We start from the raw sequence: 55867 nt of genomic DNA, 5'->3' as shown, positions 1-55867 counted from the left end.
TTTGCCGCAGTAACTTTCGATCCCCGACTGATTTGGGATAACACGGAGTCGGACGACGACCATGAGTGATTTGCCTAAAGCTAAAACCCGCCCAGCCTCTAACTGGTCGGCCATTTGGGTGCTGCCCCTGATTGCCCTGATCATCGGTGGCTGGCTGGGGTGGCGTGCCTATTCCCAGCAAGGTATCGAGATTCAAGTTCGCTTTGAAAGCGGCGAAGGTATTCAGGTCAACAAGACCGAAGTGGTCTACAAAGGCATGACCGTGGGCAAGGTCAAAACCCTGGCCCTGGATGACGAAGGCAGCAATCGCGGGGTGATCGCCACCATCGAGATGAACAAGGACGTGGAGCAGTACCTCAAGACCAACACCCGCTTCTGGTTGGTCAAGCCCAGCGTCAGCCTTGCCGGTATCACCGGCCTGGAAACCCTGGTTTCAGGTAACTACATCGCCGCCAGCCCCGGTGATGGCGAGCCCACGCGCAAGTTCAAGGCGCTCTCCGAAGAGCCGCCGTTATCCGACGCCAAGCCCGGCTTGCACCTGACCCTCAAGGCCGATCGCCTGGGCTCGTTGAACCGTGGCAGTCCGGTGTTCTACAAGCAGATTCAGGTCGGCCAGGTCAAAAGCTACCTGCTGTCTGAAGACCAGAGCACCGTCGAGGTCAAGGTCTATATCGAGCCGACCTATGCCAACCTGGTGCGCAAACACACGCGTTTCTGGAATGCCAGCGGCATCAGTATCGACGCCAACCTTTCCGGCTTGAAAGTGCGCAGCGAATCCCTCTCCAGCATTGTCGCCGGAGGTATCGCCTTCGCCACTCCTGAAAACCGCAAAGACAGCCCGCCCACCGACCCGAGTCTGCCTTTCCGCCTATACGAAGATTTCGACGCCGCCGCAGCGGGCATCAAGGTCAAGGTCAAACTCACCGACTTTGAAGGCCTGCAGGCCGGGCGTACGCCGGTCATGTACAAAGGCATCCAGGTCGGCAGCCTGAAAACCCTGAAGATCGACCCGGACCTGTCCAGCGCCAGTGCCGAGCTGACCCTCGATCCATTGGCTGAAGACTACCTGGTCGAAGACACGCAATTCTGGGTGGTCAAACCGTCCATCTCCCTGGCGGGCATCACCGGCCTGGAGGCCTTGGTCAAGGGCAACTACATCGCGATTCGCCCAGGCGACAAAGGCACCCCGCCACAACGCGAATACGTAGCCCGCGCCAAGGCGCCACCTTTGGACCTACGTTCCCCGGGCCTGCACATGGTGTTGCTCACCGACAGCCTGGGCTCGTTGGATGTCGGCAGCCCGATTCTGTACAAACAGGTCAAAGTCGGTTCGGTGCAGAGCTACCAGTTTTCACGCAAGAAAAAACAACTGGTGATCGGCGTTCATATCGAGAAGGAATACGAAAGCCTGGTCAACGGCTCGACGCGCTTCTGGAATGCCAGCGGCGTCACCCTTACGGGCGGGCTCACCGGCGGTATCCAGGTCAAAAGCGAATCCCTGGCCAGCCTGATGGCGGGCGGTATCGCCTTCGAAACGCCGGAACCGAACGTGCCATTGAAACATCGCATCCCGCGCTTTCGCCTGTATGCCGACCGAGATGCCGCCAACCAGCACGGCACTCTGGTGACCATCAAAGTCGACCGCGCCGACGGCCTGAGCGCCGGCACACCGGTGCGCTTCAAGGGGCTGGATGTGGGCAAGATCGAAAGTGTCGACCTCAGTGCCGATATGCAGTCGGTGCTGCTCAAGGCGCGTATCACTCAGGTCGCGGACCGCATCGCGCGTACGGGCAGTCAGTTCTGGGTGGTCAAGCCGGAACTGGGGCTGATGAAGACGGCTAACCTGGAGACCCTGGTCACCGGCCAATACATCGAGGTGCAACCGGCCGCGAAAAACGCCGGCCCGCAGAAGAGCTTTGTCGCCCTGGCCCAGCCGCCTGAGGCCGTGCATCAGGAAGCTGGCCTGAGCCTCACACTCAGCGCCGCGCGCCGTGGTTCGTTGAAGGAAGGGGTACCGGTCACCTACCGTGAAGTGACGGTGGGTAAAGTCACCGGCTACGAGTTGGGCCAGACCGCTGACCGTGTGTTGGTGCACATCCTGATCGAGCCCAAGTACGCACCTCTGGTACGCAGTGGCAGCCGCTTCTGGAACACCAGCGGCTTTGGCCTCGACTTCGGCTTGTTCAAGGGCGCGACCGTGCGTACCGAGTCCCTTGAAACGCTGGTGGCCGGCGGCATCGCCTTTGCCACCCCGGATGGCGAGCGCATGGGTAACCCGGCACGGCCGCAGCAGACGTTCCCGTTGTTCGACAAGTTTGAGGATGAATGGCTGACCTGGGCGCCTAAGATTCCACTCGGTAAATAAACCGAGGCGCGGCTATCGCGGGCAAGCCCGGCTCCCACAGGGATATGCATTTTCAGCAAGTATGCATTCCAACTGTGGGAGCCGGGCTTGCCCGCGATGAGGCCCACAAACACACCGCAAATCCCAAGCCGAAAAAAAGGCCGCGATCCCAAAAGATCGCGGCCTTTTTGCCTTTCAGTACAGCCCGTCAGACTTCATCCAGCTCCGGCTCGTCCGCCTGCACATTCATCGTCGCCTTCACCACATCATGGCGACGGATGTACTTCCAGTCCGCCTCATCAATGTAGATCCCGTTCGGCCCGCTGCCGCCCTCCAGGTCAATCGCCACCTGGGCGGACACCTGCGGCTTCACACTCGCCAGGATCGGTACAAAGCCCAATTGCAGGCTGGTTTCCAGCAGTGCTGCCTGGTTCTTCTCATCGATGTCTGCCGCTTCATCGAGGTAGTACGGCAAGCGCACGCGACCGGCCTGGTCGCGGTCCATCAGGTGCAGCAACAAGTACATGTTGGTCAGCGCCTTGATGGTCATGGTAGTGCCGTTGGACGCAGCGCCGTCGATGTCGGTATGGATCACCGGCTGGCCGTTGACCTTGGTGATTTCGAACGCCAATTCGAACAAGTCCTTGAGGCCCAACTGGTTATGGTTGGCGGCGACCAGGCGAGCCAGGTATTCCTTGGCTTCTTCGTTCTTGTTGTCCTGTTCGGCGCTCTGGCTGAGGTCGAACACCGAGAGGGTCTCGCCTTCTTCATACTGACCGGCACTGTGGATGATCTGGTCGATATGCTTGAGCGCTTCCTTGTTCGGCGCCAGTACGATGCGGAAGCTTTGCAGGTTGGAGACCTGGCGCTTGTTGATCTCACGGTTGAACAGCGCCAACTGGTGTTCCAGGCTGTCGTAGTCACTACGGATGTTGCGCAGGGTACGGGCGATGTCGGTGACCGCTGCACGGCGCGCCTTGCCGAGGGTCAGCGCCTCGTCGGTACGGTGCGCATAGGCGTTGATCAGCAGTTGCAGACGACGCTCGACATCATCCTCACTGTCGAACTTGGCCACGCCCTTGAGACGCACCTGGGCGTACAGCGCTTCGATCTGGCCATCGGCGCGCAGCAAACCCTGCCAGCTGTCCTGATAGTCATTGAGCAGCGGCAGCAGGTTGTCCATGGAGTCGTCGACCGGGTCCATGAACGGCGTGCCGAACGGCAGGTCCGCCGGCAACAGCTGACGACGGCGCAACGCGTCATCCAGCGTGCGTTGCTTGGCTTCCATATCGCCGATCTGACGGCCGACCAGTTGCAGCTTGGCCGACAGTTGCTGGACGCGCTCGGTAAAGGCATCGCTGGAACGCTTCAACTCGTCCTGGGCCGCTTCCATCTGCGCCAGGTTTTCCAGCTTCTCGCCTTCTTCGGCGCTCAGGGTCTGGGTGCGGCGGAAGTCTTCCAGGGCCTTTTGGGCATCCAGTACCTGCTGGTACAGCGCTTCGGTCTGGGTCTTGCTTGCGGCGCGGTCGGACGCCACGGCCTGCTGGGTTTTCAGTTGCTTGAGCTCTTTTTCCAGGCGCTCTTTCTGGTCACGCAACGCGGCGCGATCCGCCAGGGCTTGCAGTGCCGGCGGCTCGATGTGCGAGATGTCGATGGACAGCCCCGGCACCTCAAAGCGCTCGCCCTTGAAGCCATCGAGAATCTGCTCCAGGGATTTGACCCACTGGCCGTCCTCGTCCAGCGTGATGCCATGTTCGCCCAGCGGCAAGCTGAACAGCGAGCTGTTGAACAGGCGCATCAGGCGCTCGACATCCTGCTGCGAAAATTCTTCGCGCAGCTTGGCGTAGCTGTTGTTGTCCGCGTGATCGAGCTGCTGCTTGACCGACTTCAAGCGCTTTTCCAGGTCGCGCAGGCGTTCTTCCAAGTCCTCGGCGCTGAACTGTCGCGACTGCGCCAAGGCGCCCGCCAGTTCATCGTGGGCATCCTTGGCGGCGAGCAATTGCTGCTCCAGCATCTTGACGTCATCCACCAGGGCAAAGCGGTGCTTGAGCACCGACAACTCGCCCAACCAACGCTGGATGCCACTGATTTCCCGCTCCAGGCGCATCAGCTCCTGTGTGCCGCCGCGCTGGTCGTTTTGCAGCGCGTCCTGCTCGTTGCGGTAGTGTTCGGCCTGGATGGTCAGCTCTTCCTTGCGCGCACTGGCGTAGTCCGACCAGGTGCCCAGCAACGAATCCAGCAGCGGTGACAGGCGATGCAGTTTGCCGCGCAGGGCGTCGCGCTGTTTCACGCCATTGGCCAGGGCTTCAACCAAGGGGCCGGCAGCCACCAGCGAGTTGTAGTCCTGCTCCATGCGTCGCACATCACGGAAGGCTTCTTCACAGGCCGCGATGTAGTCGACACTGCCCGAACGCAGGCTGTGTTCGAAGGCATCAAGGAACAGTTGCTTGAGCTTGGCCGCGGTGATTTCGCGCATGTGCAGCAGGTTGATAAACAGCGCGCGGAACGTCTTCAGGCTCTGCTCGCTGGTGGAGCGCAGCGGAATCAGCGTCAGGTCCAGCGGGACCGACGTATGCCCGCCCACCAGCAAGCGCCGCAGTTCATCGGGCTTGAGCTCGTAGGCTTTCAGGCCCTCGCGCTCAAGGTTGGTGAACAGCTCTTTCTGGCGCAGGCAGGTGTCGTTTTTCTGGTAGTGGGTAAGGTCCAGCTTGCCGGCGTAGGCAAAGAACTGGTGACCAAAGCCGCCGCCCGGGCCGCGGCCGACCACGCCGATAACGTGCGGGCCGTGGGGCAGAGAGACTTCTACCAGGATGTAGCTGGTGTCGGTGGCAAAGTAGAAACGCCGCGATTGTTCCAAGGTGTACTTGCCGAAGCTCATGTCCGACATGCGTGCCAGGATCGGGAATTGCAAGGCGTTGATCGAGGCGGATTTACCCAGGTTGTTGGCGCCGTACACCGACAGCGGTTCTTCCAGCGGGAACAAGCCCAGGCTGTAACCGGCGGTGTTCAATAGGGCAAAGCGGCGGATGCCGTAGCGTTCCTTACTCATGCGTCGGTCTCCTGTTCTTCGGCAATGGCACGGGCCAGGGCATCTTCTTCGCTTTCTTCGGTGAAGGCGCTCAGATCCAGCGGGTCATCGGTCTTCAGCAGTTTCTCGTCGCTGTCTTCGTCGATAATCACCGGTGCCGGCAGCGGCAGTACGCTGTGTACGCTGGCGGCAAGGTCGCGGTCCTGCTGCACCGACAGGCACACATCCAGGAAGCGGTGCATCGGCGGCAGGAAGCGGTAGATACCGTTGTCTTCGCTGGCAAAACCCAGTTGGGTCATGCGGCGCATGATTTTTTCTTCGAGCTCTTCCTGGGTCTGTACCTCGGCCTGGATAAACAGGTCACGGTATTTCTCCAGCAACGAAGGCAATTCATCGCGGCCCAGGCTGCCGCCGTCGAGCACCGCAATCGGGTCGCGACCCTGGTCGGCCAGGTGTTCGACGATGATGAAGGTGAACAGGGCCAGGCGCTGGGCGGTTTTGTTCACCTGCGCGGCAGCCACGGCAGTGTCCGGCACGAAGTAATAGAAGCCGCGGGTATCGCACACCAGCTCAAAGCCCAGGGCCTTGAACAGCGTGCGGTACTGGTCCTGGAAGTTCGACAATTGCGCGTACAGCTCCGGGTCGCGACGGCTGACGTGGTAACCCTTGAACAGCTCGCGAAAGATCGGCGCCAGCTGGGACAGTTCGGATAGATCAAGATGCATAAGGCGTGCTCGCAGAATTCTCAGTGGCATCGACGCCGGCCGGGAGCAGGGCGAAGGAGCGCAGGCTGACCTGGTGCTCGTGGGTGTGGTAATCGCGACGTTCCAGGCGCTCGCGCTTGAAGCGTTTTTCCCGGGACAGGCGCGAGAACCAGTACAGCAATTCATCGGTGGCGCCGTCCGGTTCCTGCTCCAGCAGCCAGGTCATCAGGTCGGGCATCGGCAGCGCGTCTTCGCAGCGTTCGAGCATTTCCTTGACCGTACGCGGTGCGCGCGGGGCTTCGCCTTTGTGGGACTTGTGCGCCTTGGGGAAACGCGCCGGCTTGGGCTCGAAATTGGCCAGGGCATACACATAGGCCTCGACCTGGCTCGCACTGCCCAAAAAGGTACTTTGCGGCCGGGTGAACATCGGCATCGCCGCTTGCGGCACCGCGTCCAGGCCTTTGCGGCGAATCGCCGACAGGGCCAGCGCCGCACCGCGAGTCACGGCGTTATGCCGGCGTGCTTCTTCACGCAGCGGCAGCAGCAACTCCCGCGCATGGCGCAAGGTCAACTGGGCGCTGGTTTGCATCTCGAGGATGCGCGCATGGGTGCGCAGCAGCATGTCGTCATCTACCAGGTGGCCAAGACGCTGTTGCTCGGTGAGCATGCGCAGCAGCACGTTTTCCACCTTGCGTACGCCTTGCTCGAAGGCGCCGTCGGCGTTCACCAGTTGGATCATCGGCTCGACGTATTCGTCCCAGGTCGCCAATACCTCGGCGTAACGCTGGCGCAACGGGATCTGGCGGTCGCTGGTCTTGGCGCGGTCGGCCACGGCGGCGAGGGCCTGTTCGTCGTTGGCGAGTTTTTTCAGCACATCGCGCACGCGCATATCCAGCAGGCGCAGTTGCCGGGCCAGGTCGTGGCCGTCACGGATGTCGAAGGCGTCCTGGATGTAACCGGCCAGACGCTCCAGGTGGCGCAGGTAGGCTTCGATTTCCAGGCACAGGCCAAGCCGGTGCTCCTTGCGAAGATAGGCGAGGAAGTCGTGGATCTGCGCGTTGAGCTCGAAACGGTTCGGGCTCTTGGCGACAGGTACCAGGATATCCAGGCGAATCCACACGTCCAGTAGGCTGGTGATGTCCTGGGGCGTGCTGTCCAGTTGTTGGGCGGCCAACTGTGCGCGCAGCTCGGCCAGGCTCAGGGTGCCTTGGTCGAAGTGTTCGCACAGAGGCTCAAGTAAGGCCCAGTGTTCGGCGAGGGCGCGCAGGACGCGCTTGGGTTCGATCATGGGAATGGCCGGCTGGTTGGCGATTAAAAGTCGCGATTGTACTGCATCAGGCGCGGGATTTATCCACAGCCGGTCAGTGCGCAGTGGGCGATTGTTGCCGAACAGCGGTAGAATCCCCGCTCTTTACTTATCCACAAGTGGCCGAGCTGTGCTTATCGAGTCCCGACGTCGCGCTTACTTGACCGCCATGCAGGTGGTCAACTGGCTGCCCCGCACCGAACTGCCGTTTGCCGCGCCTTCGCGGCCCGAGTTGTTGCAGGCGCTTGAGCCTTATGTGGCGTTCGAGTCGTCGGGGGAAGAAGCGGCCGCGCCCGTGGCGGTGGTCAAGCCCACCCCTGAGACGCGCCCGGTGGTCGAACGGGCCAAGATCGAAGTGCCGCGCCCTGCGCCGGTGACCAAAGCTGCCAAGGTGCTGGAGGAGGCTGCGCCGGTGGCCAAGGCGCCGGTCGTGCCGCCGCCACGGTTTGCCCTGCAATTGCTGCGGGCCGGGCGTTGCCTGTTGCTGGTGGAACTGCCGACCGGCGAACGTTTCCAGTCCCGCGACCCGGCCTACCTGTTGCTCAAGGACATGCTGCGCGCCGCCGGCCTGCCCGACAGCCCGCAAATCGTCGGTGAGCCGGTGCGCTGGCCGCTGCTGGTGCGCGGCACCATGGACCAGGGCCCCGAGGCCGCACGAGATTTCGTCCAGGGGTTTGTCTCGGCACGCCTGGAAGACGAGCCTTGCGTGTGCCTGTGGCTGATCGGCCTGCCCGCTGTGCGGTTTGCCGGTGAAGCCAACGCCGAGGCCTGGTACCGCGAGCTGCAGGTTGAAGGCCTGGGTTCGGTATGGGCCCTGCCGGGCCTGGAATTATTAATGGAAGAGCCACAGCGTAAGGCTGATGTCTGGCAAGCCATGCGCCGGCTGATGGCGCGCTGGAAAACAACTGATGAGTGAGGCTTTATCCTTTCGCCCGATGACCGAGGCCGACCTCGACGCCGTGCTGAAAATCGAATACGCGGCGTTCAGCCACCCCTGGACCCGCGGGATTTTTCTCGACGGGCTGGGCAAGTACCAGATCTGGCTGATGTTCGAAGGCGAGCAGCAAGTGGGGCACGGGGTGGTGCAGATCATTCTCGATGAAGCGCACTTGCTGAACATTACTGTGAAGCCGGAAAACCAGGGCCGTGGTTTGGGCCTGGCGCTGCTGGAGCATTTGATGTCGCGTGCCTATGCCGCCAATGCGCGAGAATGCTTCCTCGAAGTGCGGGACAGCAATACCGGCGCGTTTCGCCTGTATGAGCGTTATGGCTTCAACGAGATCGGCCGTCGCCGGGATTACTACCCGGCGGTGGGTGGCCGCGAAGATGCAGTCGTGATGGCCTGCACCCTCGTCGACTGAACAACCGTGAGCTGTAGGAGCGAGCTTGCTCGCGAAAAACGTCAACGATAACGCGTGCTTCCTGGATGACCGCGGCGCCGGTGGGTTTTTCGCGAGCAAGCTCGCTCCTACACCTACATAGGGTGATGATCGATCAGCGCTTGCGGTTCAGCGGGTCCAGATCAGCCAGTTCCGCCTCATCCAACCCATTCCCGCCACCAATGTCATTCTCTCCCACGACGCTCAAGTCATAGTCGGCGGCATTGTCTTCGCCTTCCTCCTGCGCATCCCGCGCGCCGTCCTCACGGATCAGCGTCTCCGGGCTCATATCGTCGTCGGTGGATTCATGATCATCCGTCGATGCGCCGGTCAGCCCGGCTTCGCGCACCCGTTCGTCGGGCATCAGATGGTCGCGCTCACGGCGGGGCAGCTCGTCGCCGATTTCCGCAGTCTGGTCCTGCTCGTCAAAATCCAGCTCGCGCATCTCACCCATGCGGTCTTCGTTGTCATCGATCGGTTCCGGCTGCGTTGCGCCGTAGGGACGTCGTGATTCAGTCATGGCCAATCCTCATACTGTGGGGCTTATAGTGTGTGGACAGGCATGGCAGCCAAAAAATTCAAGCTAATTAGCGCCTGGCGTGACCCGGACGAGGGCTTGTCAGTCACAAACCTGCGCATCATTCCTGAGGCTTCCCTGATGAACGAACTACAAGACCTGCTTGATAACAACGAACGCTGGGCGGACGCGATCAAACAGGAAGATCCCGAATTCTTCGCCAAGCTCGCCCGCCAGCAGACCCCGGAATACCTGTGGATCGGCTGCTCCGATGCCCGTGTACCGGCCAACGAGATCGTCGGCATGTTGCCCGGTGATCTGTTTGTGCATCGCAACGTGGCCAACGTGGTGCTGCACACTGACCTCAACTGCCTGTCGGTGATCCAGTACGCGGTGGACGTGCTCAAGGTCAAACACATCCTCGTCACCGGTCACTACGGCTGTGGCGGCGTGCGTGCGTCGATGCAGGACCGTCAGTTCGGCCTGATCGACGGCTGGCTACGCACCATTCGCGACCTTTACTACGAAAACCGCGATGTGCTGGCCCAGTTGCCGACCGAAGAAGAGCGTGTGGACCGCATGTGCGAGCTCAACGTGATCCAGCAGGTGGCCAACGTCGGCCACACCAGCATTGTGCAAAATGCCTGGCATCGTGGGCAGAGCCTGTCGATCCATGGCTGCATCTATGGCATCAAGGACGGTCGCTGGAAGAGTTTGAACACCACCATCAGTGGCTTCGAGCAACTGCCGCCGCAATACCGCCTGCGTCCGTTGGGCGAAGCCTAAGGTCGTTTGTGCTCACGCCACCAGGCCATGAAGGCCTGGCCTTCGGCGTTCAGCGGCTCCTTGCTGCCGGTGATCCAGCCCCGGCAGTTCAGCTCGCCGCAATGGCAAGCGAACTGCCGGGCCAGTGTGTCTTCGGTGGTGGCGTAATCCAGCGTCAGCAAGCTGCCGGCGCCGATGGGTTGCACCGTCCATAGCTCCAGGTACGTCGTGTCTAGAAACACGTTCGGGTTGCAGGAGTGCTGTAACAGGCCGCAGAGCCAACAATCGTACAAGTGGATGCGGGGTGACAGTTGCAGCGTGTACGGGCGCCGTTCGCTCACGGCATAACCGGAAACCTTAGCAATGCGCGTGCGACTCTCAAAGGCCACGCGCGCCGTGACCCTGGCCGCAACCCCTTCAGCCTCTTGCTTGACCTCAAAGTGCTCGGTCGAGGGGTAACCCTGTTCCACGAGCAGCGTCTTGAAGGGATAGAGGCAGTCATTCACAGCCGTTTCAGCCTTATCCATGGCTCGAGTTTTCATCACTCTCCTGAGCGGGGCTGCATGGACCTGCGGGTCTGACGGCCAGTCTTGCAGCAAATGGGCGCGGCCCTAGATTCGCCGAAGTGGGATCCGGTTTCTACTGTCAAAGTTGACAGTAGAAACGGTTTCTTCGCCTTAAAGCGCGGGGGCTATGACGGTGGGCGTGGGAGCGGCATTTCTCAACAGTTTCAACTGCGCTTTGATAGGCGCTGTGGCGCACTTGGCGTTGGCCTGCTCGGGCGTCAGGTGGCGCACCGAGGTGTAGAACAATTCACACGTCTGCTCCTTGCGCGTGACTTGCCAAGTGTTCAGGCAGGCCTTGAGCAATACGTTCGCATCGCTGGCGGGTTTCTGGCCCATGCCTGCTTGCCAGCAGGCGGCGCTCAAGTCCTGGCCCATCACTTTCAAACCGGCGTCATCAGCCTTTTGTTCATCACCGTCATAGCTGTCGGGGCTGGCCGCATACCAAATGTAACTTGGGTGGTTGGCGCCCAATACCGCGACGGTTTTGCCAGGCTCCGGGCTGATCTGCGCCAGGCTCAGCACGCCCACGGTTTGCCCGTATTGTTGCTTGATCCAGCTACGCACTGGCGCGCCGAAGGCCACCATGGGTAATGCGCCGCCAGGGCGCAGGCTCAGTTCCTTGACCATGCGGGTCTGGTAGTCGGTGAAATACCCGTAGACGGTTTCCAGGTCTTTGCCGGCATTGGACGGCGCAGCGATGGGCGCGATATCGATGATGGTCTGGTACGCCGGCGTTTCCGTGGCCGGTACGCCATTTTCGCTTAACAAGGTGGCCCAGCGGTCGGTGGTGGCCGATTCCAGGTAATCCTGAGCCTGGGTCAGCGAGTAATCCGGAGGGAAGTGCAACAGCTCGATGCTTTTGCGGTTTTCCAGGGCCATGCCCAACGGCAGGAACAGGTACCAGTTGTAGGCCCATTTGCCATCGCTGTTGAGCTGGCTGGCGCCTTGGTAAGCCAGGTCGGCGGTATTGAGCAGCGTGGTCAGTGGCTGGCCGTAACTGTCGGGCACGCCGCTGAAGGTCGCCGTGACCTGACCGTCGTGGGTCTTCACACTGACCTTGGCCCGGCTGTAACCGTCACGTTGCAGGCTCTGGTTCAAATAGTGTTCGGCGGTCTGCTCCAGTGACCATGGCCGGAAGCAGATCACATTGCAGTTGTTGGGGTACGCGAACAACTGGGTGACGCGCTGCGTGCTGCCCAGTGGCACCTCGATGTCGGCCTGTACGACCGCACTCGCCAGTAGTGCGGCGAGGGTGAAGAACAGCCTGGTCGGTTTAAACATAGTCGATTCCTTGTCAGCGAAGCCCGTCTGCGCGGGATGGAAGCCCACCTGCACACAGTAGCGGCTGACCGGGAAAATCGCGTGTTAAATCGCCCGGCATGTCGTTATTGGATAAGCCCCTACAGGCTGAACTGCAAGGCATTGCTCAGATCGCCCATGGGTTTCTGGCCGCGCGCGATCATCGCGTCATCGCGCTGCTTGAGGCCGTCCAGGGTTTCCAACTGGAACACCCGGGTGATCAAACGCAGGATCGATGCCGTGTCGTACACCGTATGGTCCACCGTGCCTTTGCGGGCAAACGGCGACACCACCAGCGCCGGAACCCGCGAGCCCGGGCCCCAGCGGTCACCCTGGGGCGGCGCCACGTGGTCCCACCAGCCGCCGTTTTCATCCACGGTCACCACCACCACCATGTTTTTCCACTGCGGGCTTTCTTGCAGCACCTTCAAGGCGCGGGCGATATGGCGGTCGCCCGAGGCCACGTCGGCATAACCGGCGTGCATGTTCAAGTTGCCCTGGGGTTTGTAGAAGCTCACGGCGGGCAGCTTGCCGGCCTGGGCGTCGGCGAAGAACCGGTTGGTGCTTGACTCATCGCCCAAACCGCCGTCGCGCAGGCGCCTGGCACGTTCTGCCGGGTTTTGCGGCCCTTGCTGCTTGAAGTAATTGAACGGCTGGTGGTGGTACTGGAAATTCGGAATCTTGGGGATGCCGCCGGAGTCCTTGAACTGCTCCAGGGTGGCTTGCCACGCACCGGCGTACCAGGCCCAGTCGATGTTCTTCTTCGACAGCTTGTCGCCAATATGCTCGTGGGTTTGCGGCACCAGCACATTGGGCAGGTCGGGCTTGGAATAATCCGGGTTTTGCGGGTCGCGGATCCAGGTGGGCCAGTAGGGTGGGGCCAGGGTGTTTACGCCGTAACCATCGGGTGTCAATGCGCTGGGGCCGAATTGTGGCGGGCCGGTCATGGCGCTGGCCGGTGACGTGTCCAAGGGCTTTAGGCGCGTGCCGCTGGGGTCATCGCTTTGCAGCGTGGCGATCTGCGCCTTGGCCACCGACTGCGCGGCATTGGGATAAAACGGCGCGGTGGCGCTGATCAGGTACTGGTGGTTAAGGAACGAGCCACCAAACGCGCCCTGGAAGAAGTTATCGCACAGCACAAACTCCTTGGCCACGTCCCACAGGCGCAGGGCATAACGGCTTTGGGCGTAATGGCCCATCACCAGCCCACCGGAATCGCCCCAGGCGACAAAACCATCATTCTTGCCGCCGTTGATCTGCATCTGGTTCTGGTAGAACACGTGCCATAGGTCGCGGGTCACCAGGCTCAATGGCAGGTCTTCGCCCTGCGGGCCTTTGAGGGCGAACGGCGCGTTGGGCAGGTTTTGCTGGAATTGCACTTCGCTGGGGTAAGTCACCCCGTCCACCGTTTGTGGGCCGACCTGCAACACACCGCCCCAGCTCGGTGGCAGGGCAGGCAATACGCTGCCATCGCGGTCGCGCTGCTGGAAGTCCTTGGCGGTTAACGCCGACAGCGGTTTCTCCACCCCGGGGAAATCTGCGAACAGGTTGTTGAAGCTGCGGTTCTCGGCATAAATCACCACCACGGTTTTCACCTGCTCGCGCAGCGCCTTGTCCAGTTCCTGGGGCGTGAGCGGCCGCGCCACGGGTGGGTTCGGTGCTTCGCTGGTATTGCCGCAGGCACTCAAGGTCGCCCCCACCCCCAACACCGTCGCACCGCCGAGGAAGCGCCGACGGCTGGTGTCTACCCGCGTTTTGGGGGCGCAGTCGTGGGCAGGGTGGTCGTTGTGCTCGTCACTCATTGCGAGGAATCCTTGGCGAGATGTTGCAAGATATTTCGCAGGACGGTAGCAATGGAATGTGACGGAACAAAGACAGGCGTGTGATGGGCGGGGCGTGTCTACACGGCTCAAGCGCTGCTAGACTGCCCTTCTAATGCACATCACTGAGGTGAGTCGTGAGACCTTCAACTGCACTTGATCTGCAACGAACGGCTGTACGAGAAGTGGTCGGACGTTTCCGTATTTCCAATCCCAGAGTATTTGGGTCGGTACTGATGGGGACTGACCAAGAAGGCAGTGATCTTGATTTGCTGGTAGACGCGCCGCCGGGCACAACGCTCTTTGATCTCGGTGGGTTGCAGGTCGAGCTTGAGGACTTGCTCGGCGTTAATGTCGACCTGCTTACGCCTGGCGACTTGCCTTTGAAGTTTCGCGATAAAGTGCTAGCGGAGGCCCGGCCAGTATGACGGAAAGTCGGCTAGGGGATTATCTGGCAAGCTGCCACTGACGCGATCACTTTTGTAGAGGGCTTGAGCAAAGAAGAGTTTTTGGAGGACCGGCGAACACAACAAGCTGTGGTCATGAGCCTGATCATCATTGGTGAAGTGTCGACGAAAATCATGGATCAGCATCCGGACTTCGCGGCACGCCATTCACATATTCCTTGTACAGAGTGCATTACCTGATCTATTGGCACGCCTTCCTGTAAATCCTTGACCGCAACTGTTTACCAACAGTTGCGGTCACCCGTTATTCAGGGCATCACAGGCGGCAAATACTTCAGCGTCGTTCCCAACGCCCACAGCAGAAACAACACCAGCGGCGTATGCACCAGCAACTGCACGAACGAAAACCCGATCAAATCCCGTGCCTTCAGCCCCAGCACACCCAGCAACGGCAACATATAAAACGGGTTGATCAAGTTCGGCAGCGCCTCGGCGGCGTTGTAGATCTGCACCGCCCAGCCCAGGTGGTATTGCAGATCATTGGCCACTTGCATCACATACGGCGCTTCGATGATCCACTTGCCGCCACCTGAGGGGATGAAGAAGCCCAGCACTGCTGAGTAAACGCCCATCAGCAGGGCGTAGGTGTCGTGGGAGGCGATGGAGGTGAAGAACGTCGAGATATGGTGCGCCAGAGTCTGGCCGTCGCCGCCCTTGACCACCGTCATCAGTGCGGCAATCGAGCCGTATAGCGGGAACTGGATCAGCACGCCGGTGGTGGTCGGCACCGCACGGGCCACGGCATCGAGGAAGCTGCGCGGGCGCCAGTGCAGCAGCGCGCCCACCATGATGAACAGGAAGTTATAGGTATTGAGCCCCGAGATGGCGCTGATCGCCGGCTTGGTCGAGAACTCATGGAACAGCCAGCCGGCCGCCAGCAACGCCAGCAGAATCGTCAGCAACGGGCTGTGTTCCAGCCATTCACCGGGGCGCGTCGGCGCCTGCGGCTTGGGCAGGTTGAAGGCCGGGTCAATGCCGCAGGCCTTGGCATCCCGGGCGCTGTTGGGGCCAGGCGCGGTGGCGTAGGCGATGATCAGCGACACTACGATCAGCGCCAGCAACAGCACGCCGGATTGCCACAAAAAAATGGTCTCGGTGAACGGGATCATCCCAGTGATCGACAGAATCGACGGCGGCAAGCTGGCCGGGTTGGCCTGCAACTGCGCGGCCGACGACGACAGCCCCAGCGCCCATACGGCCCCCAGGCCCAGGTACGCTGCAGCGCCAGCGGCACGGTAGTCCATGCGCAAATCCGTGCGCCGGGCCAATGCCCGCACCAGCAAACCGCCGAACACCAGGGACAGGCCCCAGTTAAGCAACGACGCCACCATGGAAATCAACGCCACCCAGGCCACAGCCGAACGGCCATTCTTGGGAATGCGCGCCAGGCGGTCGATCAACTTCACTGCCGGCGGTGAGCTGGCGACCACGTAACCGCCGATCACCACAAAGGCCATCTGCATGGTGAACGGGATCAGGCTCCAGAACCCATCGCCAAATGCCTTGGCCGCTTCGGCCGGTGCGGCGCCCATGCCCAGGGTCGCGACGGCGACGATGATCACGGCGAGGGCGGCAAACACTCAGGAGTCAGGAAACCAGCGCTCGGCGAAGTTGGAGCAACGCAGGGCAAATCGGGCATAGCGGCTGTCTTCGATAGCATCGGCCACGAGTCTTTCCTCTTGTAGTTATTATGGGGTTTGGCAGTTTTACGGCATGTTCCTCTACGGCCATTGATTTGGGAATGTTGTTATCTTCAACGATCAATGAGTAAAACAAATATATCCGTCACGATTGCCATCGATGGGCTCAGCTCATAACCTGCACGCCATTTTGTTTGCCTGCCGAGCCTGCACATGACTGCCACCTTTTCCCCACGGGCGCAGCGTTTTTCCCGCTCCGACTACAAAACCCTGGGCCTGGCCGCCCTCGGCGGCGCCCTGGAAATCTACGACTTCATTATCTTCGTGTTCTTTGCGCTGACCCTCAGCCAACTGTTCTTCCCGCCGGAAATGCCCGAGTGGCTGCGCCTGTTGCAAAGCTTCGGCATTTTCGTGACCGGCTACCTCGCCCGCCCACTGGGCGGCATCCTGATGGCGCACTTTGCCGACCACCTGGGGCGCAAGCGCGTCTTCAGCCTGAGCATCCTGATGATGGCCTTGCCCTGCCTGTTGATCGGCGTCATGCCGACCTACGCGCAAATCGGCTATTTCGCCCCGCTGATCCTGCTGGCGTTGCGCGTGCTGCAAGGCGCAGCAGTGGGCGGCGAAGTGCCCAGCGCCTGGACTTTCGTCGCCGAGCACGCACCGCGTCACCATCGTGGCTATGCCTTGGGGTTTTTGCAGGCCGGCCTGACCTTCGGTTACCTGCTGGGGGCGCTGACCGCCACCTTGCTCGCGCAAGTCTTCACCCCTGCCGAAATCCTCGACTACGCCTGGCGGTTCCCCTTCCTGCTCGGCGGCGTATTCGGTGTGATCGGCGTATGGCTGCGCCGCTGGCTCAGTGAAACCCCGGTGTTCCTGGAGATGCAGGCGCGTCGCCAGGCCGCCGCCGAAATGCCCTTGCGCACCGTGCTGCGCGACCATCGCGCCGTGCTGCTGCCGGCGATGATCCTTACCTGCGTGCTGACGTCTGCCGTGGTAGTGCTGGTGGTCATTACCCCGACCATGATGCAGAAAACCTTCGGCATGAGCCCCAGCCACACCTTCGCCCTCAGCGCCCTGGGCATCGTCTTCCTGAATATTGGCTGCGTGCTCGCCGGCCTGCTGGTGGACCGCATCGGCGCATGGCGCGCGGTATTGGTCTACAGCCTGTTGCTGCCGGTGGGCATTGCGCTGCTGTACGCCAGCCTGATCGCCGGCGGTGTGTGGCTCGGTGCGGCGTATGCCGTGGCGGGCCTGAGTTGCGGCGTGGTGGGCGCGGTGCCGTCGGTGATGGTCGGGCTGTTTCCGGCGCAGGTGCGGGTGTCGGGCATTTCCTTCACCTACAACATTGCCTATGCACTCTGGGCAAGTACTACACCGTTGTTATTGATCGCGCTGATGCCGACCAGCCCGTGGATCTGCGTGGGGTATTGCGTGGTGATGGGGGCGGTGGGGGTGGCGAGTGTGGCGTTGTTTGGCAAACGCCACAGCCTGGCCGCCTGAGGATCAGGTCAGGAAGTGCCAGAGCAACAAGGTCCCCACCAACCCGACCACCGAAACAATCGTCTGCAACACCGACCACACCCAGATCGTCTGTTTCAACTGCAAGCCAAAGTACTCACGCACCATCCAGAACCCGGCGTCGTTGACGTGGCAGAAGAACACCGAGCCGGCGCCGATGGCCAGGGCGACCAATGAGCTTTGCGTCGCCGCCAACCCGGCCATCATCGGCGCGAGGATGCCGGCGGTCGTGGTGGTGGCGACGGTGGCCGAGCCGGTGGCCTGGCGCAGGGCCACGGCGATCAGCCAGGCCAGCAGCAGGTAGGGCATGTGCGCGCCTTCGGCGACTTTGCTGATGGTCTGGCTGACGCCGGCGTCCAGCAGGGTTTGCTTGAGGCCGCCGCCGGCGCCGATAGTCAGCAGTAGTACGGCGATGGGCGCCAGGGCTTTGCGCAGGGTGTTGCCGACGTCGGCGCGTGGCATGCCCGCCGCCCAACCCAGGCAGACGACCGCGGCGATTACGGCCAGGCCGAGGGCGACCAGCGGTTCACCGAGGAATTTCAAGGTCAGGGCGAGGGTGCTTTCCGGCGCCAACGCGACTTTAGCCAAGGTGCTGCCGAGCATCAGGATTACCGGCAACAGAATGATCAGCAGCGACACACCGAAGCTCGGCTGGCGCGGGGCCTTGGGCGGTGCGCTGAACAAGGCGCCGATATCGGCCGGCTCATCCACGTGCAGGCGCTTGGACAGCCAGTTGCCATACAGCGGCCCGGCCAGGATCACTGCCGGCACCGCCAGGCAAAAGCCCAGCAACATGGTCAGGCCCAGGTCGGCGTGCAATGCGCCTACGGCAATCAGCGGCCCAGGGTGAGGTGGCATCAAGGCATGCAAGGTGGTCATGCCCGCCAGTGCAGGGATGGCGATCTTCAGCAACGGCTGGTTCGAACGCTTGGCCATCACAAAGATGATCGGCACCATCATCACCAGGCCCACTTCGAAGAACAGCGGCAGGCCGATCACCATGGCGACCAACGCCATCACCCAGGGCAATGACTTGCCTTTGCCCAGCCCGAGCAACGTGGTGGCAATACGGTCGGCCGCGCCGGATTCGGCCATCAGCGCGCCGAGCATCGCACCCAGGGCAATGATGATCCCGGCTTCGCCGAGAATCGCCCCGGCGCCTTTACTGAACGCCTTTGCCACTTCTTCCGGCGGCAGGCCAGCGCCGACCCCGGCGATAAAGGTGCCGATCAAAATCGACAGGAAGGGCGGCAGTTTGGTCGCGCTGATTAGCACAATGATGCTGGCGATCGCCAACAGCACGCAGAGCATGAGGCGGGTGTCGTGAACCATCCACGCGGCAGTCGATAACTCCAAGACGGAACTCCTTATCGAGCAGGTTGGCTAATATGTTTCTTTTTGTTTCGGCCCGAAAAGCATACCTGATACATCTTCCCCAACGCGTGCATGAACGATTTTGGTGCGCCCGAAGCTAACGACCCTCTGGCGCTCAGATGACAATTTTGCAAACCATGCCAGTGGATCTGGCCTATAGCTCTATGATCCGCCCCATCCCAACCCACGAGGACATTTCATGAGCGCAGGACACAGCCACGCCCAAGTACGCGCCGGCCACGAACGCAAGTTATGGATCGCGCTGGGGCTGACCGGCAGCTTCATGCTGGCCGAAGTCATCGGCGCTTTTATCACCGGCAGCCTGGCGCTGTTGTCGGACGCGGCGCACATGATGACCGACGCCCTGGCCCTGGCGATTTCCCTGGTGGCGATCCAAGTCGCCAAGCGCCCGGCAGATCGCAAGCGTACCTTCGGTTATGCGCGCTTCGAGATCCTGGCGGCCGCCTTCAACGCATTGCTGTTGTTCGCCGTGGCGTTCTACATCTTGTACGAGGCTTACCAGAGGCTGCAGGCGCCCGCCGAAATCCAGTCCACCGGCATGCTGGTGATTGCGCTGCTGGGGCTGGTGGTCAACCTGATCTCCATGCGTCTGCTCAGCGCTGCCAGTGGCGAGAGCCTTAACGTCAAGGGCGCCTACCTGGAAGTCTGGAGCGACATGCTGGGCTCCGTCGGCGTGATCATTGCCGCGCTGGTGATCATGTTCACCGGCTGGGGTTGGGTTGACTCCGTGGTCGCGGCCGCCATCGGCTTTTGGGTATTGCCGCGCACCTGGACGTTGCTCAAGGCGAGCATGAACATCCTGCTGCAAGGTGTGCCAGAAGGTGTGGATATCGAGCAGGTGGAGCAGGGCATTCGCGGCGTGCCTGGGGTCAAGGACGTACACGACCTGCATATCTGGGCCCTCACCAGTGGCAAGAACGTGCTGAGTACGCATCTGGTCGCGGATGCGTCCCAGGGCACTGAGCAACAGATCCTCAGCCGAGTGACGGAGTTACTGCACGAACAGTTCGATATTTCCCACGCCACGATCCAGGTCGAGGGCGAGGGTTTTCAACATGACGATCACGACGAAGTGCATGCCTGAGCCTGGCTAACGGATTTGTAATCTTTCGCCCACGGCCCTGATAAGTACCGAAAGCTACATTGCCCCCGCTGGGAAACCTCAGCGACTTCATGGGCGTGGAACTCTCGTTATGGCAATTTTCGTTAGAACACTGTTGGGGGCGGCGGCACTGGTAGTGTGGATATCCGCAAACGCCGCCCAGGCACAACCCCTCACCCTCGATGCAGCCTTGCAAACCGCCTTCGCCAACAACCCGGACCTGGCGGCCGCACAATGGGAAATCGACATCGCCCAAGGCGGCCGGCAACAGGCCGGCCTGATCCCCAACCCGGTGGCCTCCTGGGACGCCGAAGACACCCGCCGCAACAGCCGCACCACCAGCATCAAACTCAGCCAGACTCTTGAACTGGGCGGCAAGCGCGGTGCACGCATCGAGGTGGCCACCCGCGCCCAGGATGCCGCCGCGCTGACCCTGGAGCAGCGTCGCAACCAGTTGCGTGCCGAGGTCATCGACAGCTACTACGGCGCCCTGCGCGCCCAGGAACGCCTTGACCTGGCGCAACGCTCCATGACGCTTGCCGAGCGCGGGCTAGTGGTCGCCAATGGGCGCGTCACCGCTGGCAAGTCGTCGCCGGTGGAAGCCACTCGCGCCCAGGTGCAGGTGTCGCAAATCCGTCTGGAATTGAACCGCGCACAGATTGGCCTCACTGACGCCTACCGTCGCCTCGCCACCAGTACCGGCAGCGCCGCCACCGACTTCCAGGCCGTCGCCACGCCAAGCACCTCGGTACCGGCGTTACCCGCCGCCGCGCCATTGCTGGCACGCCTTGAGCAAACTGCCGAATTGCGCCTGGCCGAACTCAGCATTGTGCAGAACGAAGCCAGCGTGGGCCTGGAAAAAGCCCAGCGCATTCCTGACCTGGACGTGTCGATCGGCAGCCAATACGACGCCAGTGTGCGCGAACGGGTGAACCTGGTGGGCGTGTCGATGCCGATCCCGCTGTTCAACCGCAACCAGGGCAACATCCTCGCGGCCACTCGACGCGCCGACCAGGCCCGCGACCTGCGCAACGCCGCCGAGCTGCGCCTGCGCACCGAAACCCGCCAGGCCCTGGACCTGTGGCAAACGGCAAATACCGAAGTGCGCGCGTTCAACCAGCAGATCCTGCCCGCCGCACAAAGTGCGGTAGACAGCGCCACCCGTGGCTTCGAGATGGGCAAGTTCAACTTCCTCGACGTGCTCGACGCCCAGCGCACCTTGATCGCGGCCCGCACCCAATACCTTGCGGCCACCGCCCAGGCCACCGAGGCCTGGGTACGCATCGAACGCATTTACGGCGACCTCGCCCGCTTTTGATTTTTCCTGGAGTCTCCTGATGAACAAAAAACATGGCATGGCGCTCGCCGTCGCCCTGGGCCTGATGCTTTCCGGCTTCGCCCACGCCGAGGAAGAAGAAGGCAAGCTCGAACTCACCGAGCAGCAGATTCAAGCCGCCGGCATCCAGTTGGCCCAGGCGCAACCGCGTGCCATCAGCACCGTGCTGACGCTGCCGGGCGAAGTGCGTTTTGATGAAGACCGTACCTCCCATATCGTGCCCCGTGCGGCAGGCGTGGTGGAGGCGGTGAAGGTCAACCTGGGCCAGTCGGTGAAGAAGGGTGAGCTGTTGGCGGTGATCGCCAGCCAGCAGATTTCCGACCAGCGCAGCGAATTGGCGGCCAGTGAGCGCCGGGTCGAACTGGCGCGTACCACCTTCCAGCGCGAGCGTCAGTTGTGGCAGGACAAAATCTCTGCCGAACAGGATTACCTGCTGGCGCGGCAAACCCTGCAAGAAGCCGAAATCGCCCTGAACAATGCGCGGCAAAAAATGACTGCGCTCAGCGGCAGCGCCGTATTGGCCGGCGGCAATCGTTATGAACTGCGTGCGCCCTTCGCCGGTGTGGTGGTGGAAAAACACCTGGGGGTGGGCGAGGTGGTCAGTGAAACCAGTAATGCCTTTACCCTCTCGGATCTGTCCCAGGTGTGGGTCACCTTCGGCGTATTTCCCAAGGACTTGAACAAGGTTCGCGTGGGCAAACCGGTGAAAGTCAGCTCGACGGAAATGGGCACCGAAGTGCTGGGCACCGTGGCCTATGTGGGCAACTTGCTCGGTGAGCAGACGCGCACCGCCACCGTGCGCGTGACGGTCCCCAACCCTGACGACGCCTGGCGCCCGGGCTTGTTCGTCGCCGTGCAAGTGGCCACCGATACCTACCAGGCCAAGGTCACCGTGCCGCAAACCGCTGTCCAGACCGTCGAGGACAAACCCTCGGTGTTTGTGCGTACCGCGGACGGCTTTATCACCCGCCATCTTGAACTGGGCGTCAGTGAAAACGGTTACGTCGAAGTGCGCAAAGGCCTGGAGGCCGGCGCGCAGGTGGCGACGGCTGGCAGCTTCATCCTCAAGTCCGAACTGGGCAAAGGCTCGGCCGAACACGCCCATTGATCCTGCGAGTGATTCCCCATGTTTGAGCGCCTTATCCAATTCGCCATCGAGCAGCGCATCATCGTGTTGCTGGCGGTGCTGTTGATGGCCGGTGTCGGCATCGCCAGCTATCAGAAACTGCCCATCGACGCAGTGCCTGACATCACCAACGTACAGGTGCAGATCAACTCGGCGGCGGCCGGTTTTTCGCCGCTGGAAACCGAGCAGCGCGTCACCTTTCCCATCGAAACCGCCATGGCCGGCCTACCGGGCCTGCAGCAGACGCGATCGCTGTCGCGTTCCGGTTTGTCCCAGGTCACGGTGATTTTCAAGGACGGCACCGACCTGTTCTTCGCCCGCCAATTGGTCAACGAACGCCTGCAAGTGGCCCGTGAGCAATTGCCTGACGGCATCGAAACCGCCATGGGGCCGATTTCCACTGGCCTTGGGGAAATTTTCCTGTGGACCGTCGAAGCCGAGGACGGTGTGCGCAAAGAGGACGGTACGCCTTACACCCCCACCGACCTGCGGGTGATCCAGGACTGGATCATCAAACCGCAACTGCGCAACGTGCCAGGCGTGGCCGAGATCAATACCATCGGCGGCTTCGCCAAGGAATATCAGATTGCGCCAGACCCCAAGCGCCTGGCCGCTTACAACCTGACCCTCAACGATCTGGTCACGGCGCTGGAGCGCAACAACGCCAACGTCGGCGCCGGCTATATCGAGCGCAGCGGCGAACAGTTGTTGATCCGCGCGCCGGGCCAGGTGGCGTCTATCGACGACATCGCCAACATTGTCATCACCACCTCGGACGGCACACCGATCCGCGTGCGCAATGTGGCCCAGGTCGACATTGGTCGTGAGCTGCGTACCGGCGCCGCCACCGAAAATGGCCGTGAGGTGGTGCTGGGCACGGTGTTCATGTTGATCGGCGAGAACAGCCGCAGCGTGTCCCAGGCGGTGGCGAAAAAGCTTGAGGAGATCAACCGCTCGCTGCCCGAAGGCGTGGTGGCGGTCACTGTTTACGACCGCACCAACCTGGTGGAAAAAGCCATCGCCACGGTGAAGAAAAACCTCTTCGAAGGTGCGTTGCTGGTGGTGGCGGTGTTGTTTCTGTTCCTGGGTAATATCCGTGCAGCGCTGATCACTGCGATGGTGATTCCGCTGGCGATGCTGTTCACCTTCACCGGCATGTTCACCAACAAAGTCAGCGCCAACCTGATGAGCCTGGGCGCGCTGGACTTCGGCATTATCGTTGACGGTGCGGTGGTGATCGTCGAGAACGCCATCCGCCGTCTGGCCCACGCACAGCAGCGCCACGGCCGGTTGCTGACCCGCAGTGAACGCCTGCACGAAGTGTTCGCCGCGGCCAAGGAGGCACGACGCGCGCTGATCTTCGGGCAGTTGATCATCATGGTGGTGTACCTGCCGATCTTCGCTCTCACGGGCGTGGCCGGGAAGATGTTCCACCCCATGGCCTTCACCGTGGTGATTGCCTTGCTCGGCGCGATGATTCTGTCGGTGACCTTCGTACCGGCGGCGATTGCGTTGTTCGTCACCGGCAAGGTCAAGGAAGAAGAAAACTTCGTCATGCGCAGTGCGCGTCGGGTGTATGACCCGGTGCTCAACTGGGTGATGGTGCGTCGGCCCCTGGTGTTCGGCCTGGCCGCACTGACCATCGTCGTGTCGGGGTTGGTCGCCAGCCGCATGGGCAGTGAATTTATCCCCAGCCTCAGCGAAGGTGACTTTGCCCAACAGGCGCTGCGTGTGCCTGGCACCAGCCTGACCCAATCAGTGCAGATGCAGCAGCAGCTGGAAAAAACCTTACTGGCCCAAGTGCCGGAAATCGAGCGGGTGTTTGCGCGCACCGGTACGGCGGAAATCGCCTCCGACCCGATGCCGCCGAATATTTCCGACAGCTACGTGATGCTCAAACCCAAGGACCAATGGCCGAACCCGAAGAAGTCCCGCGAGGCAATCATCGCCGATATCCAACGGGCCAGCGCGATTGTGCCGGGCAGCGTGTATGAGCTGTCGCAGCCGATCCAGTTGCGCTTCAACGAGCTGATTTCCGGAGTGCGCAGCGATGTGGCGGTGAAGGTGTTCGGCGATGATATGGCGGTGCTCAACCAGACTGCCGGGGAAATCGCCGAGACCTTGCAGAAGCTCAACGGCGCCTCGGAAGTGAAGGTGGAACAGACCTCCGGCCTGCCGGTGCTGACCATCAATATCGACCGCGACAAGACCGCTCGCTTCGGCCTGAATGTGGGTGATGTGCAGGACACCATCGCCGTCGCTGTCGGTGGGCGCCAGGCCGGTACGCTGTACGAGGGTGATCGGCGTTTTGACATGGTGGTGCGCTTGTCCGACACGTTGCGCACCGATATCGACGGCTTGTCACGGCTGTTGATCCCGGTGCCGGCGCTGGCGAGTAGTACCTCGGGGCAGTTGGGCTTTATCGCCTTGTCCCAGGTTGCCAGCCTCGACCTGGTGCTGGGCCCCAACCAGATCAGCCGCGAGAACGGCAAGCGCCTGGTGATCGTCAGCGCCAACGTGCGCGGGCGCGATATCGGCTCGTTTGTCGAGGAGGCCGAAGCCGCCATCACCACCCAGGTGAAAGTCCCTGCCGGTTACTGGACCACCTGGGGCGGCCAGTTCGAACAGTTGAAGGAGGCTTCCGAACGCTTGCGCATCGTGGTGCCGGTAGCGTTGCTGTTGGTGTTCGGGTTGCTGTTCATGATGTTCAACAACCTCAAGGACGGCCTGCTGGTGTTTACCGGCATCCCCTTCGCGCTGACCGGCGGGATCATGGCCTTGTGGCTGCGTGATATTCCGCTGTCGATTTCGGCGGGTGTGGGCTTTATCGCCTTGTCGGGCGTGGCGGTGCTTAATGGCCTGGTGATGATCGCGTTCATCCGAAACCTGCGCGAGGAAGGCCGCTCGTTATCGGTGGCGATTCACGAAGGCGCGTTGACCCGCTTGCGCCCGGTGCTGATGACCGCGCTGGTGGCGTCCCTCGGATTTATCCCCATGGCACTCGCCACCGGCACCGGCGCCGAAGTGCAGCGCCCATTGGCGACGGTGGTGATTGGCGGGATTATTTCTTCGACTTTGCTGACCTTGCTGGTGCTGCCGGCGTTGTACCAATGGGCTCATCGCCGCGATGAAGAGACCGCCTGACAACCGTGAAAACGCCGCAATGTGCGGGCTTACCCTCTGTAGGAGCGAGCTTGCTCGCGAAAAACCCACAGGCGCCGCGTTTATTCAGGAAACACGCGTTATCGTTGACGTTTTTCGCGAGCAAGCTCGCTCCTACATTGGGCCTAGGCTGGCTTTGAAGGAAACACCAGGCTGAACCGCGTAAAACGCCCAGGCTGGCTGGTGACATGAGCATGCCCCTGATGCAAATGCATGATCGATTTCACGATGGCCAGCCCCAGCCCGGTGCCGCCCTCGGCACGGGTACGGCTGCTGTCGGCGCGGTAGAAACGTTCGAACAGGTGCGGCAGGTGGTGCGCTTCAATGCCTCGCCCCGGGTTGCCCACCGACAGCGATACGCTCTGCTCGTAGGTCTCCACCAACAGCAACACGGTAGAGGCCTCGGGTGTGTGGCGAATGGCATTGGAGAGCAAGTTGGAAATCGCCCGCTGGATCATCAGGCGGTCGCCGGTCACCCGGGCATCGCCGCGCAAGCTCAGGGTGACGCCTTTATCTTCGGCACTCATGGCAAACAACTCCATCACCCGCTGGGCTTCCTGCGCCAGGGACACCTCGGTGAATGAGGCCCGCGCCGCCGGGTGGCTGACCTGCGCCAGAAACAGCATGTCGCTGACAATCCGCGCCAGGCGTTCGAGCTCTTCGGTGTTGGATTCCAGCACCGCCTTGTATTCCTGCGGCGGGCGCTGGCGCGACAGGGTCAACTGGGCCTTGCCCATGAGGTTGGTCAAGGGCGCGCGCAGTTCGTGGGCCAGGTCATCGGAGAATTGCGAGAGTTGCTGCACCCCGGCATCCAGGCGGTCAAGCATCACGTTGATGCCGTGGGCCAGTTCACCCAGTTCGTGGGGCAGGTTGTCCACAGACAAGCGATGGGTGAGGTCTTGGGTGGTGACTTTCGCCGCCACCTGGCTGAACTGCTTCAACGGCGCCAGGCCCCGTTGCACCAGCCACCAGGCGCCCATGCCAATCAGTATCAGCAGTAGCGGCAGCGCAATCAGCGTGGCGCGCAGGTAGGCACTGAGCAATGCCTGGTCGTCCATGCGGTCCAGGGACAGCAGCACCCGCACGCGTTCACCGTTGGCCAGGCGCATCAAGCTGGAGGCACTGAGTACCTGGTTGCCGTAGCTGTCGACCCAATTGAGGTAGCCCAGGGTTTCCCGTGGCTTGAAGTCGGTGAGCAGTGGCTCCTGGGGCTTGCTGCCGACGTTCAGCAGCACGCTGTTATCGGGCGCGGTGCCGACGATGGTCAGGTGGAAATTGTCGTGGCCGATCACCAGGTCCATCAGCGAGTGCGGGCGGGCGCGGATGGCATGGGCGTCCAGGCCCAGGGCCAGGCTGTGCTGGATCTGTTCCATCTTGCTTTCCAGGTTCTTGCGCGCGAGTTTTTCCAGCTCATGGGTGAGGGCCAGGTAGGCCAGGGTCGCTAGCAGCAACACCAGGCCCGCGCCCATCAGGCTGACCGTCAGGCCCAGGCGCATCGACAGGCTGCCGGTCTTCATGGGCGCGCTTCCAGCACGTAGCCCACGCCGCGAATAGTGTGGATCAGCTTGACCTCGCTCTGGTCATCCACCTTGGCGCGCAGGCGGCTGATGGAGACTTCGACCACGTTGGTGTCGCAGTCGAAATTCATGTCCCAGACCAGGGAAATAATCTGTGTGCGGGTCAGCACTTCGCCGGCCTGGCGCATGAGCACTTGCAACAGCGCGAACTCCTTGGTGGTCAGGTCGATGCGCCGGGTGCCGCGATAAGCGCGGTGGCGGCGCGGGTCCAGTTCCAGGTCCGAGACGCGGAACACTTCCGGCTGTGGAATGTGCTCGCTGCGACGCATCAGGGTGCGCACGCGAGCCAGCAGTTCGGGAAACTCGAACGGCTTGACCAGATAATCGTCGGCGCCCATGTCCAGGCCCTTGATCTTGTCAGCCAGCCGGCCACGGGCGGTGAGCATCATCACGCGCTGGGTGCCGTTGCGGCGCAATTCTTCCAGTACTTGCCAGCCATCCTTGCCCGGCAGGTTCACGTCCAGAATCACCAGTTCATAGGCGTGTTGCCCGGCCAGGTGCAGGCCGTCGATACCATTGGCGGCGCAGTCGACCACGTAGCCACTTTCGTTCAGGCCCTGTTGCAGGTAGTCGGCGGTTTTCTGCTCGTCTTCAACCACAAGAATACGCATGGGGGTTACCTCTTGAATTAGGGGAGAGAAGGCGCCCATGTCCCTATGGCGGCGGGTTCGGAAGTGGGAAAAGTCTGAAGGCTAAAGTAGCTTTAGGGTCAACTGCGACCGTCGGTCGCATGTGTCGCAGGCAAAAAAAACGCCCCAAGCGGGGCGTTAAAAATTCATCTCTTTCCAAAGGAGCTACACAAAAGCTTCAGAGATGAATGTGCTCGGGTGAATAAGTTGAAGCGAGTATAGAAAGTTCCACTTAACGAGAAGCTGAGGCCAATATTACAATTTTGATAACTGGCTATTTGTGAACAGATGTTAGTTAATCGCGAGCGAATGTAAGGGCTACAGCACGACCAATGGGTATTCGGCAATCAGACGAACTTCTTCCAGGTCTGATTCAAACGCACTGGAGCGCACGGTGGCCTGGCGCAAGCGCAGGGACAAATCCTTCAAACGCCCACTTTGCACCACGTATTTGGCCTCGATATCCCGTTCCCAGCGGCGTTGATCGGTCAAGGGGTTACCCGCTGCATCGCGGCGCATATACACGGCATTGGCGTTGCTATAGTCGGCGCCGGTGCCTTTGCCGTAGCGGGTCATGAACGACAAGCCGGGAATGCCGAACGCTTGCATGTCCAGGTCGTAGCGCACCATCCATGAGCGCTCCTTGGGCGCGTTGAAGTCGCTGTACTGGATCGAGTTATTGAGGAAGATCGAGTCTGATTGGCGCAGGTAGTCGAAGTCATCGTCGCCGTTGTTACGCTGGTGCGACACGGCCACGCTGTGGGCACCGACCTTGACCCCGAGCCTGGCGCTCCAGATGTTGTTGTCGAACTCGCCGAGCCGTTTCTGGCCTTCGTCCACGGCCTTGTAGTAGTTGAAGTCGCCGAACAATGACACGTCGTCGGTCAATGCGTAATTGGCATTGCTGCCGAAGTAGTACTGATCCCAGGCGTCCTTCAAGCGGCTGCTGTACAGGCTAAAGCCCAGATGGCTGTTGAGCTGGTAGTCACCGCCGAAGTAGGCGATCCAGGGCGAGTCGACCTTGCCTGCATAGAAGGTGGCAAAGCCTTTGTTCATGCCGCTTTCACTGGGCTGGCTCATGCCGCTCAGGCGCCCGCCTTGCAGGCTCAAGCCTTCCAGACTGGTGTTTTGCAGGGTGACGCCGCGAAAGCTCTCGGGCAACAGGCGAGAGTCGCCGTAGGCCACCACCGGCGTAAGTGGGAACACGTCGCCGGCCTTGATCACGGTGTCCAGCACGCGCAGTTTCGCCGCGCCGCCGATTTTGCTGTAGCTGTTTTCCGGCTGGTTGTCGCTGTTCACCGGCAGCACGCCGAACGAGCCTTTGCCGCCGCTGCGGCCGCTGCCCGAGTCAAGTGTGAGGCCGTACATGGCGAATGCGTCCAGGCCAAAACCCACGGTGCCCTGGGTAAAACCGGATTCGAATTTGCCGATGAAACCCTGGGCCCAGGCTTCGGAGTAACCATTGCCAGTGGGGCTGGACTGGCCTTTGCGGTCATCGCGGTTGAAGTAGAAGTTGCGTGCCAGCACGTTGATGCGGCTGCCCTCTATAAAACCCTCGGGCTTGTCCTCCACTGCCATGGCGGCCATGGGCAGTGCAGCCATCAGTGAAAAGGGAAGGGTGTAATGACGAATGCTCATGATGCGCTCCTCGGTGATGGCAGTTATCGGCTTCTTATAGAGGCGGGCGTTTTTATTGATCTGGCCCTGGCTGATAGTTGCAAATGGCGGATAACAACTGCATGGCTTGCACATTACAATTCTGGAAACTAACGACTATCTAACAAATAAGTAATGTTCTGGTGAACCTGCCGTCAGGGTGGGTTGGTTAATCTCGACACTGAACTTTTCAGTCGAGGAAACCGCGATGAACTTTTATAAAGCAGGTTTGGCTGTATTAACGGCTGTGTTGTCATTTGGCGCACTGGCCGAAGGGGGTGGGGACCGCACCTTTGCCCTGATGATGGAGCGCAATGAGAAAGCCATGGCCGCGTACGCCATCAAAAAAGGCAAGCCGGTGCCTGAGGTCCAGGCGTACCGCTATGGCATGGACCTGGACATTGCCAAGGTCGTCAACGTGACGCCGCCGATCCGCTCGTGCAACGCCGTACCGTCGCGCATGACCTACGAAGACTCCAGCGGCAAGCTCAATACCCTGGAATATCAGGTCATGGGCGTATGCCGTAACAATGGCGGTTGAAAATATAGTTCGGCCCAGGGCTCAAGCGCTCTTCAGAAAACCCCGGCAGCGCCGATGCAAGTGAGTACACCTACCTCACTTGCCTAACGGTGCCCCATGTTCAATACCCGCCTGAAGCAGGAGCTGACCGCTCTGCGCGAAGAATTGTCGAGCTTGCTCCAGGTGAAAGAGAGCCTGGAAAGCGAAATGCTCTGCCTGACACTGGACCCTGAAGGCCGTGTGGAGTGGGCCAATGCCAACTTCCTGCAGGAACTGGCTTATTCGCTGGGCGAGATTGTCGGGCGTGCTATCGAAGACCTGGTGCCGGCACATGTGCGCCAGGACGAGTTCCAACTGCGCTTCAAGCACGCGCTTGCCCGCGGCGAACACTTTGCCGGCGCCGTACGCCTGATGCGCGGCAATGGCAAGGAAGCCTGGTTGCGCTCAATCGTGCAGCCGGTGCGTAGTTCGGAGGGGCGCATCAAGCAGTTTTCGATTTTTTCCAGCGACCTTACCCGCACCATCGAGAGCTCGCGTGAACATGAAAACCTGATCACTGCACTGATGCGTTCCACCGCGTTGATCGAGTTCGACCTGGAGGGGCATGTACTCACCGCCAATGACCGCTTCCTCGGCGCCATGGGATACAGCCTGGCGCAGATCGAAGGCAAGCATCACCGTATGTTCTGTGAGCCACAGGAATACAACAGTGCCGAATACCAACAGTTCTGGAAGCGCCTGAACGCCGGTGAGTTCGTCGCCGCGCGCTTCAAACGTGTGGACAGCCACGGCCGCTTGGTGTGGTTGGAGGCCACCTACAACCCGGTGCTGGACGCCAATGAGCGGCTGTACAAAGTGGTCAAGTTCGCCACGGTCATTACCGACCAGGTCAACCGCGAGCAGGCAGTGGCCGAGGCCGCCAATATTGCCTACAGCACCTCTTTGCAAACCGACGACAGCGCCCAGCGCGGCACCACCGTGGTCACCCAGGCCGTGGACGTTATGCGCGACCTGGCCCAGCACATGCAACAGGCCGGTGAAGGCATCGAGGCGTTGAATGCCCAGTCCCAAGTGATCGGCAGCATCGTCAAGACGATCAGCGGCATTGCCGAGCAAACCAACCTGCTGGCGCTCAACGCCGCCATCGAAGCGGCGCGTGCCGGTGAGCAGGGGCGTGGCTTTGCGGTGGTGGCCGATGAAGTACGGCAATTGGCGTCACGTACCAGCAAAGCTACCGAGGAAATTGTCGGTGTGGTGCGCCAGAACCAGGACATGGCCCGCGACGCGGTGGCCTTGATGGCCGACGGTCGTGCGCAAGCCGAGCAGGGCCTGGCCCTGGCGGCGGAGGCGGGTACCGTGATCGTCGAAATTCAGGACGGTGCGCAAAAAGTAGTGAGTGCGGTCGGGCAGTTTGCCAATCAGCTGTCGAGCTGACCTGTCGGGCTTGTGCTTGAGGTATCGTAGGTCTTTTCTCGCTTGCAGAGCTGATCGACCATGAGCCCTACGTTCCGTCGCCCCGTCCCATTGTCCAAGGCTTACCGTTTGCTCAACCACGGGCCGACCGTGTTGGTGAGTGCAGCCCACAACGGCCAGCGCAATATCATGGCTGCTGCCTGGGCCATGCCGTTGGATTTCGAACCACCGAAAGTCGCGGTGGTGCTCGACAAGGCCACCTGGACCCGCCAGCTACTTGAAGGCGCCGGCACCTTCGTACTGCAAGTGCCTTGTGCCGCACAGGCTGATCTGGTGCAAACGGTGGGCAATACCCGCGGTGCTGAAACCGACAAATTCGCAGCCTACGGCCTGCACACTTTCAGCGGTGAGCACACCGAGGCGCCGATGCTGGAAGGCTGCGTGGCTTGGCTGGAATGCCGCCTGCTGCCCGAGCCGCATAATCAGCAGGCCTATGACCTGTTCCTGGGCGAAGTGGTCGCGGCCTATGCTGATGAGCGGGTATTCAGCGAGGGCCGCTGGCATTTTGAAGGGCATGATGAACTGCGCACGTTGCACCATGTGGCGGGCGGGAATTTCCTGGCCATTGGCCAACCGATTGTCGGGCGCCAGCTCTGACAGAGGCGCAAAGCCACGAAGATCAACTGTGGGAGCTGGCTTGCCTGCGATGGCATCACCTCGGTGTATCTGATGTACCGAGGTGTCTGCATCGCAGGCAAGCCAGCTCCCACAGTTTGAACGTATTCCAACCCAGTACTCAGCGTCCGAGCATTTTCACCCAACGCGATGGCGGCATGCCGTAGGTGCTGCGAAATTGGCGGGTCATGTGGCTTTGGTCGGTGAAGCCTGCGGTCATCGCCGCATCCACCAACGATTGGCCCTGGGCCAACAAGTGGCGCACCAGGTCCAGTCGGCGCATGGTCAGGTAGCGGTAGGGGCTGGTGCCGAATAACAAACGAAAATCCCGCGATAACGCCCACCGGTCGCGGCCGGCGTGGTCGGCAATTTCATCCAGGGTGATGCTGCGGCCCAGGGCGCTGTGGATGAATTCACGGGCGCGTTCGGCCGCAAAGTAGTCGAAGGATTTACGGCGGATGATGGCCCCGGACGCAGCGCTCAGCGCGTGGGCCAGGTCGAACAGGGCATCTTGCTCTTGCATCGGGTCAATCGGGCAATCCAGGCTTTGCAGCAACACTTCGCTGGCGCGGTGCAGCCGTGGGTCGGTGGACAAGCCGCCGGGGATAAACGGCAACGGCTGCCCACCGAGGATCTGCTGGATCAGCGCCGGCTCCACATAGATCATCCGGTACTTGAAGCCTTCATCGCTGCCGGCACGGCCGTCATGGGTTTCATCGGGGTGGATCACCATGGTGGTGCCGGGCAGGCTGTGGGTTGTGCCGCCGCGATAATGAAAACTCTGTACGCCGAACAACGTGCGCCCTATGGCGTACGTATCATGGCGATGAGGGTCGAAGGCGAAGCCGGCAAAGTACGCCTCGATACGGTCCAGGCCACTGGCGTGGGGCGCGCGGTGCAGCCAGTCGAGGGAGTGGATGGGGTTGCCCATGGTGACTTGTCACAAAAGGAAGTGGAAACACGTTAACTGAGTCTGCACCGGTTGTCTGCCGGGGTCTTGTACGATTGTGCAGGTGTGGGGCAATGCACATCGGGTAGCGAATCGCTAACCACCCATGGTAAGAAGCCTTACTTTCAACAGTGAGGCCGGGTCATGAGCAAGGTGCGGGTAGGGATTATTTTTGGTGGCCGTTCGGCTGAGCACGAGGTCTCGCTGCAATCGGCGCGCAACATTGTCGATGCCCTTGATCGCTCACGCTTCGAGCCGGTTTTGATCGGTATCGACAAGGCCGGCCACTGGCACCTCAACGACACCTCGAACTTCCTGCTCAACCAGGAAAACCCGGCGCTCATCGCCCTCAACCAGTCCAACCGTGAATTGGCCGTGGTGCCCGGCAAGGCCAGCCAGCAAGTGGTGGAAACTTCCGGGCAGGGCATGCTGGAACACATCGACGTGATCTTCCCGATTGTCCACGGCACCCTCGGTGAAGACGGTTGCCTGCAGGGCTTGCTGCGCATGGCGGACTTGCCCTTCGTCGGCTCCGACGTGCTCGGTTCGGCGGTGTGCATGGACAAAGACATCAGCAAGCGCCTGCTACGTGACGCGGGTATTGCGGTCACGCCGTTCATCACCCTTACGCGAGCTAATGCGGCGCGCACCTCGTTTGAAACGGCCGCTGGCAAGCTCGGTGTGCCGATGTTCGTCAAGCCCGCTAACCAGGGTTCGTCGGTGGGGGTAAGCAAAGTCGGCAGCGAAGCCGAGTACCGCGCTGCCGTTGAACTGGCGTTGGGGTTTGATGAGAAGGTGCTGGTGGAGTCCGCCGTTCAGGGCCGTGAGATCGAATGCGCCGTGCTGGGCAATGACGAGCCCATCGCCAGCGGTTGTGGCGAGATCGTGGTGAGCAGTGGTTTCTATTCCTACGACAGCAAATACATCGATGGCCAGGCTGCTCAGGTGGTGGTGCCGGCGGCGATCAGTCACGAAGCCAGCGAACGGATTCGCAGCCTGGCCATTGAGGCGTTTGAAGTGTTGGGCTGCGCCGGGTTGGCGCGGGTGGATGTGTTCCTGACGCAGGACGGCGAAGTGCTGATCAACGAGATCAACTCACTGCCCGGTTTTACCCGCATCAGCATGTACCCCAAGCTGTGGCAGGCGGCGGGCATGAGCTACAGCGAGTTGGTGAGCCGGTTGATTGAGTTGGCGTTGGAGCGGCATGCGGGGCGCAAGGGCTTGAAGATCAACCGCCAGTGATTGGCCCGAAGCAGTAACGCGATCAGGCGTTACTGAGTACTTCGCGAAAAACGTCCGGCCTTATGGCCGCAATATGCAGTAGCGAACGTGCTGCTCCGGAAGGTGCGCGACGCCCTTGCTCCCATTCTTGAAGGGTTCTTACTGACACGCCCAGAAGCTCGGCAAATTTGGGTTGTGAGAGCCCTGTCTTGCTTCTTGCTTCGGCAGCCTGAGTGACCTCAACGTGCTGCACGGCACCGTAACGTCCCGCTTTGACATCCTGAATGGCTGTGAGTAGTTCTTCGCCTATATTGCGTTTGGCGTCACGTTCCTTCAGTTCTTTATCAGTGAGTGGCATGGTTCATTTCCTTTGCGATTTTGTACAGGATATGTGCCGGAATATTCTCCGTGGCGCTCTTGCCATAAATCAGTAGCGCGACGACTGCTCCGCACTCCAGTTGTGTGGTGTAGATGACCCGCACTGATCCACTTTTACCCCGGCCCTCCATGCTCCAGCGTATCTTTCGGCAACCTCCCGAGCGCGGAATGACATTTCCAGCATCAGGATGGCTGGCGAGAAACGCCATGAAGATACCTTTTTCATCTTCAGTCCAATAGTCAGGCCATTGCCTGCTGAAGAGAGGGGATTCTATGAGAGTGAGCACGCGAAATTCTACGTCTTTGACGTAGCCTCTGGCAAGAAAGGGCGGGCCAGAAAATCGCAGGTGAGAAGGGGCTGCTCAAGAAGGTTTCTATCGTAAAAAATGACATGGCACTTTGAGTTCTGGCGCTCTGCGTAGGATTTAAGGCGTAAGGTTGCAGGTCTTTTTTATAAGCCTGTACGAATAGATCAACACCTTAATCACCCAACGCCTCACCTTCACGCCGAGGGTCAGCACCGCCACTGAGCGTCACCTTGCCCTGGGCATCCCGCGTGCGCACGATGGCCTGCACGCCGCTGGTCATCTCGATCTCGCTCAGGGCGTGGCCCTTGTCCTTGAGCGCCTGTTTCAGCGCCGGGCTGAACAGCCCAGTTTCCAACTCGGTAGCACCATTGCGACTGCCGAAGTTAGGCAGGCTGATGGCCGCCTGCGGGTCGAGCTTCCAGTCGAGCATGGCCACCAGGGATTTACTCACGTACTCGATGATCTGCGAGCCGCCGGGGGAGCCGACGGTAGCCAGCAGTTCGCCCGTGTTGCGGTCGAACACCAGGGTCGGCGCCATGGCCGAGCGTGGGCGTTTGCCCGGTTGTACGCGGTTGGCTACAGGCTGGCCGTTTTCTGCGGGGATGAACGAGAAGTCGGTCATCTGGTTGTTGAGCAAAAAGCCCTGGACCATCACATGAGAGCCGAATGCTGCTTCAACCGTGGTGGTCATCGACACGGCGCCGCCCTGGTCGTCCACTGCCACTACCTGTGAGGTGGAGATGCGCAGCGGCGAGCGGTCTGGTGCGTACGCCACCTGAATACCGGCGGGTTGGCCGGGCTTGGCGATGCCCATGCTGCGCTCGCCGATCAGCGTGGCGCGTTGTGCCAGGTAACCTGGCGCGACGAGGCCGGCGACCGGGACGGGGGTGAAGTCTGCATCGGCCACGTACAGCGCGCGGTCGGCAAAGGCCAGGCGCCCGGCTTCGGCGAGCAGGTGCACGGCCTCGGGTGTCGGCTCAAGCCCGGCCGGCGAAACACTCTTGACCGGTGTCATGGGGGCGATGGCCAGGCGTGGGTCGCGGGTTTCCAGCGCCTGCAATGTCCCCAGGATCTGCGCCACGGCAATCCCGCCCGAGGACGGCGGTGGCATGCCGCAGACCTTCCATTGTTTGTAGTCGGTGCACAGCGGTGCGCGCTGCTTGGCGGCGTAGCCCTTGAGGTCGGCCTGGGACAGGCTGCCGGCATTGCGATGGCCCTGTACCTTGCGTGCGATTTCATCGGCAATCGGGCCTTGGTATAGAGCATCCGGCCCTTCCTTGGCGATGCGCTTGAACACCGCGGCCAGTGCCGGGTTTTTCAACCGTGTACCGGTGGCTTTTGGCGAGCCGTCGGCATTCAGGAAGTACGCCGCCATGTCGGGTGATTGCGCGATAAAGCGGTCAGCGGCGATCAAGCTGTGCAAGCGTGGGGAAATGGCAAAGCCTTGCTCCGACAGACGAATTGCCGGCTCGAACAGCTTGGCCCATTGCAGGTGGCCGCTCTTTTTGTGCGCCATCTCCAGGGCGCGCAGTACGCCCGGCGTACCCACCGAGCGCCCGCCAATCTGCGCATCCGTGAACGCCATCGGCGTACCGTCGGCCTTCAGGAACAGACGCTCTGTCGCCCCGGCCGGTGCTGTTTCACGGCCGTCATAAGCCTGCACCTGTTGTCCATCCCACAGCATGATGAATGCACCGCCGCCGATGCCGGACGATTGCGGTTCCACCAGAGTCAATACCGCTTGCATGGCAATCGCCGCATCAATGGCTGAGCCGCCTTGACGCAGCATTTCACGCCCGGCTTCAGCGGCCAGTGGGTTGGCGGCGGCGGCCATATGGCGCTCGGCGTGGCGGGTGCTCAGGTCGGTGCGATAGCCCGAACCCAGCTCTGGCGCCGGAGGCTGTTCGTTGACGGGCGTGTGGCAGGCTGCGAGGGCCAGGGTTGCGGCGATGACTGTCAGGCTGCGGCGGGAAATCAAAAACACGCGCTGAACTCCGTTCATGTTGAGAAGGTGCTGTGGTCCTTGGGCTACTGCGTTTTTTACAGGTAAATCGTGCCTTGCATGTACAGCACGGCCTTGCCGGAAATAATCACCCGGTCACCCTGGAGTTCACAGCGCAACTGGCCCTTACGCTGGCCGCCTTGTTCGGCGCTCAATTGTGACTTGCCCAGGCGCTCGGCCCAGAACGGTGCCAGCGAGGTGTGCGCCGAGCCGGTAACCGGGTCTTCATTGACGCCCACATTCGGGCCGAACCAGCGCGAGACAAAATCAAACCGCGTGCTCTTGGCGGTCACCGCAATACCGCGTTTAGGCAGGCCTTTGAGTCGCGCAAAGTCCGGTGCGAGGGTCGCTACCTGCGCTTCATCTTCCACCAGCACAATATAGTCGTCGGTGCCAAACACCTCGGCGGTTTCAAGCCCCAGGGCACTCAACATGCCGTGGGGCGGCTCGCAGCGTTCGGGTTTCTTTGCCGGAAAATCCATCGCCAGCTCATCGCCGTTGCGCGTTACCCGCAACTCGCCGCTACGGGTGGCAAAGCGCAGAACCTGCGGGGCGTCCGCCAATTTGTGGATCAATACCCACGCGGCTGCCAACGTGGCATGGCCGCACAGGTCCACCTCAACTTCCGGCGTGAGCCAGCGCAACTCATAGAACTCGCCACGGGGTACAAAGAACGCGGTTTCCGAAAGATTATTCTCGGCCGCGATCTGCTGCAGTTGCTCGTCGGGCAGCCACTCGGTGAGCGGGCACACTGCTGCCGGGTTGCCGCCGAAGGGATGGTGGCTGAAAGCGTCGACTTGGTAGATGTCCAGTTGCATCGGGGGCACTCCGTGTTCAGGGGAGGCTGGACACTAACAGTGGGGTAGGGGGGCGTCAAAATACAGTTAGGGAGTTTTTTGCGCGCATAAAAAAACGGCCTACCTTTCGGTAAGCCGTTTTTAGTACTTGGTGGCTACACAGGGACTTGAACCCCGGACCCCAGCATTATGAATGCTATGCTCTAACCAACTGAGCTATGTAGCCAAGTGGCGCGCATTATTCGCTTGGAACGGCAATGCGTCAAGCGTTTTTATTGAATTTTTTTCTACGCTTTCAACTGTTTAAGCCAAAGCCCTGGTTTTGGCGACGGGCGGTGACGAATGCGTTGTGGATGAGGGGAGTGGAAGCGCTTGGCGTCTTCGAAGGTTTACTCGCAGGCCATGTCCGACAATGTTGGGCAGATATCCCTGTCGCCCAACACGTGACTGGCTAACTCAACTTACCGATGCAGTGGGGGGTGGGTGACGCGCTTGAGCTGTTCGCGGGCCCGTGACAAGCGCGAGCGCACGGTGCCGATAGGAATGTCCAGTACATCGGCGGTGTCCTGGTAACTGCCGTCGGTTTCCAGCGAGGCGTACAGTGTTCTGCGCATCTCGGTCGGCAAGTGGTCAATCGCACTCAGGGTATTTTCCAAGCGCCGGTTGACTTCGAACTCCCAGTCCAGGCTGTGGCTTTCTTCATGGCCATGCCACAGCGACTCGTCGAATTCGCAATGTGCAGGCTTGGCATACAGGCGCCGGAAGTGATTGCGGATCAGGTTCTGTGCGATGCCGCACATCCAGGTGCTGAGTGTCGCGGTACCACTGAAACGTTCGCGATTGCGCCAGGCCTCCAGGTAAGTCAATTGCAAAAGATCATCCGCGTCTTCCGGGTTCAGGACCCGTTTGTGAATGAAACGGCGAAGTTTTTTCTGTTGATCGTCTGTCAGATGGAGCATGAATTGAGGCGAACTGCCACCAAGGTGAACGAGGGCTTCAATAGGGATATTCATGATTTTTCCTTAAGGTAGACGCAGTCGAAATAGTTTCGGCGGTTACCTCTTTTGCACTGCCTGTGCCAAAGGAGAATCATTGTGTAACCTTATGATTTATATAAATAAATACGTTATGGTCGTGGTGGTTTTGTGCAGTAATTTGCAAAAGGCACCAGGGACCTGTGCGGGTTTTTTCATCTTGTTGGATGAGTGAGTTTCAGTGGAACCATCTGGGCGGGCCTGACCACATATGGACACTCTCTTCCTGTACTGGCCTGCCCATGAAAGTCGAATCTACCAACGAAGTGCCAATGACCCCGCGGGTGGAACTCCCCACCGCTAGCCCGGCCGCCAAACCTGAGCCAGGCCAAGGTGTCGATGATCTTTCTCTGCACTTCAGTCAGGAGGTGGAATCCAGCAGTCGTACGTTGGATAAGCGTGTAATTGACGTGCGTGTGCCTCCTGTCCAGGTGCTCGCGCAGCTCTATGAGCAGTTGGGGCATCCGGCCCAGGAAAGCTTTGCCGCGGTAGTACGTCGAATCAGGCAGAAATTACTCACGCAACCCAGCATCGATACATTGCTGGAGCTCACTGGCGGTGATCCGGCGCGCACCTTCGTGGTACTCAAGGCGGTGTGCGGGCAGGCCGAGGCCGACGTGCGCAACTCCGAAGCCGACCTGGCGCGGGATGCAATTGCCAAGCTGGAGATCCGCTTCAAAGGGGAGATCCAGGCGGGCCTGAATATTGCCATGGCCTTGCATAAGAAGAGTGGCGATCCAGAAGAGCTCCAGGCGCTGCGCGCGCTCTATTACGCCAGTGTGGTGACACGGCAATCCCTGGCGACCATGATGCACGCGCTGCTCGGCATCTACAGTGACGACCGTTTTGCACATGGGTTGAAAATGATGTCCAGCGCCCTGACGGCCGACATTGCCGCCCATGTGTCCTCCGTCCCTACGGCAATGTTGCGCACCTTGCTGACAGGACTGGGCAAATGTGGCGCATTGAGCGGGGTGTTATGCAGCTGTCGTGAGCTGATTCAGAACCTTGCAATCGAAATGCATGCGGTAAGCCTGCTGCGACGCATGCTGGGTTATGCAGACACCGGCATCGTGACAAATGAAGTCATGCGCCTGGCTGAAGATATGGGGGCCAGCACATCAAAACTCGTGTCTCTCAATGCGCTTTATAAGCTGTTTCAAAAGTTGCCCGAGGCCTTGTGGCCGGATAGCAAATCACGCCAAGAGGCGCTGCACAATTTTCTGCTGGTGATGGACGAGCTTGCTCGCCTCGAACGCATACGCCCTGGTTTTCCTAATTCGACTATCCTGGCGTGAGCGTGCTGTCCACCCTCAACGGTGTACTGCTCAAGGTGGCGCAGCGTGCCGAGGTCTTGGGCGCGGTGGTGATCATGGCCATTGTGTTCATTTTCATCGTGCCGCTGCCTACCTGGCTGGTGGACATTCTGATTGCGCTGAATATCTGTATTGCCTGCCTGTTGATCATGCTCGCGCTTTACTTGCCCGGGCCTTTGGCGTTCTCTTCCTTCCCGTCGATTTTGTTGCTGACCACCATGTTCCGCCTGGCGTTGTCGATCGCAACGACGCGCTTGATCCTGCTCGAACAGGACGCCGGCGATATCGTTGAGGCCTTCGGCAATTTCGTAGTGGGCGGCAACCTGGCTGTTGGGATGGTGATCTTTCTAATCCTGACCCTGGTCAACTTTCTGGTGATCACCAAGGGCTCTGAGCGGGTTGCCGAAGTGGCGGCGCGCTTCAGCCTGGACGCAATGCCGGGCAAGCAGATGTCCATCGACAGTGACTTGCGTGCCGGCTTGATTGACGGCGTGCAAGCGCGGGACAAGCGTGAGCAGTTGTCCCGCGAGAGTCAGCTGTTCGGGGCCATGGATGGTGCCATGAAATTCGTCAAGGGGGATGCCATCGCGGGGTTGATCATCGTTGTGGTCAACCTGTTGGGCGGCTTCTCCACAGGTATGTTCCAACATGGCTTGAGCGCCGCCGACTCAATGGCGCTGTATTCGGTGCTGACGATTGGCGATGGTCTGATTGCGCAGATACCGGCGCTGTTGATCTCTCTCACCGCCGGCATGATCATTACCCGCGTGGCACCGGAAGGGCGCAAGGGCATCACGAACATGGGCGCCGAGATCGCACGCCAGATGACCAGTGAGCCCAAGAGCTGGATGATCGCCTCGGTGGCCATGCTTGTGTTTGCGATCGTGCCTGGCATGCCGACCCTGGTGTTTATTCTGCTGGCGATGATGACCGGCGCCTTGGGTTATTACCTCGACCGTCGGCGCCGACGTGAAGCGCAGCCAGAAGCCGAAGCCGTCGAAGCCGTGCGGCCTGAAGAAAATGGCAAAGAGGATCTGCGCGGGTTTGATCCGTCCCGGCCCTATCTGCTGCAGTTTCCCTCGGCTTTGCGCGGCACGCCTGAGGTGACCGATCTTATTCACGGAATCCGTCAGGTTCGAAATTCCCTGGTTGCCAATATTGGCCTGACGTTGCCGCCGTTTGAAGTCGAGATCGATGACTCGCTGGACGATGATGAAATGCGCTTCTGCGTCCATGAGGTACCCATGGTCAAGGCGTCGGTGGTCCAGCACGTTGCCGTGGAGCGCAGCGCCCTGACGGTTGAGCCTGAGCATGGCGTACCGGGATTGGCCGAGCGCAATGAGCAGGATTGGCTCTGGCTGCCACCCGACGACCCACTGCTCAATGATGCGCAGTTGGAGCGCTTCACGGCGACGAGCCTGATCGTCGACCGCATGAAGAAGGCGATGATGCTCAGTGGGCCGCAGTTCCTGGGGATTCAAGAGAGCAAGTCGATCCTCAGTTGGCTTGAGAACAACCAACCCGAGCTGGTGCAGGAACTGCAACGCATCATGCCGATCTCGCGCTTTTCGGCGGTGCTGCAACGCCTGGCCAGCGAAGGGGTTCCGCTGCGCGCCGTGAGGTTGATTGTCGAATCGCTGATCGAATATGGCCAGCACGAACGCGAGCCGGAAGCACTGGCTGACTATGCGCGCATTGCCCTCAAGTCGCAGATCTACCACCAGTACAGCGAGGCCGATGGGCTGCATGCCTGGCTGTTGTCACCGCATACCGAAAACATCCTGCGCGAGGCGCTGCGCCAGACCCAGACCGGGGTGTTCTTTGCACTCGACGGCGATAATAGCGCTGCGCTGGTCAACCTGCTCAACCAGGCCTTCAGCGCACGGGCAAAAATAAAAAGTGTGTTGTTGGTGGCGCAGGATTTGCGCAGCCCCTTGCGCACCTTGTTGCTTGAGGAGTTCAACCATGTGCCGGTGTTGTCTTTCGCCGAGCTGGGGAGCACTTCCAAGGTCAAGGTGCTGGGGCGTTTTGACCTTGGCCAGGATGAGTTGATGCACGGGACATTGGCATGAACACAGCGCTACTTGCAGAGTACGGGGGGACGTACTGATGTTCGAACTCCGAGTGTTGGATGGTTTGCATCAAGGGGCCGCGCTGCCTCTGTTTGGTGAGCAGTGGAGCCTTGGCGCCAACGCGGACGCTGATCTCTTGCTGGATGATCCCGGTATCGCCGAGCACCACGCGCGCCTGCTATTGCTCGAAGGGCGCTGGTCGGTGCAGGCTGAAGCGGGGCTGCTGAAAAACGGCGATGGGCAAATGTTGGCGCAGATCGGCGATCTGGCACTCAACACGCCGTTTATGATTGGCCCCGTCAGCTTGTGTGTCTGCCCTGCCGATCATCCTTGGCGGCAGGCATCGGTGCTCAAGCCGCCCCGGCCGGCAACGGAGCCCTTGCCCCAGGCGCCATTGCCGCTGACGCTGTCTTCCATTCCCTTGTTGCAGCAAAAACGCTTGGTCAGCCTGGTTCTGCTATGCGCCGTGATCATCGCTGCGGTCGGCATTATCTTCAGCGGTGAGCGTGAGGCCCAGGCATCGCTGATGCCGGCGGTCATTCAGAAACCCGGGTTGGACTCACCCGCTGAGGTGCGTCAGCAACTCATGAAGATGCTCAACGAACGTGAATTGCTCCAGCGCGTCAGCTTGCAGATCGTCAATGGTCAGATTGCCCTCAATGGTGTTGTTTCCCAGGATGAAGTGGAACTGATTGCGCGCATGCTCGACCGTTTTGCCGAGCAATTCGACACTGTGGTGCCGGTGCTCAGTCGCGTACGGGTACGCGAAGGCAGGCTACCGTTCAAGATCTCGCAGATAGTGGGTGGCCCGAATGGCCACGTGGTGCTGGAGGAAGGAAGCCGCTTATTCGTGGGTGATGAAGTGGATGGCCTGCGCCTGGTTTTGATCGATAACAGCAAAGTGGTTTTTGACGGCGAGCAACGCTATGAGGTGGGCTGGTGAAGGGGTCGCTGCAGGAGCGTCTGGAGGCCTGGCAACTGAACCAGTCACAGGCGTTGAGCAGTTTCGCGCCGGTGACAATGCTCGGTCGTATCCAGCGCGTGAACGGCATGCTGCTGCAGTGCCGGTTGCCGCAGGCACGTATTGGTGACCTATGCAAAGTCGAAAAAGGGCCGGGCGACTACATGCTCGCCGAGATCATCGGGTTCGATCAGCGCGATGCGGTGCTCAGTGCCCTGGGCAACCTTGAAGGCGTGCGTGTAGGCGCCAGCGTCGAGCGGTTGGGGGTTCCGCATCAGGTCCGGGTCGGTGATGAGTTGTTGGGGCAGGTGCTGGATGGTTTTGGCCGCCCGATTGCGGGCGATGGTGTGAGCGCGTTCGTGGAAGCGGACACCCCTGGGGCGACCACAGTGTTATGCGAGGCGCCTCTTCCTACCGAACGGCCGCGGATCAACCGCGCACTGGCTACGGGGGTGCGCTCGATTGATGGCCTGATGACTCTGGGGGAGGGCCAGCGTGTCGGGCTGTTTGCCGGAGCCGGTTGTGGCAAGACCACCTTGTTGGCCGAAATCGCCCGTAACGTGGAGTGCGATGTGATCGTATTCGGTCTCATCGGGGAGCGGGGCCGGGAACTGCGCGAGTTTCTCGATCATGAACTGGATGAGCAGTTGCGTGCCAAGGCCGTGTTGGTGTGTGCAACCTCCGACCGCTCAAGCATGGAGCGCGCGCGTGCTGCGTTCACGGCAACTGCGCTGGCCGAAGGTTTCCGGCGCAAGGGCCAGAGGGTGCTGTTGCTGATCGACTCTCTGACCCGTTTTGCCAGGGCCCAACGTGAAATCGGCCTGGCTGCCGGTGAACCCTTGGGGCGCGGTGGTCTGCCGCCGTCGGTCTACAGTTTGCTGCCACGTCTGGTGGAGCGTGCCGGCTTGACCCGTGAAGGCGTGATCACGGCCATCTATACAGTGTTGATCGAACAGGACTCCATGAACGATCCGGTAGCGGATGAGGTGCGCTCTCTGCTCGACGGTCATATCGTCCTGTCGCGCAAGCTGGCCGAGCGCGGCCATTACCCGGCGGTCGATGTCCTGGCCAGCCTTTCGCGGATTCTAAGCAATGTTGCCGAGCCCGTGCATATCCGTGCCGGCACGGCGCTACGACGCTTGCTGTCGGCTTACCAGCAGATCGAGCTGATGCTCAAGTTGGGGGAATATCAGCCCGGCAACGATGCACTCACCGACCTGGCTGTTGACAGTCGGCAGGCGGTAGATGGCTTTCTGCGCCAGGACTTGCGCGAACCTTCGCCGCTTGCCGCCACCATGGACCAATTGGCTGAGCTGACCGCCCATGTCCCATTCTGAAGTGTTACCGGCTGAAATCGATACCCTGCGACGTTTGCGCCGACACCGTGCAGACCGCGCCGAGCGTGCGCTGCGTGAGGCAAAAAGGGCGCAGCAAGCGCTGGTCGCGCATATCCGGGAAGCGCAGGAAATCCTCGAGCAAACCCGCCTGGAAGAGGCCCGGCAATGCGCGCAGCTGTTGAGTCAGCACCAGGGGCAGGTGGTGACGTTCAAGGCGCTGAAAAACTGGAGTGCCAAGGAGCGGCAATTATCGGCGGGTACCCGGCGTGAAGAAGGCCAATTGTTGCAACTCCAAGAGCAGCAGCAAGAGCGGGCTGCACGGGTCGGCCAGGCGCAGAAACACGTCACCTTGTGCTTGCGCCAGGTAGAAAAAATACAAGAGTTATCTGAGTTACTGAGGCAGGAGCCGATATGAAACAGGTTTCAGTTAGTCCGCCTGAACGTCAGCGTCCGCGCGAGTCTCGCGATGATCGTGCACCTGAATTCGGTACCCTGGTGCCTTGGGAGCAAGGGCGATTGTTCGCCCGGTTGTTTGACGATGGGGGCCAGGACAGCGGGGGGTATGGAGCGTCTCTGAATGGAATCAAAGCCTCGGGCGATGTCGCCATGATCGGGGCACTGACCGAGCAGTTGGCGCCGCGAATGCTCGTTGGTTCGCAATGGCCGTTGATGGCTGTTTTTCACCTGGGCCGCCTGGGGCGGATCAACGCCAGTATCCGCCGGGAGCAGGGGGGCTGGAACGTCGAGCTGCATGCAGAGCAAGACAATACGGTGCACTGGCTCAGTGGTGTACGCCAACAATGTGAGCAACGGTTGGCGCAGAGCCTGCGCCAGCCTGTCAGTTTGTATCTGGCAAAATCGACGTAGGCATGATGCTGCCACCTTTGATACTTCCCAGATTCAAAACCGATATTGCGGTTGCCCGGCAGCGCTTGGGGCAAGGGTTGTGTATGCCGTTCGAGGTCGCTGGGTCGAGTGGCGAGTTGAGAATGGAGCCTGGTACTGCTCCTGTGGGCATCCAGCCGCTCTGCTTCGAAACCGCCTGTGGCGTCTTGGCCTTCAGTGAGCCAGGACCACAGTTCAGCTTGATGGGTGAATGCCCCGTGACGCTCGAGCAGGCCGGGAATGATCCGGACGCCTGGTTCTGGGAGTTGTTCCAGCATCATCTGAGCCCTCAGGTGCAGGCGTTGTTTGGGTACCTGCGTTTGCTGCCAGGCGCTCGCCCCATGAACTTTGGTTGTCGACTCTGCGTGACGCTTGGGGCCTCTCGCGTGGCGGGCTATCTGTGGCTGTCTGTCGAGAGCTTTCTGGCGCTATGCAAGGCGGGGCCGTGGCGATCCAGGGCTGAGCCGATGCCGGCGCAGTTTCGGCTGGCGGTTGACGTAACGCTTGGGCACCTGCGGTTGTCCATGCACCAGCTGCGCGGCTTGCGGGCTGGTGACGTGCTGGTGCTTGAGCGAGCCTTTTTCAGTGCGTCGGGAACCGGCCACGTGCAGGTTGGCAAACAGCGCCTGGTGGGCTGGATCGACGCTGAATCCGGGCCGATGCGTCTGACCCTTACTTCTATCGAGGATATGTTTGTGGATGAGGATTTTGCAACACAGCCCTACTCAGAGCATGAGGATGAAACAGCGGTGATGGATGTGTTCGGGCATGAACCATTCGACGAGCTGAGCATGGCGCTCAATGTACGGTGCGGTACGCTGAACCTGACCCTCGGCGAATTACGCAACCTTGCGCCCGGCGCGGTGTTGGGGGTTGCCGGCTATGCCCCCGGCACTGCCGGTCTCTATTACGGCGACCGCCCCCTCGGCCTGGGCCAGTTGGTTGAAGTGGACGGGCGACTGGGGCTGCAGATGTCTCGCGTGATCTTTTCTCGATGAATAGTTTCCAGGGAATAGATCCGGTCGTCCTGGCAATATTTCTTGGGGCACTGTCGTTGATGCCCATGCTGTTGGTCGTCTGCACGGCGTTCCTGAAGATCGTGATTGTGCTGATGATCACCCGCAATGCCATCGGTGTGCAGCAGGTGCCTCCGGGCATGGCCATCAATGGTATTGCCCTGGCGGCAACCCTGTTCATCATGGCGCCTGTAGGTTATGAGATGGCCGAGATCGTCAAGGTGTCGCCCCTGGACCTGACCAGCGTAGGCGCACTCCAACAGACGGGAATGGAGGCGATCAAACCATTGCGCACCTTCATGCTGCGCAACAGTGACCCGGATATTCTTACCCACCTGTTGGAAAATGCCATGCGCATGTGGCCGGCGCAGATGGCGCAGGAGGTCCAACGTGAGGACCTGATCCTGCTGGCGCCGGCCTTTGTGCTGTCACAGTTGCAGGCGGGGTTCGAAATCGGCTTTCTGATCTATATCCCTTTCATCGTGATTGACCTGATTGTTTCCAATCTCCTCTTGGCTTTGGGTATGCAAATGGTCTCGCCCATGACCATTTCCCTGCCGCTCAAATTGCTCTTGTTCGTGATGGTCTCCGGGTGGTCGCGGTTGCTCGACAGCCTGTTCTTTTCCTATCTCTGAGTGACCTATGGAACCCATCGTACTGTTCAAGCAGGGCATGTTGCTGGTAGTCATGCTAACGGCGCCGCCGCTGATCGTGGCGGTGGTGGTGGGGGTCATGACCTCCCTGGTGCAGGCACTGATGCAGGTCCAGGACCAGACGTTGCCCTTCGGTATCAAGCTGGTGGCAGTGGGGATCACCCTGATCATGACCGGTCGCTGGATCGGTGTGGAGTTGATCCAGTTGATGAACTTGACCTTTGACATGATCGGTCGATCGGCCCTGCACTGAGGTCTGCCTGTGCTGTTATATCTTGAATATTTGCCCTCCCTGCTGGTCGCCATGGCGCGTATATACCCCTGCGCTTTCCTCGTGGCGGCATTCTGTTTTCAACATATACGCGGCATGCTGCGGCACACCATTGTGGTGGTCATGGCACTGCTGCCTGCACCTGCCATTCATGTCTTGCTGGAGGGCCAGGAACACTCGGCGCTGATGCTCGGAGGGCTGGTCCTCAAAGAGTTGGCCCTGGGGTTATTGCTGGGCGTGTTGCTGTCGATGCCGTTCTGGCTGTTCGAGTCGGTCGGGGCGTTGCTGGATAACCAGCGGGGCGCTTTGGCCGGTGGTCAGCTCAACCCCTCGCTTGGGCCAGACGCGACGCCGGCCGGGCATCTGTTCAAACAATTGGCGATTTTTTTGCTGATGGCCAGTATGGGCCTCGGGGCGTTGACGCAGGTGATCTGGGACAGCTATCTGCTCTGGCCACCGACGGTGTGGTTTCCACTGCCCGCTGCCGATGGGTTCGATGTATTTGTCGGCCTGCTTGGCGATACCTTCACGCACATGATGCTCTACGCTGCCCCCTTTATTGCGGTGCTGCTGTTGCTGGAGTTCGGCATCGCGCTGCTGGGGGTCTACAGTCAGCAATTGCAAGTGAGTACGCTGGCGTCGCCCCTCAAGAGCCTGGCGGGTATCGGTGTGCTGTTGTTGTATTTTGCGTTGCTGCAGGACCTGATCGTCGGGCGCATGGGCTTGCTTAAAGACCTCAAGCACTCCCTGGGCGTGTTCTTCAAGGTCTCGCTGTCATGAGTGATTCGGGGGAAAAGAAGCACCCCGCATCAGCCAAGAAGCTGCGTGATCAGCGTAAGAAAGGCCAAGTCGCCCAAAGCCAGGATGTGGGTAAGCTACTGGTGCTGACAGCTATCAGCGAAATCGCCTTGTTCACCGCCGAGAGCAGCCTGCAACGTTTCCAGCAGTTGATGCTGCTGCCGATCACGCGTCTGTCCTTGCCTTTCCCGCAGGCGCTGGAAGAAGTGATGGTCGAAGGTTTGATGTTGTTTTTCTCCTTCGCCCTGTTGATGGCCGCGGTGGCGATTATCACGAAGCTGGTCAGCAGTTGGATGCAGTTCGGGATTCTGTTCGCGCCGGACGCCTTGAAGCTCGACTTCAATCGTCTCAACCCGCTCAGCCAACTCAAGCAAATGTTTTCTGCCCAGTCGGTAATGAACCTGTTGATGAGCATCGTCAAGGCAACACTGCTGGGCCTGATCCTGTACGTGGTGATCTGGCCTTCCCTGGGGGCGTTGATCAATATGGCCACCAGCGATCTGCAAAGCTACCTCCTGGGATTGATCGCCCTGTTCCGCTATCTGCTGCATGCCTGTCTCGGGTTATTGCTGGTGCTGGCGCTTATCGACCTCGCAATGCAGAAATACTTTTTTGCCAAGCGCATGCGCATGACCCAGGTCGAGGTCATGAAAGAGTACAAGGACATGGAGGGCGATCCCCACGTGAAGGGGCAGCGCCGCGCCCTGGCGCAGCAATTGGCCCAGGAGGAGCCGAAGGTCAAGCTGCCCAAGCTGGAGGAGTCCGATATGCTGGTGGTCAACCCGACGCACTTTGCCGTGGCCTTGTATTACCGCCCCGGCAAAACGCCGCTGCCCCTGCTGGTGAGCAAAGGGACTGATGATGACGCCCGTGCGTTGATCGCTCGCGCCAAAGCGGCTGATGTACCGGTGATCCAGTGCGTGTGGCTGGCCCGTACGCTGTATACGAACAAGCTGGGGGCGACAATTCCTCGTGAAACCCTGCAGGCCGTGGCATTGATCTACCGCACCCTGCGCGAGCTTGATGATGAGGCCAAGCGTGAAACTCTGGAGTTGCCGGAGCTTGACCTGCGTTGATCAGCGCCGGGTACGCGCATCCAGGGTTTCAAGGTTGGCCAACGACAACATTCGGCTGAGGAGCCTGTCGAGCAGGTTGGGCTGTGGGGGCAGTGCATGCCAGATCACCAGCGCGTCCTGTGCGTCAATGTAGATAAAGCAGCCATCGAATGCCACGGCCTGCTCGAAACGCCGCTCCAGCGCGTTCTGCAATTGTGAGGCTTGCAGCGCCTCGCGAGCCACGTGCAGGGCCAGACCCTGACGGGTTCCGGCTTGCATGTTGCTGGCTGTTACCCCCGGGCCAAGCGTCAGGTGGGCGGCAGAGCCGCCCACCAGGCTGTCGAGGAAGACCTGGCGTTCATCGGCCGGGGTTCCCTGGGCGCTCATCGTTCCAGCGACACCGTCTGATAGTCCGGACGCTCTCCGGCAGGGCCGGGTTCGACGCGCGTTTGTGAGGGCCACCAAATCACCAGCTTGTCCTTGGACGATTGCGGACGTGAGCAGGAGTCGCCCTTGCACGTGGGCGTACAACCGGCGACGAGCAGCGCCGCGCCGATCAGGGTGACGTACAGCGAGCGATGTTTCATGGCTTGGCCTTTTGAGTTGGAGTGATCAGGGAGGGACGGGGCACGCTGATGTGTTCATCCTTGACCACCGGGCGCATGGCGATAAACACTTCTGCTTCCTCGCCCGGCTTGAGCCAGGCGCGGGGCCAGACACTCACGGCCAGGGTTTGCGAAGTACTGCATTCCTTTTCGTCGATGCGCACATTGCGATTGAACTGGTTGCGCAGCACCACCACGGCTACGTTGTACTGCGGGCCGGCGTACCACTGGCTGCGCTCGGTGTTCAGCGCCAGCAAGTTGCGGGTACTGCACAAGGTGTTCAGCCCCAGGGGCATCGGCGCTACCTTGAAGGCTTTGGGCACTTGCCCGGTGACCAGGTGCGCCAGGGTACTGATAATGTCGCTGCGCTTGATCACTGGCTGGTGAGGGTCGTAGCGCCTGGCCAGGGGGGTGAGAGCGGCTTGCAATTCGACCTGGTCTGCCTGGGGCAGGTAGCGTGAAGGGTCGGTCTGGTCGCCGATAACGCGTGGCGTGAGGATAAATAGACGTTCGCGCCGATTGTTCTGTCGTTCAGTGGAGGAAAACAACGCCTTGCCCAACAGCGGAATATCCCCCAGCAGGGGTACTTTGCTGTGCTTGTCGGTGCTTTCGGTGACGTGGAAACCACCGACCACGAGCGAACGTTTTTCGGCCATGATGGCTTGGGTGCTGACTTTGCCTCGGCGTACATCGAAGCTACCGGGAGTAGGTTTGGCCTCTTCGAAGTTACCGTCCTCGATATCTACCAACAGCTGAATCTGATGGCCACCACGGCTCGTGATGACGCGGGGCACGACCTGGAAGCTGGTACCCACGGTGATCGGTAAAATCGTAGCGTTCTGCCGACCGCGAGTCAGGTATTGGGTCCGGTTGAAATCAATTACCGCTGGCTGGTTTTCCAGTGTCAGGACTGACGGATTGGACACCATGGTTGCCAGGCCCTTGGCTTCCAGCGCGCGTATCTCCGCGTCGAAACGACCGCGGTTTTCAATTGTCAGCTGAGCGTTGCCGGAAATCATGTTGGCTGCGCCACTGAAGCGACTGTTCTGAAAGCCCCATCTCACCCCGAATTCGCGCAGTTGCGTGCGCTCGATGTCGAGGATGATGGCATCGATTTCCACCAGTTTGCGTGCCACGTCGAGCTGGGTGATCAGTTCGCGATACATTGCCTGCCGTTCCGGCACGTCATAAATCAGGATGGCGTTATTGCGCAAGTCGGCTTCGACGCGGATACGGGCAGGGCTGAGGGGGACCCGCCGGGTGATTGACATGCCCGTATCGGTCGAGTCGTTCAACCCGGTTGTCGGCGTGGAGCCGAGCATTTGCCCCAGCAACGGGTTGCTCAAGCGTGGCACCACCGGTGTGATGAACGGGGGCTGGGTGATGGAGCGTTGAGACTGCGCCGAAGACGATGAGGGTGAGCGCGGTTCCAGGAGCCCTCTTAGTATGGTGGCTACACCGGGGATGATGATTTTTTCGTTGCGATATTCCATTTGGCGATCCGCCGCGCTGGCGAATTTCAGTGGATAGCTCAGCACGCTCTGTTTTTCATCCGTAGAACGGCGCTGGCTGCTGAAGCGCTTGATCTGTTCGATATAAACCTTCGGGCCGGAGACCAGCACAACACCGTCTTCCGGCAACTCGCCCCAGCCGAAACGACTGTCGAGCAAGCCTATATCGGTCAGCGCTTGTTTGAGGTCCGCGATGGTCTCGGAGGAGACTTCCAGGCGCGCGGATTCTTGCTGGTCCAGGGTGCTGATATAGAGGGTGTTGTTATACATATACCATTGGAAACGGTGTTCGACCCCCAACCGGTCGAGCAATGATTGCGGCGTATTTGCGCGTATCTTGCCGTTGACGTTACCTTCGAGCAGGCCCTCGACCTGGAGCTGAGTACCAAATGTCTGGGCAAAATCCTCCAGCACTTCGCGCACTGGCTTGTGCTGGGCTTCATAAGCGTAGGCCGTGTTCTTCCACTCAGGAGGTATTGCGGCCAGCGCGCTATCCAGTGGTAGCAGCCACCCAGGCAGCATAATGAGCCAACACCAGGCGGCGCGGGGAGTAAAAGCAGGTACGTGAGGGCGCAAGCGTTTGTGCTTGTCGTTTTTATCAGGCATGGGAAAGTCTCTGGTTAGTACGGTGTCGAGCGCAGCGACGTGGATATGAATGTGCGTACAGGCCGCGCCTGGCGCGCGACGACGGCGCGCCAGGTGTCGCGTTGGTTGAGGAGGGACTCGAGACACTTCGCCAGTGCTTCGCCGTGCCCCCTCTCCACGCATTGAATAAGCCAAAGCGCACCGGTGGTCGGCGCCAATGCAACTGCACCGTGAAAATAGCTCAGGCTAGGGCCTCCCAAGCGCATCCAGGTGCGCAACTGGGCTTTGTGGTCACCCGCCTGGGTCAACTGGACCTTTACCAGCAGTCTGTTCGAAACGCGTTGAAAGATGATTTCGTCGTCGCTCTCAAACAAGGTGAGCTGCTCTTCGTGGCCATTCAGCCAACCGGCAAGGAGTGCTTGCAACTTATTGCACGCCATCCAGCGCTGTTTTGAGCAGTGTATGTCTGGAGCGCGTGTGTTCGTTGAACGCGATGACAGAGAGCTTCTGTTGTTTCATGAGGTTGCTGAAGTAATCGATATCTGCATCGAGCGCTTCCGGATCTTTATAGGCCGTATTCACCCGCTTGATATCAGCCTGAACTTGCCTCAATAGATGGTTTTTCAGGTTTCCGTGAAAGTCCATGATTTTTACTCCAGATGTGTCTGAACTGTGTGGCGGGTTGATTGCCACCAGTTCCATCGGAAGAAATTTTTTTAAAGATATCGCCTGCCTCTACCGCTATGTTCCTACACGTTTGTAAACAATATTTCTCGCATCGAGGCCCAGTCGATCCGAAAATCGCCTTCATCTGTTTCCAGTAACAGCGATTGAGGTTTGACCTGGTCATCGGGGCGAAGCTTCCAAGGTGTAGAGCCCAGCTGGACCAAGGCTTGGGCTATCTGCTCATGCTCGAGCGGGTTGCAAACCAGGGTGGCCTTCATAGGTGGAATTTGCGTCGTTACCAACTGTTTGACCAATGCCGAAAGGCGCTTTGGGGGAGGCACTTCCTCCAACAGGCAGTGGAAGGCTCGGTTGGCGATGGATGTTGCGTAGTGTTCGAGGTTGTCACACATCGCCTTGCGTTGGCGCTCCCACGCACTGAGTTGCGCGTGGGCGCGTGACCAGAAGTCGAGGCGGGCCTGCTCAAGCATTTCTTCACGATGCTCAACCGCCTGGCGCAGCAGCTCTTCAGCTTGGGCCCGTGCGCTATCTAGCAACTGCGCGGACTGAAAGCAATCGGTGAGCATCTCCCGGGTAATCAGTACTTTTGGCTGCCCGGAAGCGCCGTCGTGCAATTCGATTTTGCGTTGGGTCAACATAGACAATGCTCTGGTGTGTTGCCGTTAACGACGAGTTGTTTCACTACCCGTTGCGTCGATACGCCAGACAATCGCCTGCCACAGCGTATTGAGCCGGCCATGCGCATCGTCAAATGGCAGGTGTGTGGTTTCAAGTGCCTGCACCCGGTCAGGCGGCAAGCGCAGACGAAGGCGTTGCCAGACAGCAGGCTCGACCCAGGCCCTCAGCAATTGCATTGGATCATCCTCCGGCTGCAACAGGGCGTCAGGGTGTAGCGCCTTGGCAAGGCGCTCACACCACTTGCGGTGTTCATCGCACAAGGGGCTGTCGAGGTTGGGATGGCACGTAAGCTCCAGCAGTGCTATCGCCAGATCGAACTGCTCCCGTGAAGCCAGGGCCAAACCAAGCACCGTTGCACAGGGAGGGGGAGGCAGGCATGGCTCGATGCCCAACGCTGCGCACGCCAGCGCGGGTTGGCTGCGGCACAAGGCGGGTACTGCGTGGTAGGCGTGAGCGCTGGTCGCGTCCGGGTGCGAAAACTGCCACGGACTGGCCCACCATTGGGCCCAGGCCAGATGATCACTCATTCGCTAGAGGCGCTGGGGCTACAGGTTCCTGCCTGGATCGTTGGCTTCGTATGCGCCAGAACAGCGCCAAGGCGAGTGTCAGTATCGCGCCGATAACCAGAGCGCTCATAGCGGTACGCCAAAAACCGACGTCTTCCTCAGGGATCAGGAACGGACCGAAGTAGCTCAGGCGTTGTTGTTCCTGGTAAGCCGTTGCCGGTACAAAAACCACCGTGAGCTTCTGCGCGTTATCCAGTGCAGTGGTCATGCCAGGAATACTACTGGATACCATCCTGCGTACGCGCGCGCGGATGCTGTCGGGCTCCAGTCGTGGGTCATGTTTGATGAACACTGAGGCGGAGGCGGGTTGGACGGGCTCACCGGGAGCCACGCGTTCGGGCAGCACCACGTGCACACGAGCGACGATGACCCCATCGATGTTTGACAGGGTCGCCTCCAACTCCTGGGACAGGGCATAGATATACCGGGCACGCTCTTCCAGTGGCGTAGAGATGACGCCCTCCTTGCGGAAGGTGTCCCCCATCGTGGCACGGGCGACCTTGGGCAATCCGACCGCTTCCAGTGTGCGAACGGCGCGGCTGATATCGGCTGCATTGACACGCACCACGACGCCGTCCTTGGCAGGCACTTTTTGTGCGCGTATGTGTTTGTCAGCCAGTTCCGCGATGACCTCATTGGCATCCTGCTCGGAGAGTTGGCGATGCAGTTCGACACTTTCGCCGCAGCCGCCCAGCATCAGCGCCAGCGAGAAAACTAATCCGACGGATAGAAAACGAGTCATTTTTTCCTACTGCAGGTTGCTGATTTTTTCTAGGCATTGCGCGCCCTTGCCGACGCACTTCACCAGGGTTTGGGTCAGTAGAATGGAGTCTGAAAGATTGGGGGTGTAGTTGAGCCGATTTTTTTCTTTGAACTCATTGTTGAAGTCCTTGAGACCTCGACTCATACCACTTTTAGCCTTGTCCAAATACTGCAAAGCGTCGGTCAGTGCGTTCGCGGATGGCGTGGCGGTAACCCGTTGCATCGAGGGGGCCAATAACGCGCTGAAAAAGCTCGCATCTTCGCTGTGGTGCGTAGGTTGGGTAGGGGACCTGTGGGCTGTAAGGCCGTTTTGATATTCGCGTAATACGTCGACTTCTTCTATTTGCATATGGACCTCTAAGGGGAAACCCGCCCTTTGATGACCAAGGGCGGTGAAGCTATTTAACGCAGCGCGTCGTTGTTCTTTTTCTGCTCACTGATCCTGAATGCCTCATTGCTTTCTTTCATGGATTCGCGAAGCAGTTGCTTCCTTTCTGCCTTAAGGTCTGCGTTTTCGCCACCGGTGACCGGGGGGTGGTAGCTTTGCGGGTTGATGCCAGAAATACTCATAGTGATGCTCCGCTATCTAAGAAATGACATTTGAGCCTTGATGCGTAGTTGCAATAGTGTTGCTGCCGATAGGCACTAAATATATCAGGCTCATCCTTGTGTGGTTCAGGCTCGAATATGGTTCCCGCTTTTACTTAAAGGGTGTGTCTGAAGGTGTCTTCGGTGTGGGCTGAGCAGCGGGCTACTGTATATCTAGTTGTTTCATTCGGTAGTAAAGCGTTCTCTTTGCCATGCCCAACTCTACAGCCACCTCGTCCACACAGTAGGTATGACGCCGCAGCGACTCTTCAATCAGAGCTTTCTCGATTTGTTGCAGGCGTTCTTTCAGGTTGGTGGGTTGGTTTGTAGCGTTCGAGGGCGAGCTTGATAATGGCGCCAGACCCAGCACGAAACGTTTGGCAGTCGAGCGCAGTTCACGCACATTCCCCAGCCATGGATGGCACAGCAACTGTTGGACTAGCTCACTGCAAGGGTTTGGGGCGAGACACTTATAGTGCTCGGCTTCCTCTTGAATCATACTCAGGAACAACGGGACGATTCGGTCACGGCGATTGCGCAGCGCAGGCAGATTGATATTTACGACGTTCAGGCGGAAATACAGGTCGCGCCTGAACTTTCCCTGCTCGACCATCTCATGCAGGGATTGTTGCGCAGAGGCGATGACTCGCATGTCCACCGGGATAAACCGGGTTGAGCCCAGGCGTTCGACGCCACGTGACTCCAGCACACGTAGCAGTTTGGCCTGCATGGAAAGCGGCATGCTGTCGATTTCATCCAGATACAAGGTGCCCAGGTGTGCGGTTTCGATAAAACCCGCACGTGATTGCACTGCTCCTGTATAGGCGCCGCTGTTGACGCCGAACAGTTGGCTCTCTGCGAGGCTTTCCGGGATGGCGGCGCAGTTCA

General features: G+C 60.2%; 55 protein-coding genes, 1 tRNA gene and 2 pseudogenes (2 of these 58 only partly in view). 28 read left to right on the top strand and 30 right to left on the bottom strand.

Annotated elements, in window-relative coordinates:
• A protein-coding gene (locus AC1RAC_RS23090; RefSeq protein ID WP_054897181.1) for a paraquat-inducible protein A crosses the window boundary here: on the top strand, window positions 1–69 show its final stretch. The gene continues 555 nt to the left of window position 1, outside the view; 69 of the gene's 624 nt are visible here — the last part of the coding sequence; its start codon lies beyond the left edge, outside the window; the stop codon is at window positions 67–69.
• Entirely contained in the window at window positions 62–2365 is a 2304-nt protein-coding gene (locus AC1RAC_RS23085; protein WP_127881514.1) for a PqiB family protein, read from the top strand. The genes AC1RAC_RS23090 and AC1RAC_RS23085 overlap by 8 nt, the downstream gene beginning before the upstream one ends.
• Before the next feature lie 187 nt (window positions 2366–2552).
• Here AC1RAC_RS23085 and mksF read toward each other — a convergent pair whose 3' ends face one another.
• Genes mksF through mksB form a run of 3 tightly spaced genes read right to left on the bottom strand, consistent with a single transcriptional unit; the run spans window position 2553 to window position 7364 of the window.
• Window positions 2553–5393, bottom strand: coding sequence for an Mks condensin complex protein MksF (mksF, locus tag AC1RAC_RS23080; protein ID WP_034128127.1), 2841 nt, complete (start codon window positions 5391–5393; stop codon window positions 2553–2555).
• Complete coding sequence (gene mksE / locus AC1RAC_RS23075) at window positions 5390–6097, bottom strand: Mks condensin complex protein MksE (protein WP_003188281.1); 708 nt, start codon at window positions 6095–6097, stop codon at window positions 5390–5392. The genes mksF and mksE overlap by 4 nt, the downstream gene beginning before the upstream one ends.
• Window positions 6087–7364: an Mks condensin complex protein MksB gene (gene mksB, locus AC1RAC_RS23070; RefSeq protein WP_003188283.1), complete on the bottom strand. Its 1278-nt coding sequence runs from the start codon at window positions 7362–7364 to the stop codon at window positions 6087–6089. The genes mksE and mksB overlap by 11 nt, the downstream gene beginning before the upstream one ends.
• A 187-nt stretch (window positions 7365–7551) precedes the next feature.
• On the opposite strand from mksB, the gene AC1RAC_RS23065 reads away from it, so the two are divergent.
• Entirely contained in the window at window positions 7552–8298 is a 747-nt protein-coding gene (locus tag AC1RAC_RS23065; protein ID WP_096144132.1) for a flagellar biosynthesis protein FlhF, read from the top strand.
• Window positions 8291–8743 (top strand): ribosomal protein S18-alanine N-acetyltransferase, encoded by a 453-nt coding sequence (gene rimI / locus AC1RAC_RS23060; protein WP_003188286.1) that lies wholly within the window; start codon window positions 8291–8293, stop codon window positions 8741–8743. Before AC1RAC_RS23065 ends, rimI begins: the two co-directional genes overlap by 8 nt.
• A 133-nt stretch (window positions 8744–8876) precedes the next feature.
• Here the strand turns inward: rimI and AC1RAC_RS23055 are convergent, their stop codons facing one another.
• Window positions 8877–9281 carry a serine kinase/phosphatase gene (locus AC1RAC_RS23055; RefSeq protein ID WP_096144133.1) on the bottom strand — a complete coding sequence of 135 codons (405 nt, stop codon included), beginning with the start codon at window positions 9279–9281 and terminating at the stop codon, window positions 8877–8879.
• Window positions 9282–9419: 138 nt separating this feature from the next.
• Between AC1RAC_RS23055 and can the strand changes: the two genes are divergently transcribed.
• The gene (gene can, locus AC1RAC_RS23050; RefSeq protein WP_003188288.1) at window positions 9420–10064 is read left to right on the top strand and encodes a carbonate dehydratase; all 645 of its coding nucleotides are present in this window, start codon (window positions 9420–9422) and stop codon (window positions 10062–10064) included.
• Here can and AC1RAC_RS23045 read toward each other — a convergent pair.
• From AC1RAC_RS23045 to AC1RAC_RS23035, 3 genes are all read right to left on the bottom strand, one after another.
• Window positions 10061–10585, bottom strand: a complete 525-nt coding sequence (locus AC1RAC_RS23045) for a hypothetical protein (protein WP_034128124.1) — start codon at window positions 10583–10585, stop codon at window positions 10061–10063. The genes can and AC1RAC_RS23045 overlap by 4 nt on opposite strands.
• A 135-nt stretch (window positions 10586–10720) precedes the next feature.
• Window positions 10721–11890, bottom strand: a complete 1170-nt coding sequence (locus tag AC1RAC_RS23040; RefSeq protein ID WP_492617017.1) for a hypothetical protein — start codon at window positions 11888–11890, stop codon at window positions 10721–10723.
• A 119-nt stretch (window positions 11891–12009) separates the two neighbouring features.
• Window positions 12010–13710 (bottom strand): acid phosphatase, encoded by a 1701-nt coding sequence (locus AC1RAC_RS23035; protein WP_492617016.1) that lies wholly within the window; start codon window positions 13708–13710, stop codon window positions 12010–12012.
• 155 nt (window positions 13711–13865) lie between these two features.
• Here AC1RAC_RS23035 and AC1RAC_RS23030 point away from each other — a divergent pair, with 155 nt between their 5' ends.
• Together AC1RAC_RS23030 and AC1RAC_RS23025 are read left to right on the top strand one after the other, a co-directional pair.
• Entirely contained in the window at window positions 13866–14156 is a 291-nt protein-coding gene (locus AC1RAC_RS23030) for a nucleotidyltransferase family protein (RefSeq protein ID WP_032893707.1), read from the top strand.
• 63 nt (window positions 14157–14219) lie between these two features.
• A complete protein-coding gene (locus AC1RAC_RS23025; RefSeq protein ID WP_365691595.1) occupies window positions 14220–14375 on the top strand; it encodes a HepT-like ribonuclease domain-containing protein in 156 nt (51 codons plus the stop codon).
• A 68-nt stretch (window positions 14376–14443) separates the two neighbouring features.
• Here AC1RAC_RS23025 and AC1RAC_RS23020 read toward each other — a convergent pair.
• Window positions 14444–15862 (bottom strand): annotated as a pseudogene (locus tag AC1RAC_RS23020) (short-chain fatty acid transporter).
• A 186-nt stretch (window positions 15863–16048) separates the two neighbouring features.
• Between AC1RAC_RS23020 and AC1RAC_RS23015 the strand changes: the two are divergent.
• Entirely contained in the window at window positions 16049–17338 is a 1290-nt protein-coding gene (locus AC1RAC_RS23015) for an MFS transporter (RefSeq protein ID WP_054897172.1), read from the top strand.
• Between the two features lie 3 nt (window positions 17339–17341).
• Here the strand turns inward: AC1RAC_RS23015 and AC1RAC_RS23010 are convergent, their stop codons facing one another.
• Entirely contained in the window at window positions 17342–18712 is a 1371-nt protein-coding gene (locus tag AC1RAC_RS23010) for a GntT/GntP/DsdX family permease (RefSeq protein ID WP_054921773.1), read from the bottom strand.
• A gap of 217 nt (window positions 18713–18929) precedes the next feature.
• Between AC1RAC_RS23010 and AC1RAC_RS23005 the strand changes: the two genes are divergently transcribed.
• The 4 genes from AC1RAC_RS23005 to AC1RAC_RS22990 all read left to right on the top strand — a co-directional run bounded on the left by AC1RAC_RS23005 (window position 18930) and on the right by AC1RAC_RS22990 (window position 25459).
• Complete coding sequence (locus AC1RAC_RS23005; protein WP_054921774.1) at window positions 18930–19835, top strand: cation diffusion facilitator family transporter; 906 nt, start codon at window positions 18930–18932, stop codon at window positions 19833–19835.
• Between the two features lie 109 nt (window positions 19836–19944).
• Window positions 19945–21171, top strand: coding sequence for a TolC family protein (locus AC1RAC_RS23000; protein ID WP_054897169.1), 1227 nt, complete (start codon window positions 19945–19947; stop codon window positions 21169–21171).
• 19 nt (window positions 21172–21190) lie between these two features.
• Complete coding sequence (locus AC1RAC_RS22995; protein WP_054921776.1) at window positions 21191–22297, top strand: efflux RND transporter periplasmic adaptor subunit; 1107 nt, start codon at window positions 21191–21193, stop codon at window positions 22295–22297.
• An 18-nt stretch (window positions 22298–22315) separates the two neighbouring features.
• Window positions 22316–25459, top strand: coding sequence for a CusA/CzcA family heavy metal efflux RND transporter (locus AC1RAC_RS22990; protein ID WP_054921778.1), 3144 nt, complete (start codon window positions 22316–22318; stop codon window positions 25457–25459).
• Between the two features lie 143 nt (window positions 25460–25602).
• Here the strand turns inward: AC1RAC_RS22990 and AC1RAC_RS22985 are convergent, their stop codons facing one another.
• From AC1RAC_RS22985 to AC1RAC_RS22975, 3 genes are all read right to left on the bottom strand, one after another.
• On the bottom strand, window positions 25603–26994 hold the full coding sequence (locus AC1RAC_RS22985; protein WP_054921780.1) for a heavy metal sensor histidine kinase: 1392 nt from the start codon (window positions 26992–26994) through the stop codon (window positions 25603–25605).
• Window positions 26991–27665: a heavy metal response regulator transcription factor gene (locus AC1RAC_RS22980; protein WP_032893695.1), complete on the bottom strand. Its 675-nt coding sequence runs from the start codon at window positions 27663–27665 to the stop codon at window positions 26991–26993. Before AC1RAC_RS22980 ends, AC1RAC_RS22985 begins: the two co-directional genes overlap by 4 nt.
• Before the next feature lie 336 nt (window positions 27666–28001).
• Window positions 28002–29321 (bottom strand): OprD family porin, encoded by a 1320-nt coding sequence (locus tag AC1RAC_RS22975; protein WP_054921782.1) that lies wholly within the window; start codon window positions 29319–29321, stop codon window positions 28002–28004.
• A 226-nt stretch (window positions 29322–29547) separates the two neighbouring features.
• On the opposite strand from AC1RAC_RS22975, the gene AC1RAC_RS22970 reads away from it, so the two are divergent.
• From AC1RAC_RS22970 to AC1RAC_RS22955, 4 genes and pseudogenes are all read left to right on the top strand, one after another.
• The gene (locus AC1RAC_RS22970) at window positions 29548–29880 is read left to right on the top strand and encodes a DUF2790 domain-containing protein (protein ID WP_014716799.1); all 333 of its coding nucleotides are present in this window, start codon (window positions 29548–29550) and stop codon (window positions 29878–29880) included.
• A 96-nt stretch (window positions 29881–29976) separates the two neighbouring features.
• Window positions 29977–30753, top strand: a pseudogene (locus tag AC1RAC_RS22965) (PAS domain-containing protein); the annotation flags it as partial.
• Window positions 30754–30861: 108 nt separating this feature from the next.
• Complete coding sequence (locus tag AC1RAC_RS22960; protein WP_370712620.1) at window positions 30862–31293, top strand: methyl-accepting chemotaxis protein; 432 nt, start codon at window positions 30862–30864, stop codon at window positions 31291–31293.
• Between the two features lie 60 nt (window positions 31294–31353).
• Window positions 31354–31929 carry a flavin reductase family protein gene (locus AC1RAC_RS22955; RefSeq protein ID WP_034128112.1) on the top strand — a complete coding sequence of 192 codons (576 nt, stop codon included), beginning with the start codon at window positions 31354–31356 and terminating at the stop codon, window positions 31927–31929.
• A 139-nt stretch (window positions 31930–32068) separates the two neighbouring features.
• Here AC1RAC_RS22955 and AC1RAC_RS22950 read toward each other — a convergent pair whose 3' ends face one another.
• Window positions 32069–32878, bottom strand: coding sequence for an AraC family transcriptional regulator (locus AC1RAC_RS22950; RefSeq protein ID WP_057977416.1), 810 nt, complete (start codon window positions 32876–32878; stop codon window positions 32069–32071).
• A 162-nt stretch (window positions 32879–33040) separates the two neighbouring features.
• Here AC1RAC_RS22950 and ddlA point away from each other — a divergent pair, with 162 nt between their 5' ends.
• On the top strand, window positions 33041–34138 hold the full coding sequence (ddlA, locus tag AC1RAC_RS22945) for a D-alanine--D-alanine ligase (RefSeq protein WP_072446969.1): 1098 nt from the start codon (window positions 33041–33043) through the stop codon (window positions 34136–34138).
• A 22-nt stretch (window positions 34139–34160) separates the two neighbouring features.
• Here ddlA and AC1RAC_RS22940 read toward each other — a convergent pair whose 3' ends face one another.
• From AC1RAC_RS22940 to AC1RAC_RS22915, 6 genes are all read right to left on the bottom strand, one after another.
• Complete coding sequence (locus tag AC1RAC_RS22940) at window positions 34161–34475, bottom strand: helix-turn-helix domain-containing protein (protein ID WP_019817027.1); 315 nt, start codon at window positions 34473–34475, stop codon at window positions 34161–34163.
• Window positions 34462–34704, bottom strand: a complete 243-nt coding sequence (locus AC1RAC_RS22935; RefSeq protein ID WP_197986766.1) for a hypothetical protein — start codon at window positions 34702–34704, stop codon at window positions 34462–34464. Before AC1RAC_RS22935 ends, AC1RAC_RS22940 begins: the two co-directional genes overlap by 14 nt.
• A gap of 271 nt (window positions 34705–34975) precedes the next feature.
• Entirely contained in the window at window positions 34976–36805 is a 1830-nt protein-coding gene (gene ggt, locus AC1RAC_RS22930; RefSeq protein ID WP_492617015.1) for a gamma-glutamyltransferase, read from the bottom strand.
• Window positions 36806–36843: 38 nt separating this feature from the next.
• The gene (locus AC1RAC_RS22925; protein ID WP_054921791.1) at window positions 36844–37623 is read right to left on the bottom strand and encodes a PhzF family phenazine biosynthesis protein; all 780 of its coding nucleotides are present in this window, start codon (window positions 37621–37623) and stop codon (window positions 36844–36846) included.
• Between the two features lie 128 nt (window positions 37624–37751).
• Window positions 37752–37828 (bottom strand) — tRNA-Met (locus AC1RAC_RS22920).
• 235 nt (window positions 37829–38063) lie between these two features.
• Window positions 38064–38615, bottom strand: a complete 552-nt coding sequence (locus AC1RAC_RS22915; protein ID WP_492617014.1) for an RNA polymerase sigma factor — start codon at window positions 38613–38615, stop codon at window positions 38064–38066.
• A 263-nt stretch (window positions 38616–38878) separates the two neighbouring features.
• Between AC1RAC_RS22915 and AC1RAC_RS22910 the strand changes: the two genes are divergently transcribed.
• From AC1RAC_RS22910 to sctU, 11 genes are read left to right on the top strand one after another with little or no spacing between them, the layout of a single operon-like run.
• Window positions 38879–39934, top strand: a complete 1056-nt coding sequence (locus AC1RAC_RS22910) for a TyeA family type III secretion system gatekeeper subunit (protein ID WP_054921795.1) — start codon at window positions 38879–38881, stop codon at window positions 39932–39934.
• Window positions 39931–42024, top strand: a complete 2094-nt coding sequence (gene sctV / locus AC1RAC_RS22905; protein WP_054921797.1) for a type III secretion system export apparatus subunit SctV — start codon at window positions 39931–39933, stop codon at window positions 42022–42024. Before AC1RAC_RS22910 ends, sctV begins: the two co-directional genes overlap by 4 nt.
• Before the next feature lie 37 nt (window positions 42025–42061).
• On the top strand, window positions 42062–42967 hold the full coding sequence (locus tag AC1RAC_RS22900; RefSeq protein WP_034128103.1) for an FHA domain-containing protein: 906 nt from the start codon (window positions 42062–42064) through the stop codon (window positions 42965–42967).
• On the top strand, window positions 42964–44322 hold the full coding sequence (locus AC1RAC_RS22895; RefSeq protein ID WP_034128102.1) for a FliI/YscN family ATPase: 1359 nt from the start codon (window positions 42964–42966) through the stop codon (window positions 44320–44322). Before AC1RAC_RS22900 ends, AC1RAC_RS22895 begins: the two co-directional genes overlap by 4 nt.
• Window positions 44309–44737, top strand: coding sequence for a type III secretion system stalk subunit SctO (gene sctO, locus AC1RAC_RS22890; protein ID WP_054921802.1), 429 nt, complete (start codon window positions 44309–44311; stop codon window positions 44735–44737). Before AC1RAC_RS22895 ends, sctO begins: the two co-directional genes overlap by 14 nt.
• Window positions 44734–45189 (top strand): type III secretion system HrpP C-terminal domain-containing protein, encoded by a 456-nt coding sequence (locus tag AC1RAC_RS22885; RefSeq protein WP_054897141.1) that lies wholly within the window; start codon window positions 44734–44736, stop codon window positions 45187–45189. The genes sctO and AC1RAC_RS22885 overlap by 4 nt, the downstream gene beginning before the upstream one ends.
• Window positions 45190–45191: 2 nt before the next feature.
• Window positions 45192–46205: a FliM/FliN family flagellar motor switch protein gene (locus tag AC1RAC_RS22880; RefSeq protein ID WP_492617013.1), complete on the top strand. Its 1014-nt coding sequence runs from the start codon at window positions 45192–45194 to the stop codon at window positions 46203–46205.
• Window positions 46202–46858, top strand: coding sequence for a type III secretion system export apparatus subunit SctR (gene sctR / locus AC1RAC_RS22875; RefSeq protein WP_034128098.1), 657 nt, complete (start codon window positions 46202–46204; stop codon window positions 46856–46858). The genes AC1RAC_RS22880 and sctR overlap by 4 nt, the downstream gene beginning before the upstream one ends.
• A gap of 7 nt (window positions 46859–46865) precedes the next feature.
• Window positions 46866–47129 carry a type III secretion system export apparatus subunit SctS gene (sctS, locus tag AC1RAC_RS22870; RefSeq protein WP_034128097.1) on the top strand — a complete coding sequence of 88 codons (264 nt, stop codon included), beginning with the start codon at window positions 46866–46868 and terminating at the stop codon, window positions 47127–47129.
• Window positions 47130–47138: 9 nt separating this feature from the next.
• Window positions 47139–47927, top strand: coding sequence for a type III secretion system export apparatus subunit SctT (sctT, locus tag AC1RAC_RS22865; RefSeq protein ID WP_492617012.1), 789 nt, complete (start codon window positions 47139–47141; stop codon window positions 47925–47927).
• Complete coding sequence (sctU, locus tag AC1RAC_RS22860) at window positions 47924–49021, top strand: type III secretion system export apparatus subunit SctU (RefSeq protein WP_034128095.1); 1098 nt, start codon at window positions 47924–47926, stop codon at window positions 49019–49021. The genes sctT and sctU overlap by 4 nt, the downstream gene beginning before the upstream one ends.
• Here the strand turns inward: sctU and AC1RAC_RS22855 are convergent, their stop codons facing one another.
• The 11 genes from AC1RAC_RS22855 to AC1RAC_RS22805 all read right to left on the bottom strand — a co-directional run.
• A complete protein-coding gene (locus tag AC1RAC_RS22855) occupies window positions 49022–49387 on the bottom strand; it encodes a hypothetical protein (RefSeq protein WP_034128094.1) in 366 nt (121 codons plus the stop codon). It lies immediately after the preceding gene.
• Window positions 49384–49587, bottom strand: coding sequence for an HrpT family type III secretion system protein (gene hrpT, locus AC1RAC_RS22850; protein ID WP_054897139.1), 204 nt, complete (start codon window positions 49585–49587; stop codon window positions 49384–49386). The genes AC1RAC_RS22855 and hrpT overlap by 4 nt, the downstream gene beginning before the upstream one ends.
• On the bottom strand, window positions 49584–51722 hold the full coding sequence (gene sctC, locus AC1RAC_RS22845) for a type III secretion system outer membrane ring subunit SctC (RefSeq protein WP_492617011.1): 2139 nt from the start codon (window positions 51720–51722) through the stop codon (window positions 49584–49586). The genes hrpT and sctC overlap by 4 nt, the downstream gene beginning before the upstream one ends.
• 14 nt (window positions 51723–51736) lie before the next feature.
• Window positions 51737–52126: a type III secretion system chaperone gene (locus AC1RAC_RS22840; protein ID WP_034128091.1), complete on the bottom strand. Its 390-nt coding sequence runs from the start codon at window positions 52124–52126 to the stop codon at window positions 51737–51739.
• A 1-nt stretch (window position 52127) separates the two neighbouring features.
• A complete protein-coding gene (locus AC1RAC_RS22835) occupies window positions 52128–52346 on the bottom strand; it encodes a hypothetical protein (protein ID WP_034128090.1) in 219 nt (72 codons plus the stop codon).
• A gap of 104 nt (window positions 52347–52450) precedes the next feature.
• Entirely contained in the window at window positions 52451–53023 is a 573-nt protein-coding gene (gene sctL / locus AC1RAC_RS22830; protein ID WP_492617010.1) for a type III secretion system stator protein SctL, read from the bottom strand.
• 24 nt (window positions 53024–53047) lie between these two features.
• Window positions 53048–53590 carry a hypothetical protein gene (locus AC1RAC_RS22825; protein WP_034128088.1) on the bottom strand — a complete coding sequence of 181 codons (543 nt, stop codon included), beginning with the start codon at window positions 53588–53590 and terminating at the stop codon, window positions 53048–53050.
• On the bottom strand, window positions 53583–54371 hold the full coding sequence (gene sctJ / locus AC1RAC_RS22820; RefSeq protein WP_054897135.1) for a type III secretion system inner membrane ring lipoprotein SctJ: 789 nt from the start codon (window positions 54369–54371) through the stop codon (window positions 53583–53585). The genes AC1RAC_RS22825 and sctJ overlap by 8 nt, the downstream gene beginning before the upstream one ends.
• A 6-nt stretch (window positions 54372–54377) precedes the next feature.
• On the bottom strand, window positions 54378–54740 hold the full coding sequence (locus tag AC1RAC_RS22815; protein WP_057977397.1) for a hypothetical protein: 363 nt from the start codon (window positions 54738–54740) through the stop codon (window positions 54378–54380).
• Between the two features lie 53 nt (window positions 54741–54793).
• Entirely contained in the window at window positions 54794–54961 is a 168-nt protein-coding gene (locus AC1RAC_RS22810) for a hypothetical protein (RefSeq protein WP_034128085.1), read from the bottom strand.
• Between the two features lie 181 nt (window positions 54962–55142).
• Window positions 55143–55867, bottom strand: the 3' portion of a protein-coding gene (locus tag AC1RAC_RS22805) for a sigma 54-interacting transcriptional regulator (protein WP_054897133.1). 193 nt of this gene lie beyond the right edge of the window; 725 of the gene's 918 nt are visible here — the last part of the coding sequence; the start codon falls outside the window, past its right edge — the gene reads right to left on this strand; its stop codon occupies window positions 55143–55145.

The sequence above is a fragment of the Pseudomonas sp. GW823-FHT02F05 genome (genome assembly GCF_058797315.1).
This window is presented reverse-complemented; position numbering and strand designations above follow the sequence as displayed.

Excerpts from the sequence above, each read along its gene's own strand:
- AC1RAC_RS23085 (WP_127881514.1), top strand. The coding sequence starts at position 62 with ATGAGTGATTTGCCTAAAGCTAAAACCCGCCCAGCCTCTAACTGGTCG.
- mksF (WP_034128127.1), bottom strand. The coding sequence starts at position 5,393 with ATGAGTAAGGAACGCTACGGCATCCGCCGCTTTGCCCTATTGAACACC.
- mksE (WP_003188281.1), bottom strand. The coding sequence starts at position 6,097 with ATGCATCTTGATCTATCCGAACTGTCCCAGCTGGCGCCGATCTTTCGC.
- mksB (WP_003188283.1), bottom strand. The coding sequence starts at position 7,364 with ATGATCGAACCCAAGCGCGTCCTGCGCGCCCTCGCCGAACACTGGGCC.
- AC1RAC_RS23065 (WP_096144132.1), top strand. The coding sequence starts at position 7,552 with ATGCAGGTGGTCAACTGGCTGCCCCGCACCGAACTGCCGTTTGCCGCG.
- rimI (WP_003188286.1), top strand. The coding sequence starts at position 8,291 with ATGAGTGAGGCTTTATCCTTTCGCCCGATGACCGAGGCCGACCTCGAC.
- AC1RAC_RS23055 (WP_096144133.1), bottom strand. The coding sequence starts at position 9,281 with ATGACTGAATCACGACGTCCCTACGGCGCAACGCAGCCGGAACCGATC.
- can (WP_003188288.1), top strand. The coding sequence starts at position 9,420 with ATGAACGAACTACAAGACCTGCTTGATAACAACGAACGCTGGGCGGAC.
- AC1RAC_RS23045 (WP_034128124.1), bottom strand. The coding sequence starts at position 10,585 with ATGAAAACTCGAGCCATGGATAAGGCTGAAACGGCTGTGAATGACTGC.
- AC1RAC_RS23040 (WP_492617017.1), bottom strand. The coding sequence starts at position 11,890 with ATGTTTAAACCGACCAGGCTGTTCTTCACCCTCGCCGCACTACTGGCG.
- AC1RAC_RS23035 (WP_492617016.1), bottom strand. The coding sequence starts at position 13,710 with ATGAGTGACGAGCACAACGACCACCCTGCCCACGACTGCGCCCCCAAA.
- AC1RAC_RS23015 (WP_054897172.1), top strand. The coding sequence starts at position 16,049 with ATGACTGCCACCTTTTCCCCACGGGCGCAGCGTTTTTCCCGCTCCGAC.
- AC1RAC_RS23005 (WP_054921774.1), top strand. The coding sequence starts at position 18,930 with ATGAGCGCAGGACACAGCCACGCCCAAGTACGCGCCGGCCACGAACGC.
- AC1RAC_RS23000 (WP_054897169.1), top strand. The coding sequence starts at position 19,945 with ATGGCAATTTTCGTTAGAACACTGTTGGGGGCGGCGGCACTGGTAGTG.
- AC1RAC_RS22995 (WP_054921776.1), top strand. The coding sequence starts at position 21,191 with ATGAACAAAAAACATGGCATGGCGCTCGCCGTCGCCCTGGGCCTGATG.
- AC1RAC_RS22990 (WP_054921778.1), top strand. The coding sequence starts at position 22,316 with ATGTTTGAGCGCCTTATCCAATTCGCCATCGAGCAGCGCATCATCGTG.
- AC1RAC_RS22985 (WP_054921780.1), bottom strand. The coding sequence starts at position 26,994 with ATGAAGACCGGCAGCCTGTCGATGCGCCTGGGCCTGACGGTCAGCCTG.
- AC1RAC_RS22980 (WP_032893695.1), bottom strand. The coding sequence starts at position 27,665 with ATGCGTATTCTTGTGGTTGAAGACGAGCAGAAAACCGCCGACTACCTG.
- AC1RAC_RS22975 (WP_054921782.1), bottom strand. The coding sequence starts at position 29,321 with ATGAGCATTCGTCATTACACCCTTCCCTTTTCACTGATGGCTGCACTG.
- AC1RAC_RS22970 (WP_014716799.1), top strand. The coding sequence starts at position 29,548 with ATGAACTTTTATAAAGCAGGTTTGGCTGTATTAACGGCTGTGTTGTCA.
- AC1RAC_RS22960 (WP_370712620.1), top strand. The coding sequence starts at position 30,862 with ATGCGCGACCTGGCCCAGCACATGCAACAGGCCGGTGAAGGCATCGAG.
- AC1RAC_RS22955 (WP_034128112.1), top strand. The coding sequence starts at position 31,354 with ATGAGCCCTACGTTCCGTCGCCCCGTCCCATTGTCCAAGGCTTACCGT.
- AC1RAC_RS22950 (WP_057977416.1), bottom strand. The coding sequence starts at position 32,878 with ATGGGCAACCCCATCCACTCCCTCGACTGGCTGCACCGCGCGCCCCAC.
- ddlA (WP_072446969.1), top strand. The coding sequence starts at position 33,041 with ATGAGCAAGGTGCGGGTAGGGATTATTTTTGGTGGCCGTTCGGCTGAG.
- AC1RAC_RS22940 (WP_019817027.1), bottom strand. The coding sequence starts at position 34,475 with ATGCCACTCACTGATAAAGAACTGAAGGAACGTGACGCCAAACGCAAT.
- AC1RAC_RS22935 (WP_197986766.1), bottom strand. The coding sequence starts at position 34,704 with ATGGCGTTTCTCGCCAGCCATCCTGATGCTGGAAATGTCATTCCGCGC.
- ggt (WP_492617015.1), bottom strand. The coding sequence starts at position 36,805 with ATGAACGGAGTTCAGCGCGTGTTTTTGATTTCCCGCCGCAGCCTGACA.
- AC1RAC_RS22925 (WP_054921791.1), bottom strand. The coding sequence starts at position 37,623 with ATGCAACTGGACATCTACCAAGTCGACGCTTTCAGCCACCATCCCTTC.
- AC1RAC_RS22915 (WP_492617014.1), bottom strand. The coding sequence starts at position 38,615 with ATGAATATCCCTATTGAAGCCCTCGTTCACCTTGGTGGCAGTTCGCCT.
- AC1RAC_RS22910 (WP_054921795.1), top strand. The coding sequence starts at position 38,879 with ATGAAAGTCGAATCTACCAACGAAGTGCCAATGACCCCGCGGGTGGAA.
- AC1RAC_RS22900 (WP_034128103.1), top strand. The coding sequence starts at position 42,062 with ATGTTCGAACTCCGAGTGTTGGATGGTTTGCATCAAGGGGCCGCGCTG.
- sctO (WP_054921802.1), top strand. The coding sequence starts at position 44,309 with ATGTCCCATTCTGAAGTGTTACCGGCTGAAATCGATACCCTGCGACGT.
- AC1RAC_RS22885 (WP_054897141.1), top strand. The coding sequence starts at position 44,734 with ATGAAACAGGTTTCAGTTAGTCCGCCTGAACGTCAGCGTCCGCGCGAG.
- AC1RAC_RS22880 (WP_492617013.1), top strand. The coding sequence starts at position 45,192 with ATGATGCTGCCACCTTTGATACTTCCCAGATTCAAAACCGATATTGCG.
- sctR (WP_034128098.1), top strand. The coding sequence starts at position 46,202 with ATGAATAGTTTCCAGGGAATAGATCCGGTCGTCCTGGCAATATTTCTT.
- sctS (WP_034128097.1), top strand. The coding sequence starts at position 46,866 with ATGGAACCCATCGTACTGTTCAAGCAGGGCATGTTGCTGGTAGTCATG.
- sctU (WP_034128095.1), top strand. The coding sequence starts at position 47,924 with ATGAGTGATTCGGGGGAAAAGAAGCACCCCGCATCAGCCAAGAAGCTG.
- AC1RAC_RS22855 (WP_034128094.1), bottom strand. The coding sequence starts at position 49,387 with ATGAGCGCCCAGGGAACCCCGGCCGATGAACGCCAGGTCTTCCTCGAC.
- hrpT (WP_054897139.1), bottom strand. The coding sequence starts at position 49,587 with ATGAAACATCGCTCGCTGTACGTCACCCTGATCGGCGCGGCGCTGCTC.
- sctC (WP_492617011.1), bottom strand. The coding sequence starts at position 51,722 with ATGCCTGATAAAAACGACAAGCACAAACGCTTGCGCCCTCACGTACCT.
- AC1RAC_RS22835 (WP_034128090.1), bottom strand. The coding sequence starts at position 52,346 with ATGGACTTTCACGGAAACCTGAAAAACCATCTATTGAGGCAAGTTCAG.
- sctL (WP_492617010.1), bottom strand. The coding sequence starts at position 53,023 with ATGTTGACCCAACGCAAAATCGAATTGCACGACGGCGCTTCCGGGCAG.
- AC1RAC_RS22825 (WP_034128088.1), bottom strand. The coding sequence starts at position 53,590 with ATGAGTGATCATCTGGCCTGGGCCCAATGGTGGGCCAGTCCGTGGCAG.
- sctJ (WP_054897135.1), bottom strand. The coding sequence starts at position 54,371 with ATGACTCGTTTTCTATCCGTCGGATTAGTTTTCTCGCTGGCGCTGATG.
- AC1RAC_RS22815 (WP_057977397.1), bottom strand. The coding sequence starts at position 54,740 with ATGCAAATAGAAGAAGTCGACGTATTACGCGAATATCAAAACGGCCTT.
- AC1RAC_RS22810 (WP_034128085.1), bottom strand. The coding sequence starts at position 54,961 with ATGAGTATTTCTGGCATCAACCCGCAAAGCTACCACCCCCCGGTCACC.